The organism is Terribium retamae, from assembly GCF_022347545.1.
GTDB lineage: Bacteria > Pseudomonadota > Alphaproteobacteria > Rhizobiales > Rhizobiaceae > Mesorhizobium > Mesorhizobium retamae.
In genome coordinates, this window is record NZ_JAKREW010000010.1 from 113171 (window position 1) to 161422 (window position 48252).

The 48252-nt window shown below is 62.5% G+C and carries 56 protein-coding genes (1 of these 56 running past the window's edge); 31 read left to right on the forward strand and 25 right to left on the reverse strand.

Translation table 11 applies throughout. From position 1 onward, the window contains the following. Nucleotides 1-416 carry the end of a non-homologous end-joining DNA ligase gene (ligD, locus tag L4923_RS13020; RefSeq protein WP_343303181.1) on the forward strand. It extends 460 nt beyond the left edge of the window, so only the last 416 of its 876 coding nucleotides appear in the window; its start codon lies beyond the left edge, outside the window; the stop codon is at nucleotides 414-416. Between the two features lie 196 nt (nucleotides 417-612). After that, nucleotides 613-885, forward strand: coding sequence for a DUF3175 domain-containing protein (locus L4923_RS13025; RefSeq protein WP_239365733.1), 273 nt, complete (start codon nucleotides 613-615; stop codon nucleotides 883-885). A gap of 65 nt (nucleotides 886-950) precedes the next feature. Here the strand turns inward: L4923_RS13025 and L4923_RS13030 are convergent, their stop codons facing one another. Next, nucleotides 951-1388, reverse strand: coding sequence for a CBS domain-containing protein (locus L4923_RS13030; RefSeq protein ID WP_239365605.1), 438 nt, complete (start codon nucleotides 1386-1388; stop codon nucleotides 951-953). A gap of 177 nt (nucleotides 1389-1565) precedes the next feature. Between L4923_RS13030 and L4923_RS13035 the strand changes: the two genes are divergently transcribed. The 3 genes from L4923_RS13035 (at nucleotide 1566) to L4923_RS13045 (ending at nucleotide 2881) form a co-directional block, all read left to right on the forward strand. Further along, a complete protein-coding gene (locus tag L4923_RS13035; protein WP_239365607.1) occupies nucleotides 1566-1973 on the forward strand; it encodes a low affinity iron permease family protein in 408 nt (135 codons plus the stop codon). Between the two features lie 433 nt (nucleotides 1974-2406). Further along, nucleotides 2407-2724, forward strand: a complete 318-nt coding sequence (locus L4923_RS13040) for a hypothetical protein (protein ID WP_239365609.1) — start codon at nucleotides 2407-2409, stop codon at nucleotides 2722-2724. Further along, entirely contained in the window at nucleotides 2705-2881 is a 177-nt protein-coding gene (locus L4923_RS13045; RefSeq protein ID WP_239365611.1) for a hypothetical protein, read from the forward strand. Before L4923_RS13040 ends, L4923_RS13045 begins: the two co-directional genes overlap by 20 nt. Nucleotides 2882-2949: 68 nt before the next feature. Here the strand turns inward: L4923_RS13045 and L4923_RS13050 are convergent, their stop codons facing one another. The 3 genes from L4923_RS13050 to L4923_RS13060 form a co-directional block, all read right to left on the reverse strand. Next, nucleotides 2950-3453, reverse strand: coding sequence for a YciE/YciF ferroxidase family protein (locus L4923_RS13050; RefSeq protein ID WP_239365613.1), 504 nt, complete (start codon nucleotides 3451-3453; stop codon nucleotides 2950-2952). 136 nt (nucleotides 3454-3589) lie between these two features. Further along, nucleotides 3590-4129: a general stress protein gene (locus L4923_RS13055; protein WP_239365615.1), complete on the reverse strand. Its 540-nt coding sequence runs from the start codon at nucleotides 4127-4129 to the stop codon at nucleotides 3590-3592. Between the two features lie 42 nt (nucleotides 4130-4171). Further along, the gene (locus L4923_RS13060; RefSeq protein WP_239365617.1) at nucleotides 4172-4492 is read right to left on the reverse strand and encodes a PepSY domain-containing protein; all 321 of its coding nucleotides are present in this window, start codon (nucleotides 4490-4492) and stop codon (nucleotides 4172-4174) included. 279 nt (nucleotides 4493-4771) lie between these two features. Here L4923_RS13060 and L4923_RS13065 point away from each other — a divergent pair, with 279 nt between their 5' ends. Genes L4923_RS13065 through L4923_RS13075 form a run of 3 tightly spaced genes read left to right on the forward strand, consistent with a single transcriptional unit; the run spans nucleotide 4772 to nucleotide 5608 of the window. After that, nucleotides 4772-4936 carry a DUF3309 family protein gene (locus L4923_RS13065; RefSeq protein ID WP_239365619.1) on the forward strand — a complete coding sequence of 55 codons (165 nt, stop codon included), beginning with the start codon at nucleotides 4772-4774 and terminating at the stop codon, nucleotides 4934-4936. 16 nt (nucleotides 4937-4952) lie between these two features. Beyond that, nucleotides 4953-5129: a hypothetical protein gene (locus tag L4923_RS13070; protein ID WP_239365621.1), complete on the forward strand. Its 177-nt coding sequence runs from the start codon at nucleotides 4953-4955 to the stop codon at nucleotides 5127-5129. Between the two features lie 38 nt (nucleotides 5130-5167). Further along, nucleotides 5168-5608 (forward strand): hypothetical protein, encoded by a 441-nt coding sequence (locus L4923_RS13075; protein WP_239365625.1) that lies wholly within the window; start codon nucleotides 5168-5170, stop codon nucleotides 5606-5608. 58 nt (nucleotides 5609-5666) lie between these two features. Here the strand turns inward: L4923_RS13075 and L4923_RS13080 are convergent, their stop codons facing one another. Together L4923_RS13080 and L4923_RS13085 are read right to left on the reverse strand one after the other, a co-directional pair. After that, nucleotides 5667-6638: an SDR family oxidoreductase gene (locus tag L4923_RS13080; protein WP_239365627.1), complete on the reverse strand. Its 972-nt coding sequence runs from the start codon at nucleotides 6636-6638 to the stop codon at nucleotides 5667-5669. 12 nt (nucleotides 6639-6650) lie between these two features. Continuing rightward, nucleotides 6651-6956 carry a plasmid stabilization protein gene (locus L4923_RS13085; protein ID WP_239365630.1) on the reverse strand — a complete coding sequence of 102 codons (306 nt, stop codon included), beginning with the start codon at nucleotides 6954-6956 and terminating at the stop codon, nucleotides 6651-6653. 132 nt (nucleotides 6957-7088) lie between these two features. Between L4923_RS13085 and L4923_RS13090 the strand changes: the two genes are divergently transcribed. Both L4923_RS13090 and L4923_RS13095 read left to right on the forward strand, forming a co-directional pair. Next, nucleotides 7089-8165 carry a DNA topoisomerase IB gene (locus L4923_RS13090; RefSeq protein ID WP_239365633.1) on the forward strand — a complete coding sequence of 359 codons (1077 nt, stop codon included), beginning with the start codon at nucleotides 7089-7091 and terminating at the stop codon, nucleotides 8163-8165. Between the two features lie 63 nt (nucleotides 8166-8228). Then, complete coding sequence (locus L4923_RS13095; protein WP_239365636.1) at nucleotides 8229-8615, forward strand: hypothetical protein; 387 nt, start codon at nucleotides 8229-8231, stop codon at nucleotides 8613-8615. 9 nt (nucleotides 8616-8624) lie between these two features. Here the strand turns inward: L4923_RS13095 and L4923_RS13100 are convergent, their stop codons facing one another. Beyond that, complete coding sequence (locus tag L4923_RS13100; RefSeq protein WP_239365639.1) at nucleotides 8625-9491, reverse strand: ABC transporter ATP-binding protein; 867 nt, start codon at nucleotides 9489-9491, stop codon at nucleotides 8625-8627. Nucleotides 9492-9682: 191 nt separating this feature from the next. On the opposite strand from L4923_RS13100, the gene L4923_RS13105 reads away from it, so the two are divergent. Further along, complete coding sequence (locus L4923_RS13105; RefSeq protein ID WP_239365642.1) at nucleotides 9683-12004, forward strand: Tex family protein; 2322 nt, start codon at nucleotides 9683-9685, stop codon at nucleotides 12002-12004. A gap of 28 nt (nucleotides 12005-12032) precedes the next feature. Here L4923_RS13105 and L4923_RS13110 read toward each other — a convergent pair whose 3' ends face one another. Together L4923_RS13110 and phnF are read right to left on the reverse strand one after the other, a co-directional pair. Beyond that, nucleotides 12033-12941: a 2-hydroxyacid dehydrogenase gene (locus L4923_RS13110; protein ID WP_239365735.1), complete on the reverse strand. Its 909-nt coding sequence runs from the start codon at nucleotides 12939-12941 to the stop codon at nucleotides 12033-12035. A gap of 311 nt (nucleotides 12942-13252) precedes the next feature. Beyond that, complete coding sequence (gene phnF, locus L4923_RS13115; protein WP_239365644.1) at nucleotides 13253-14017, reverse strand: phosphonate metabolism transcriptional regulator PhnF; 765 nt, start codon at nucleotides 14015-14017, stop codon at nucleotides 13253-13255. 75 nt (nucleotides 14018-14092) lie between these two features. On the opposite strand from phnF, the gene phnG reads away from it, so the two are divergent. The 13 genes from phnG (at nucleotide 14093) to phnN (ending at nucleotide 24834) form a co-directional block, all read left to right on the forward strand. Beyond that, the gene (gene phnG, locus L4923_RS13120) at nucleotides 14093-14548 is read left to right on the forward strand and encodes a phosphonate C-P lyase system protein PhnG (protein ID WP_239365646.1); all 456 of its coding nucleotides are present in this window, start codon (nucleotides 14093-14095) and stop codon (nucleotides 14546-14548) included. Continuing rightward, nucleotides 14548-15159: a phosphonate C-P lyase system protein PhnH gene (gene phnH, locus L4923_RS13125; RefSeq protein WP_239365649.1), complete on the forward strand. Its 612-nt coding sequence runs from the start codon at nucleotides 14548-14550 to the stop codon at nucleotides 15157-15159. Before phnG ends, phnH begins: the two co-directional genes overlap by 1 nt. 3 nt (nucleotides 15160-15162) lie before the next feature. Next, nucleotides 15163-16272 carry a carbon-phosphorus lyase complex subunit gene (locus L4923_RS13130; RefSeq protein WP_239365652.1) on the forward strand — a complete coding sequence of 370 codons (1110 nt, stop codon included), beginning with the start codon at nucleotides 15163-15165 and terminating at the stop codon, nucleotides 16270-16272. After that, on the forward strand, nucleotides 16269-17150 hold the full coding sequence (locus L4923_RS13135) for an alpha-D-ribose 1-methylphosphonate 5-phosphate C-P-lyase PhnJ (protein WP_239365655.1): 882 nt from the start codon (nucleotides 16269-16271) through the stop codon (nucleotides 17148-17150). Before L4923_RS13130 ends, L4923_RS13135 begins: the two co-directional genes overlap by 4 nt. Continuing rightward, the gene (gene phnK, locus L4923_RS13140) at nucleotides 17147-17962 is read left to right on the forward strand and encodes a phosphonate C-P lyase system protein PhnK (protein WP_239365659.1); all 816 of its coding nucleotides are present in this window, start codon (nucleotides 17147-17149) and stop codon (nucleotides 17960-17962) included. The genes L4923_RS13135 and phnK overlap by 4 nt, the downstream gene beginning before the upstream one ends. Nucleotides 17963-17971: 9 nt before the next feature. Further along, entirely contained in the window at nucleotides 17972-18679 is a 708-nt protein-coding gene (phnL, locus tag L4923_RS13145; protein ID WP_239365661.1) for a phosphonate C-P lyase system protein PhnL, read from the forward strand. Between the two features lie 2 nt (nucleotides 18680-18681). Continuing rightward, a complete protein-coding gene (locus tag L4923_RS13150) occupies nucleotides 18682-19380 on the forward strand; it encodes a DapH/DapD/GlmU-related protein (protein WP_239365664.1) in 699 nt (232 codons plus the stop codon). A gap of 126 nt (nucleotides 19381-19506) precedes the next feature. Beyond that, nucleotides 19507-20358: a phosphonate ABC transporter ATP-binding protein gene (gene phnC / locus L4923_RS13155; protein WP_239365667.1), complete on the forward strand. Its 852-nt coding sequence runs from the start codon at nucleotides 19507-19509 to the stop codon at nucleotides 20356-20358. 26 nt (nucleotides 20359-20384) lie between these two features. Then, nucleotides 20385-21377, forward strand: a complete 993-nt coding sequence (phnD, locus tag L4923_RS13160; RefSeq protein WP_239365670.1) for a phosphonate ABC transporter substrate-binding protein — start codon at nucleotides 20385-20387, stop codon at nucleotides 21375-21377. Nucleotides 21378-21602: 225 nt separating this feature from the next. Then, a complete protein-coding gene (gene phnE, locus L4923_RS13165) occupies nucleotides 21603-22421 on the forward strand; it encodes a phosphonate ABC transporter, permease protein PhnE (protein WP_239365673.1) in 819 nt (272 codons plus the stop codon). Beyond that, nucleotides 22421-23128: a DUF1045 domain-containing protein gene (locus L4923_RS13170; RefSeq protein ID WP_239365736.1), complete on the forward strand. Its 708-nt coding sequence runs from the start codon at nucleotides 22421-22423 to the stop codon at nucleotides 23126-23128. Before phnE ends, L4923_RS13170 begins: the two co-directional genes overlap by 1 nt. 1 nt (nucleotide 23129) lies before the next feature. Further along, nucleotides 23130-24269: an alpha-D-ribose 1-methylphosphonate 5-triphosphate diphosphatase gene (locus L4923_RS13175; protein WP_239365676.1), complete on the forward strand. Its 1140-nt coding sequence runs from the start codon at nucleotides 23130-23132 to the stop codon at nucleotides 24267-24269. After that, nucleotides 24262-24834 carry a phosphonate metabolism protein/1,5-bisphosphokinase (PRPP-forming) PhnN gene (gene phnN / locus L4923_RS13180; RefSeq protein ID WP_239365679.1) on the forward strand — a complete coding sequence of 191 codons (573 nt, stop codon included), beginning with the start codon at nucleotides 24262-24264 and terminating at the stop codon, nucleotides 24832-24834. The genes L4923_RS13175 and phnN overlap by 8 nt, the downstream gene beginning before the upstream one ends. Before the next feature lie 15 nt (nucleotides 24835-24849). Here phnN and L4923_RS13185 read toward each other — a convergent pair whose 3' ends face one another. After that, entirely contained in the window at nucleotides 24850-26643 is a 1794-nt protein-coding gene (locus L4923_RS13185; protein ID WP_239365681.1) for an FAD-binding oxidoreductase, read from the reverse strand. 198 nt (nucleotides 26644-26841) lie between these two features. On the opposite strand from L4923_RS13185, the gene L4923_RS13190 reads away from it, so the two are divergent. Further along, entirely contained in the window at nucleotides 26842-27750 is a 909-nt protein-coding gene (locus tag L4923_RS13190) for a LytTR family DNA-binding domain-containing protein (RefSeq protein ID WP_239365683.1), read from the forward strand. Between the two features lie 62 nt (nucleotides 27751-27812). On the opposite strand, the gene ureG is transcribed toward L4923_RS13190, so the two are convergent. The 15 genes from ureG to L4923_RS13265 form a co-directional block, all read right to left on the reverse strand. Beyond that, a complete protein-coding gene (gene ureG, locus L4923_RS13195) occupies nucleotides 27813-28451 on the reverse strand; it encodes an urease accessory protein UreG (protein ID WP_239365685.1) in 639 nt (212 codons plus the stop codon). Further along, nucleotides 28448-29149, reverse strand: a complete 702-nt coding sequence (locus L4923_RS13200) for an urease accessory protein UreF (RefSeq protein WP_239365738.1) — start codon at nucleotides 29147-29149, stop codon at nucleotides 28448-28450. The genes ureG and L4923_RS13200 overlap by 4 nt, the downstream gene beginning before the upstream one ends. After that, a complete protein-coding gene (gene ureE / locus L4923_RS13205; protein ID WP_239365740.1) occupies nucleotides 29106-29621 on the reverse strand; it encodes an urease accessory protein UreE in 516 nt (171 codons plus the stop codon). The genes L4923_RS13200 and ureE overlap by 44 nt, the downstream gene beginning before the upstream one ends. A 120-nt stretch (nucleotides 29622-29741) precedes the next feature. Further along, entirely contained in the window at nucleotides 29742-30332 is a 591-nt protein-coding gene (locus tag L4923_RS13210; RefSeq protein ID WP_239365687.1) for a HupE/UreJ family protein, read from the reverse strand. A gap of 35 nt (nucleotides 30333-30367) precedes the next feature. Continuing rightward, entirely contained in the window at nucleotides 30368-30670 is a 303-nt protein-coding gene (locus tag L4923_RS13215; RefSeq protein WP_239365689.1) for an urease subunit gamma, read from the reverse strand. Nucleotides 30671-30708: 38 nt separating this feature from the next. After that, a complete protein-coding gene (locus L4923_RS13220) occupies nucleotides 30709-31545 on the reverse strand; it encodes an urease accessory protein UreD (RefSeq protein WP_239365691.1) in 837 nt (278 codons plus the stop codon). 54 nt (nucleotides 31546-31599) lie between these two features. Next, the gene (locus L4923_RS13225) at nucleotides 31600-33207 is read right to left on the reverse strand and encodes a GMC family oxidoreductase (RefSeq protein ID WP_239365693.1); all 1608 of its coding nucleotides are present in this window, start codon (nucleotides 33205-33207) and stop codon (nucleotides 31600-31602) included. Next, nucleotides 33204-34718 (reverse strand): FGGY-family carbohydrate kinase, encoded by a 1515-nt coding sequence (locus L4923_RS13230; protein WP_239365696.1) that lies wholly within the window; start codon nucleotides 34716-34718, stop codon nucleotides 33204-33206. Before L4923_RS13230 ends, L4923_RS13225 begins: the two co-directional genes overlap by 4 nt. A 20-nt stretch (nucleotides 34719-34738) precedes the next feature. Further along, on the reverse strand, nucleotides 34739-35578 hold the full coding sequence (locus L4923_RS13235; RefSeq protein WP_239365698.1) for a class I fructose-bisphosphate aldolase: 840 nt from the start codon (nucleotides 35576-35578) through the stop codon (nucleotides 34739-34741). Beyond that, a complete protein-coding gene (locus tag L4923_RS13240; protein ID WP_239365700.1) occupies nucleotides 35569-37287 on the reverse strand; it encodes a glycerol-3-phosphate dehydrogenase/oxidase in 1719 nt (572 codons plus the stop codon). Before L4923_RS13240 ends, L4923_RS13235 begins: the two co-directional genes overlap by 10 nt. Nucleotides 37288-37305: 18 nt before the next feature. Then, the gene (locus L4923_RS13245; protein ID WP_239365701.1) at nucleotides 37306-38301 is read right to left on the reverse strand and encodes an aldo/keto reductase; all 996 of its coding nucleotides are present in this window, start codon (nucleotides 38299-38301) and stop codon (nucleotides 37306-37308) included. Then, on the reverse strand, nucleotides 38298-39278 hold the full coding sequence (locus L4923_RS13250; protein WP_239365702.1) for a sugar-binding transcriptional regulator: 981 nt from the start codon (nucleotides 39276-39278) through the stop codon (nucleotides 38298-38300). The genes L4923_RS13245 and L4923_RS13250 overlap by 4 nt, the downstream gene beginning before the upstream one ends. Before the next feature lie 5 nt (nucleotides 39279-39283). Beyond that, nucleotides 39284-40267 (reverse strand): ABC transporter permease, encoded by a 984-nt coding sequence (locus L4923_RS13255; protein ID WP_144378377.1) that lies wholly within the window; start codon nucleotides 40265-40267, stop codon nucleotides 39284-39286. Between the two features lie 16 nt (nucleotides 40268-40283). After that, nucleotides 40284-41822, reverse strand: a complete 1539-nt coding sequence (locus tag L4923_RS13260) for a sugar ABC transporter ATP-binding protein (RefSeq protein WP_239365703.1) — start codon at nucleotides 41820-41822, stop codon at nucleotides 40284-40286. 78 nt (nucleotides 41823-41900) lie between these two features. Then, nucleotides 41901-42932: a substrate-binding domain-containing protein gene (locus L4923_RS13265; RefSeq protein WP_239365704.1), complete on the reverse strand. Its 1032-nt coding sequence runs from the start codon at nucleotides 42930-42932 to the stop codon at nucleotides 41901-41903. Between L4923_RS13265 and L4923_RS13270 the strand changes: the two genes are divergently transcribed. The 6 genes from L4923_RS13270 to L4923_RS13295 form a co-directional block, all read left to right on the forward strand. Further along, entirely contained in the window at nucleotides 42880-43206 is a 327-nt protein-coding gene (locus tag L4923_RS13270; RefSeq protein ID WP_239365705.1) for a hypothetical protein, read from the forward strand. The genes L4923_RS13265 and L4923_RS13270 overlap by 53 nt on opposite strands. Next, nucleotides 43206-44237, forward strand: a complete 1032-nt coding sequence (locus L4923_RS13275) for a DmpA family aminopeptidase (protein ID WP_239365706.1) — start codon at nucleotides 43206-43208, stop codon at nucleotides 44235-44237. The genes L4923_RS13270 and L4923_RS13275 overlap by 1 nt, the downstream gene beginning before the upstream one ends. A 231-nt stretch (nucleotides 44238-44468) precedes the next feature. After that, complete coding sequence (locus L4923_RS13280; protein ID WP_239365708.1) at nucleotides 44469-45788, forward strand: NAD(P)H-dependent oxidoreductase; 1320 nt, start codon at nucleotides 44469-44471, stop codon at nucleotides 45786-45788. 12 nt (nucleotides 45789-45800) lie between these two features. Then, nucleotides 45801-46835, forward strand: a complete 1035-nt coding sequence (locus L4923_RS13285) for a thiamine pyrophosphate-dependent dehydrogenase E1 component subunit alpha (protein ID WP_239365711.1) — start codon at nucleotides 45801-45803, stop codon at nucleotides 46833-46835. Next, the gene (locus L4923_RS13290) at nucleotides 46835-47833 is read left to right on the forward strand and encodes an alpha-ketoacid dehydrogenase subunit beta (protein WP_239365713.1); all 999 of its coding nucleotides are present in this window, start codon (nucleotides 46835-46837) and stop codon (nucleotides 47831-47833) included. Before L4923_RS13285 ends, L4923_RS13290 begins: the two co-directional genes overlap by 1 nt. Before the next feature lie 2 nt (nucleotides 47834-47835). Beyond that, on the forward strand, nucleotides 47836-48252 hold a 417-nt coding region (locus L4923_RS13295; RefSeq protein ID WP_239365716.1), incomplete at its 3' end, for a biotin/lipoyl-containing protein.

Consider the following 48252-nt stretch of genomic DNA (forward strand, 5'->3'; position numbering starts at 1 on the left):
TGGAAAAGACTGGACTCAATACCTTCGTCAAGACGACCGGCGGCAAGGGCATTCACGTCGTTGCACCGCTCAAGCCTGTTACCGCCTGGGAGGATGTCAAGGCGTTCACCAAATCGATTGCCGATGCCATGGCCTCGGACAGCCCCGACAAATATGTCTCGACCATCACCAAGTCGAAGCGGGTCGGCCACATTCTGATCGATTATCTACGCAATCAGCGCGGCGCGACGGCGATTGCGCCATACGCAACCAGGGCGCGGGCTGGCGCTCCCGTCTCCATGCCGCTCGAATGGGACGAACTTGGTCCCTCGATTGGTCCAGCTCATTTCACGGTGAACAACGCGCTGGGCCGGTTGGGCAGCGCCGACCCCTGGCAGGACTTTCGCAAGGCGGAAGTAGCCTTGAAATTGCGCTGAACCTGTCGAGTCTTCTACGCCGCGTCTGGATCGGCGCGGGCGACATCGCAGAAGGATTTCCGTTGCTCGGCTTCCGTAGCTAGCGCCGTTGACCTCGCCGACCCGGGACGGCTGCCGAAGGGTAGTCAGTCCGCCTGCCTTAATTGGAACGCGACCGTTCCCGGAGCAGTTACCGATATCAAAGCAGGAGGTCACGATGCCTGAAAAATGGTCTGCCGAAGTCACTGAAAAAAGCGATGCCCTCACCTTGGAGGAAGGCGTCTTCGAATCCGAAGATCCGGAAAAGATCGCTGCGTCGCTGAAGCGTTCGGCCGAAAAAAGTCACCGGCGCAAATCGGAGCCTTTCCGTTCGGCTATGTCCATGCTGACTTTTTACATCAACCGGGCCGGCAAGAACTTGCCTGCGTCGCAGAAGAAAGTTCTCGAACAGGCGAAGGTGGAACTGCGCAAGGAATTTGGGCGCGAGTAGGCGTGATCACCTGGAAGCGCCGCCGAGGCGATCGCTTCCAGGGACGTGTTTTTCAGGGAACCCCGTTAGTGGGTGGTTTGCGAATGCTCTCCACCGCGCTGCGATATGCCGCCGAGTGCCTCGCCGGCGTGCGCAGCCTCGCCGTTCGTCGCGAGGTCGCCGAGCGACACAATGCCCACCAGCCGCTTATCCCTGTTGAGGACCGGCAGACGGCGAACCTGAATGTCACCCATGTTCTGAAGCACTGCGCTGACTTCCTCGTCGTCGAAACAATATTTGACATCGGACGTCATTACGTCCCGCACCGGCGTTTCCGGTCCTTTGCCCATGGCAACACCACGAACCGCGATGTCGCGGTCGGTGACCATTCCGATCAGATGATCACCTTCTGCTACAGGAAGCAGCCCGGCGTCCAGGCTGGCCATCGCCTGCGCCACGTCGCGCAGCGTGGCATCCGGCATGGCAATTCGTACGTCCTTGGTCATGCAATCTCGTACTCTCATGGTGATCTCCCAGGGTTCGACGCCCCACGCCGATCGAGTCGATGCAAGCCCAATGAACGGGCAGCTAAAACGTTCCGATGAAAGTCAGCTTCGCTGCCGGCCCATGCGCAGTTTCTCGGAACAAGAGCGTCGATGGCGTCGTTCTCGCCCTGCCGGCGGCGAGGCAGGAACAGGTCCATGAAATCGGAAAAGATATTCACCCAGGTTGCGAACGCGGTGGCTCATGCCGCCGGAAAGGCACTGACCTTCGGGCTCTGCGTCCTCGCTGTGCTGGCTTGGGCGGTGACCGGGCCCTATTTCGGCTATTCAGATACCTGGCAATTGATCATCAACACCAGCACGACCATCGTCACGTTCCTTATGGTCTTCCTGATCCAGAACACCCAGAACAGGGACAATGCTGCGATCCAAACCAAGCTGGATGAATTGATCAGAGCGTCGGAAGCAAAGAACAACCTGATCGGCATCGAACATCTGACGGAGCGAGAGGTCGAGCAGCTTCGCAGGCAAATTGAGCAGAAGGTGGCCGCCCTGACGGCGAGCAAACCGCTCCCGAAGCAAGGTTCATCAGCCCGCAGCGGATAACGCTGCTACCTTTTCCGGCGGGCCAGATACCGGCGGGATCTTGCTTGTCTCGAAACGCTGTGGCGGGTCGCGGGTTTCATCAGGATTCGGACGAGGAATCTCATCTGGCAGACGGTCGGGTTCCGGCTCCTTGATGGGAGGCGTCTGGTCAGGAATAGGAGGAGGCTCAGGTTGCTGCGGCTCGGGTGTGTTTGGCAAAATGGCCATCGCAAAAACCCCTGTCTGTTATCGAACGATTAACAAGCCGAACGGTCGGGTTCAGTAACTTGCTAAGGAGGGAACCCGACCTCAGCCCTTGAGGTTCCCTCACAGAATGTTTCAGCGGCAGCCGCCGTCGGGCGGCACGGCAGTTGTGAACTTCCGGAAGCCGAAATTTGGGAACCGCGGACTGCGGCGTGGGTTGGTTCGATAAGGCTTCGATAAGGAGGTTTTCATGCAGATCCTGAAGACGATCGTCGACCATGGCGCCATGCCTGTCGTGGAATTTCACGGCGAGGGTGGGGAAGAAATCCAGGTTCGGCTCAGGGCCCGGTCGCCGGCGGACGACGACGAGACACTTATTGAGGTGGCAAAGGTGATGATGTTGCATGCGGCCGCCTTTGACCCGCCGATTGAGACCAGTGAGCGTAGCGCCCATGAACCGAAAACCAGGATGGAGCACCGTGCCAGGGCTTATTTGCCCGACGGTCATGCCGACATGTCGGCCGATCCAGTTGTGAGGAACTTATCCGATGACACAAAAGAACAGTAAGTCGACAGCTGAACCGGCGACGGTGGACCCTGTGGTGAAATTCCTGGCCGAGCACACCGATCTTTCTCCGAACCAGGCGAAAGATCTGGTCGAACGCGAAGGTCGGAACTTGAACAAGCTGCGTAAGATTGCCCGGACGATGAAAGCCGAAGGATAAGGGATCTTCGGCCGCCAACTTCTAGGGCTCTGGGGCGGAGGCGATACGAAATCGCCTCCTTGACCCGGTCAAGCAGCCCGGAGGTTGATGGCGGCTTCGGCGATCTCCGAGAGCTTTTTGTCAGCTGCCTTTTCCTGTTTCAGATTTTGTTCCAACACCGCCGCACAATCGTCACGGCCGAGATCCTTCGCCCAGCTGATCAGCGTGCCGTATCGGGTGATTTCATAATGCTCGACCGCCTGGGCAGAGGCGATAATTGCGGCGTCAAGCACCTTCTTGTCGGCCACATCCCCGGTGACGTCCTTCGCTTCCTGCAAAATGCCGTCGATAGCTGGGCAATCGACCGCCTTGATCTTCTGGCCATATAGATCGAACACCTGCTCGACGCGTTCGATATGCCCTTTGGTCTCCTCGAGATGATGGGCAAGGCCCTCCCTGAGTTTCTCGTCAGTGGCCTTACCGATCATGGTCGGCAGAGCTTTAGCGATCTGCTGCTCGGCGTAATAGATGTCCTGCAGGGTGTGTACGAACAGGTCGTCGAGAGTTTTGATGTCCTTTGAGAACAATCCCATTTTCAATTCCTTTCGCTGGTTGGGCAGTCGCCGGAACGGTGACTGTGTCCGCAACGTCCGCTCTCATGGCTCGTTCCAGAAAATTGCTTCGACGCGTGCGCCGGTCCGGCCGTCTGGTCACAGGATGCGCGTACCGCTAGCGGTAAGGGGCACGTCTGCGTTCAGGAAATTCCTCGGCCGGCGCATCAGGGTCGGAAAAGTACGCATCGCGGCGAGCACTGATGTCCACGGCGCCATTTGAAACCAGAATCGAGCGGATCGCCGCTGCGTCTGCGGAATCGGTCTGCACGGCCACCAGCACACCGCCTCGGCGTACGCCTTCCGTATAGAGTTCCGCTTCATCCTTTGAGACGCCAGCACCTGCCAAGGCGCCGACGAGGCCGCCGGCCACGCCGCCCGCAGCGGCACCGGCAGCCATCGCTGCGAGCCAACCCGCTGCGACGACCGGGCCGATGCCTGGTATAGCGATGAGCCCAAGACCAGCGAGAAGACCGCCGGCGCCGCCGGCAAGCACTCCGACGCCGGCACCGGCGGCAGCGCCATCACCGGCTTCCGTTTCCGGTTTTGATGATCCGACAAGGCTTATTTTGTCACTCGCAATGCCAGCCCTTTCCAGGTCTTCGATGGCGGTGCGTGCCTGTTCGCGTGTGTCGAACAGTCCGGTGACCGTTTGCATGATGAGCTCCTTTCTCGCTGGATAGATGGAAAGCGAATGCCCTCAAAGGGCGCCTTCCGTGATGTTGCCCTGATAGTCGAGCGCAACAGATATCGGCACGCCGTTCTTCTGGGCTGACGCACGCCAAACGCCGTCCTCTCCAAGTTTCAGATTGGTGATGTCGGCGAAGCCCTTCTGTTCAATCCGATCGCGGGCCTGGCTTTCGGTGAAGCTGTTCTTGCCTTTAACCGGAGCCATCGGGTTGGTGGAATCCGGCGTCGTGACGGAGGGCTTGATCGGCGCGGTCTGCTGGGAGGGTTGTTGCTGGGCAACGGCTGCGCCGGCAATGGCCAGCGCTCCCAGGGCAAAGGCGAAAAGTCTCATCGATGACCTCCTGTTTGTTGACGGGACAAACTGTGCTCTCGAGCATGAAGCTCGAAAGCGCATGGGGCCCTGAACAAGCGTAGTCACCGCGTCGCCGGCGCCCCATTTGGTGGCCAACCCGAGGTTCCTCCCTTCGTTCCAAATGTTTTTTGAAAATGTGGCTCCAGCCGCGCAGAGCCCGATTTCGAAAATAAATGGAACATGAGGACGGCTGGAAACGTTCGGTTTTCGTTCAGCTTGAATTCAAGGCTGTTTCAAGAATTTCGGAAGGAGAGAACCATGAGCCTCGGCACAATTCTTATCATCATCCTGATTCTTATCTTGCTCGGCGGTTTCAGTGGACTCGGCGGCGGTCCGTTTTACGGGACCGGCTACTATGGCGGCGGCGGTCTTTCTCTGCTGCTGATAATTATCGTTGTCCTGGTGCTGTTGGGGCGCATCTGACGAGGGGGCCGGCCTCATGCCCGAGAAGATTTCAGAACAAAAAGCCAAGCAGGGGCGCAAAGGTACCCATGTGCTGTTGATCCTGTTGGTCAGTCTTGCTCTCGCACTGATCGTGTGGGGGGCGGTTGAGATTTATGGGCGCACAAGCACGGACGCCGGATCGGCTCCACCAGTCACGCAGAGCCAGCCCTAGCGAAGCGAGATATCCAGTCACCAAGGAGCGAGAGGATCATGCTTAATCTGGCGACCAAAAATCCCGAGGAGTTAGAGCAGCTTCAGAAACAGGCGGCCGCCCGCTTTGCACCTGAATTCCTGCGTGCTGCGTTACAGCGGCTGTCCAAACTTCATGGCGAGGAGGAATTAGACAAGTTCGAACGCACAATGATCGCCCTCCTCGAGGGCCAGAGTGAAGAAGGTGAAGCGGATTTTGCTCTGCTCAAGGAATTCGCGATCGAGCAGCTCTATCAGGTAATCCGGGAGGCCAAAGAATTCCCGGATACAAAGCAGCGGCTTGAGGACATCGCGAAACGGCGTACCCTGGGTCGCTCCGAAGACTCCAGGACTTTGGAAGAGCAGCTTCAGTCCGGATTGGAAGACAGCTTCCCGGCGAGCGATCCGCCGGCAGTCGTTTCGTCAGCCATCCCAGGCGGCAAGGAAAAGCAAAAGGATTAGATCTCCAGCCTGCATTAGCAGGGGGTCCGCGATGACCACATCGCGGACCCTTCTTGATTCAATAACCACCGACAATGGGGACGATCTCGCCGGTGATGTAGCTGGAACAATGCGGGGATGAGAGGAAGACATAGGCAGGCGCGATCTCTTCCGGCTGCGCCGGCCGCTTCATCGGCGTGTCCGCTCCAAACTTCGCTACGCTCTCGGCCGGCTTGTCGGCAGGGTTGAGTGGACTCCAGACCGGTCCCGGCGCGACGGCGTTGACCCTGATGCCACGCTTTATCAGGTGAGCTGCCAGCGCCTTGGTGAACGCGTGTATTCCGCCCTTCGTCATGGAGTAGTCGAGAAGACCTCCACTGCCCTCGATCCCCGTTACAGAGCCGGTATTGATGATGGCGGAGCCTGGAGCCATGTGCCGAACGGCCGCTTGTGCCATGAAGAAATATCCGTGAAGGTTGGTCTCCAGTGTCATCGCGAACTGTTCTTCCGAAATGTCCGCGATATCGGCTGCGTGAATCTGGAAGGCGGCATTGTTCACCAGCACATCGAGCCGCCCCAATTGCTTGACGGTTTCGCTCACGACCTGTTCGCATTGCTCCCGCTTGCCGACATCGCCGGGCAGGAGAATACAACGCCGTCCTTCGGCCTCGACCGCCTTCTTTGTAGCGGCTGCATCGCTGTGCTCCGAAAGATAACTGATCGCCACGTCGGCGCCTTCGCGAGCAAATAGAACGGCCACGGAGCGACCGATCCCGGAATCGCCCCCGGTGATCAGTGCAACCTTGCCGGCCAGTTTTTCCGAGCCGAGATAATAGGGGGCGTCATAAAGCGGCGCGGGCTCGACCTCCGTTTCCTTGCCCGGTTTGGCCAGGTGCTGTTTGGGAAATGGCGGTTCGGGATAGATACGTGCGCCCGCCTGCATCGCATCTCCGTTCTTGGTTTTTGGGGGCTGCTTTTGGTCTTTGCTGTCGACCTCGCGCTGGATTTCGCGTTGCTTCAGCGCGGCATTGTTCCCAGAGACGCTTGCCATCTGCCGATCTCCTCAATGAGCTTCGTGTCGCTTGCGGGTTGCCGCGGCCTTCTTCGCCGAGGCGGAGCGTTCGCTTGCGGGGCGCTTGGCTGCGGCTCGGCCGCCAAGCCGTCCGCCCTTCTTGGCTGCTTCATTGGTGTCGGGTTCACCCCGACCGGAGCCTGACTTGTTGCCTCCGCCGGATTCCTTGTTGACGGTTGCCCAGGCCCGCCGTTCGGCTTCATCGTTCGAGACGCCGCGTTCCTTGTAGCCTTCCTCGATATGCTCGGCCTTGCGCTTCTGCTTGTCGGTGTATTTGTCCTTGTCGCCACGGGGCATGGTGGCCTCCTTCGCTGGCTTTGTTGGTTAGGGTGTTCTGGCCAACGTCATGTCCTGGGGTCGGTTCCGAAAAGTTGAAAACGGGAACCGGTGCCGACCCAACGGGTTGCTGTCCCGAAGGAGGGCACTGCCTTGGACAATCTCGCCTCAGCAAATGGAAACTCGCGTGAAGGGGTGGAGGCCGCGCGTGCGGCTTCGTTGCGCTATGTGGAGGACGGTGAACCCGGCATCTTCCGACGCAAGGTAGGGCGCGGGTTTCGTTATGCCGACGGCAAGGGCCGTAAGATCGACGCTGAATCCGATCTGGCCCGCATCCGCGCGCTTGCGATACCGCCGGCCTGGACGGAGGTGTGGATCTGTCGCGACGACAAGGGGCACATCCAGACGATAGGGAGGGACACCCGTGGGCGTCGCCAGTATCTCTATCATCCGGATTGGCTTCGCATGCGAGACGAGGCCAAGTTTTCGAGCCTGATCCCTTTTGCGCGCGCGCTGCCCGCAATGCGCCTGCAGGTGGACAGCGATCTGCGCAGACGTGGCTTGCCGCGCGAACGCGTGTTGGCCGTGGTCGTCTGGCTGCTCGACAACACTCTCATTCGAATTGGCAATCCAGCCTATGCGCGGGAAAATGGCAGCTTTGGCCTGACGACACTGCGGGACAAACATGTCGAGGTTGTCGGCTCGACCTTGCGTTTTGTCTTCAAGGGCAAGTCCGGCAAGGAGTGGAAGCTGAAGCTGACTGACCGGCGTATCGCCGGCATCGTCCGCAACACGCAGGAACTGCCGGGGCAGACCCTGTTTCAATATCTGGACGAGAAGGGTGATCGATCAGCAGTGACGTCGCAAGCCGTGAATGCCTACATCGGCGACATCTGCGGCTTCAGCTCGAAGCATTTCAGGACCTGGGGCGCCACGGTGCAGGCTCTGTCCCTGTTCGCTCAGGCGTCTTTGCCCGAAACGAAGAAAGAGGTGGCTGAACTGCGCAACAGCATCATCGATAAGGTGGCCGCGAGACTCGGCAACACGCGGGCAGTCTGCCGCAGCGGCTACATCCATCCTCATATCATCACATCTTGGGAAAATGGACAGTTGCCGGCGGAACTGAAAGCAGCGGGTCCATTCAGGAGGAAGGAATTTCTCGACATCGACGAAGTCCGCACGCTCGCATGGCTGCGTCATGTGGAGGAAGGACAGAAGGCTGTTTCCTGATTTGACCAAATTCGGAACCCGTGGCCGGCCAGCGGGTTCTGGTTCCATGAAAGGAGAAAACCGATGCGTATCTCGCTGGTTACGGCCCTTTCGGTGATGGCCGCCTTTTCACCGGCATCGGCACAGCAATCGGAACAGAAGCTGCCTGAGCTGACGCCGGATCACTCGCCACAGCAATCCGTACCGATGCCTGGACTGTCGCCCGATCAGGAGGTCACGGCGATCAACATCGTCAGGGTGGAGGAATTGCCGCAGCCGGACAAGGCGCAGGTGGAGACCAAACTGGACGGCACCACCGTGGAGGAACTGCATCAGCTGCAGACCTCCGTTCAGGCTTCGCCGGTGGCGGTGCTGATGCTTGCTCAGAACGGGCTCGACCCGACCCAGGTGGTGGCGGCAACGATAGACCAGACCGGGACGCTGACCCTGGTGATCCAGGAAACGGCCTAGCGGCTCAATCTACCGAGCCGTGTCAAGTTGTTCGATGACTTTTGCATCGCCGACATCGGTGAGCACGGTTTCGACTTCTTCGTCGTCGACGCCGAGATAGGCCGCGATGACCCTGGGGTCGGCACGCACGAAGGCAGGATCGCCATCGGAGATCTTGCGGCCGTATTCAAGCACCACGATGTGGTCGGAAATCTGCATCACCACGGACATATCGTGCTCGATCAGAAGGATCGATGTGCCGGTATTGCTACGGATATCCATGAGCAGTTCGTTGAGCGCAAGCGACTCTTTCGGATTCAGCCCGGCAGCTGGCTCGTCGAGGCAGAGCAGTTCGGGCCCGGCGCACATGGCGCGCACGATTTCGAGCCGGCGTTGCGCCCCGTAGGGCAAGTCGCCGGCAGGATCGTCGGCACGATCCATGAGGTCGGCCTTTTCAAGCCAGTATTGCGCAAGCTCCACCGATTCTGCGGAAGCCTGGCGATAGCCGCCGATGCCGAACAACCCCAGGACGAGGAAACCCGAGGCCTTCATCAGCTTGTTGTGCTGAGCGACCAGCATGTTTTCCAGCACCGTGAGGCCGGGAAACAGGCGGATGTTCTGGAAGGTACGCGCCACTTTCGCTTTGGCGGTTATCTGGAAATCCGGCATCCGTTCCAACAGGAATTCAGAGCCGTCATGGTTGGTAAAATGGATCATGCCCTTTGTCGGCTTGTAGAAGCCGGTGATGCAGTTGAATACTGTGGTCTTGCCGGCCCCATTTGGACCGATAAGGGCGGTGATTTCCCCGCGCCTGGCTTCGAAGGACAGATCGCCGATGGCCACGAGGCCGCCGAATTCCATGGTCAGGTGCTGAACTTGGAGGAGGGGTTTATCCATCGAGGGCACGCTCTCTGCTGAAGCCCCTGAGGTTCGAAATGCGCGAGCGGCCGATCGGTTCCGCAAGTTTCCGAACTTCCTGCCGCTGCCTGCTCGCTGTGGAGAAACGCGGCGGCCAAGCCAACGGCGTGGCGGCTTTTCCCGCACTTGAATAAGGTGCGCCGACTCAACGATTGGAGACAAAGTAACGCATGAGTGGCGCAGAACAGGCGGGCAGGGAACGGATTGCTTCCATCATCGCGGCTGAAATCGCGGCCAGGGCCGAGCAGGTGTCGGCGGCGATCGCGCTGCTCGACGAAGGCGCGACGGTTCCTTTCGTGGCGCGCTACCGCAAGGAAGCAACCGGCGGTCTCGACGACACGCAATTGCGCCAGCTGGCCGAACGCCTTGCCTATCTGCGCGAGCTCGATGCGCGCCGCACGGCGATCCTGGAATCGATCGGCGAGCAGGGCAAGTTGACGGACGAGCTGAAGCTCAAGATTGCGGCGGCGGCCACCAAGGCGGAACTCGAAGACATCTACCTGCCGTACAAACCGAAGCGGCGCACCAAGGCCGAGATCGCGCGCGAACGCGGGCTCGGCCCGCTGGCCGAGGCGATCATGGCCGACCGTGCGGCCGTGCCGCTGCACCTGGCCGAAGGCTACATTACGGAAGAAGTGCCGGACACCAAGGCGGCACTGGAGGGCGCGCGCGACATTCTCTCCGAACAGTTTGCGGAAAATGCTGATCTCGTCGGCAAGCTGCGTGCCTATATGCAGGACCGTGCCTTCCTGCGCTCACGTGTCGTCGATGGCAAGCAGGAGGCCGGCGCCAAGTTCTCCGACTATTTCGACCATGCCGAGCGCTGGGCGACGACCCCCAGCCACAGGGCACTGGCGATGCTGCGCGGTCGCAACGAGGACGTGCTTTCGCTCGCCATAGAGGTCGATGCCGACGATACGTCGCCGGTGAAGCCGGTGGAGCGTATCATCGTACAGACGCTGGGGATCGGTAACGCGCTGCCGGGAGACAAATGGCTGACCGAGGTCGCCGGTTGGACCTGGCGGGTGAAGCTGTCGCTGCATCTGTCGCTCGACTTGATGCGCGACCTGCGCGAACGCTCCGAGGAAGAGGCGATCCACGTCTTCGCCCGCAATCTGAAGGACTTGTTACTGGCCGCCCCCGCCGGTTCGCGCGCCACCATGGGCCTCGATCCGGGCATTCGCACCGGCGTGAAGGTGGCGGTGGTCGACGGCACCGGCAAGCTCAAGGAAACCGCGACGGTCTATCCGTTCCAGCCAAAGAACGACGTGCGCGGCGCCCAAGCCGAACTCGCCCGGCTGATGCGCCAGCACAATGTCGAACTGATCGCCATCGGCAACGGTACGGCCAGTCGCGAGACCGAGAAACTGGTGGCCGACCTTCTTGGTGATATGCCGGCGCCCAAGCCGCTCAAGGTAATCGTCAGCGAGGCCGGCGCATCGGTTTATTCCGCGTCTGAAACCGCTGCGGCCGAATTCCCCAATCTGGACGTCTCCCTGCGCGGCGCGGTATCGATCGCGCGACGCCTGCAGGATCCGCTGGCCGAACTCGTCAAGATCGAACCGAAGTCGATCGGCGTCGGACAGTACCAGCATGATGTCGACCAGTACCGGCTGGCGCGTTCGCTTGACGCGGTAGTGGAAGATGCGGTGAACGCCGTCGGCGTCGACCTCAACACGGCCTCCGCTTCGTTGCTGGCGCGTGTGTCGGGCCTCGGCGCTTCGCTGGCAGAGGCGATCGTTGCGCACCGCGATGCCAATGGTCCATTCCCCAACCGACAGGAACTGCTCAAGGTATCGCGGCTAGGCCCAAGGGCCTTCGAGCAAAGCGCCGGTTTCCTGCGTATCCCGAACGGCACCGAGCCCCTGGACGCATCCTCCGTGCATCCGGAAGCGTATGGCGTGGCCAAGAAGATCGTTGCCGCCTGCGGGCGCGACGTGCGTGCGTTGATGGGCGACCGCACCATGCTGCAGGCGCTGGACCCGCGCGTTTTTGTCGACGACCGGTTCGGGCTGCCGACGGTGCGCGACATCATCGCCGAACTGGAGAAGCCGGGCCGCGATCCGCGCCCTGGCTTCAAGACGGCGACCTTCGCCGACGGGGTTGACGACATCAAGGATTTGAAGCCGGGCATGCTTCTCGAGGGCACTGTCACCAACGTCGCCGCCTTTGGCGCCTTCGTCGACATCGGCGTGCACCAGGACGGTCTCGTCCATGTCTCGCAACTGGCCGATCGGTTCGTGAAGGATGCGCATGAGGTGGTCAAGGCCGGCGACATCGTCAAGGTTCGCGTTGTCGATGTCGACATTGCCCGCAAGCGCATCGGCCTGACGATGCGGCGTGACGGTGACGGCGGCTCCGGCAAGCCGGTCCGCCAGGATGCTCCGCGAAAACCGGCCATGCCGCTACAGGGCCGCGGCCGGCCGGACAAGGCTCCGCCCTCGCAAGGGGCTTTCGGTGCAGCGCTGGCGGAGGCACTCAAGAAGCGGTGAGCGTGGCTCGGAATAAGCCGAACAGGGGTCAGTTCACCGTGTTTTCTGGCCTCTTACCTGCGAAATAGGCGTCGAGACTGTCCAGCACCATGTTGCCCATGGCGCGGCGTGTCTCGACGGTGGCGCTGGCCTGATGCGGCATCAGCACGACATTCGGCAACGCCAGGAAGTCCCGGCGGATGGCCGGCTCATTCTCGAACACATCGAGGCCGGCTGCCGCGATCGTGCCGTCACGCAGTGCCGAGATGAGGGCGTCCTCATCGACCACGCTGCCGCGCGCGATGTTGATCAAAGTGCCTCGCGGGCCGAGCGCATTGAGCACGGCGCTGTCGACGACACCACGCGTGTCCGGTGTCGCCGCCACGCACACCGCCAGCACATCGCTGTCTGCGGCGAGCGCCGCTGCGTCGGTAAAATGCGGCCAAGCGACGTCGTGGTAGTGCGTCCGGTTCGCGTACCGCACGGACATGCCCAAGAGTTCGGCGCGGGTCCCCAGCGCTCGGCCTATCTGGCCGAGCCCCAGGATACCCAGCCGCTTGCCGCGTGGGCTGGACGCGAGTGGGAATGGTTCGCCGGCGTGCCAGCGGCCTTCGCGCACGAACCGGTCGCCCTCGACGATCCGCCGCAGCACCGCAAGGATCAGCGCCAGCCCCATGTCGGCGACCTCGTCCGTGAGCACTCCCTGTGTGGTGGCGACATCGACGTCGCGTGCCCGTGCATAGCCGAGGTCGACCCTATCGGTACCGACACCGTTGACGGCAATGATGCCGAGCGACGGCAGCAGGTCGATCCACTCCCTGGAAAGGCCGGTGCCACCGCCGGTCACGACGGCGCGGATGTCGGAGCGAGCCGCCTCGATGTTGTCACGCTGTGCGATGTCGAAGAGACGATGGACCTGATAGGCGGCATCGAGCTTGGCTTCGATTTCCGCCATCATCGGTTCAACGAGCAAGAGCTGCGGCTTCACCTGACCTCCGTAAGCTTATGATTCGTTTGGCAAAGAACGTCACTAAGGTGTACAATTACGTCAGTCGACAGCCGAAACTGGGCTCGGCTGCGAGAGGGCGACATCCAGCCCGTCAGAGGAGGGCATGCTATGGCATTCCTCCACTTCGACACAAACCGTCCTGCGCACTTCCTCTCGGATTGGGGCGTTCCGATTGTAGCAGCCTTCATCATCGGCTGCTGGATCGGCCTGATGATCTGGGGTTGAACGCAGTGCGTTTTAACGCAGGCGTCATCTGACGCCTAAGCAGGGCTGACCGTCAGCTCGACGCGATCCGCCGAGAAGCGTGTTTGTGAATACTGGATCGGCTTGCCGTTGCCGTCGACATTGACGCCACGTGCGACGAGCACGATGGCACCGGGCGAAAGTCTCAGATCTCGTGTGTCGGTGTCGTCAGCGTGCCGCGCCTCGATCGTGGTTGATGCGCGGCGATAATCCCTGGTGCCGGAAAGCGCGAGCGCCTCGGTAATCGAGTGGGTCCTGGCGACATAGCCGGCGATGTCGGGAAACAATGTCGCCGAAAACCAACTGGTCGAACGCGAGATGGGCACGCCGTCGGCCAGGCCGAGCATTTCAAGCCGGATGACATCCACTCCAGCCCCCAGCCCAAGTGCCGCTGCCACCACGGCATTCGCCGGTTCCTTCATGTGATCCAGCAACTCCACCTGCCGGTCGCGTGCCTGGCCTTCGAGACCGGCGGAGAAACGGGTTCTCGTTCCGATCGGATAGGTCAGTCGCTTCTGGCGCCGCACATAGGTGCCGCGTCCCTGTTCGCTTCGCAGCACGCCTTCGTGGATGAGTGCTGCGATGGCTGCGCGGACCGTATGCCGGTTCACGCCGAACCGCGCCGCCAGTTCGGCCTCGGGCGGCAAACGTCCGTTTTCATCGGCGAGGCCGGCGCCGATGCCACGCCGGATCTCGTCGCCTATCTGGCGCCAGAGCGCGACGCCGACCCCCCGATGCAATGCTGATTTCGACAAACTTCCCCTCCCGGCGCGAGCTGTCATCCAGCCGTCATCCAACAACGCTAAGACAGGGTAAGTTATCTAATTGTCTAGATCAATAGACAAATTGAGGTTGTTATGAATATTGCTGTCGATCAAGCCGCGCGACGGGACCGGATGGCGGTCCTGGCTCGCTGCAGCACCGAAAGGCTGAATTCGCTTTGGGCGAAGCTCGGGCTGCAGCCGGCGCACACGCCGCTGCGCGGTCCGGAGGCCGGGCTGGTGATGCTGCGCGGACGCATCGGCGGTACCGGCGAGCCGTTCAATGTCGGTGAGGCGACAGTCACGCGCGCCAGCGTCACGCTTGAGGATGGGTCTGTCGGCCATGCCATGGCGCTCGGTCGTGATCATGCCAAGGTGCGGCTTTCCGCAGTCATCGATGCGCTCTGCCGCAACGCTGAAATGGCGGCACGTATCGATGCCGAACTGATCCAGCCGATGCGGCAGGAACTCGAGGTGGCAGACGAGACGCGCCGCCAGCAGACGGCGGCCACGCGCGTCGACTTTTTCACCATGGTGCGAGGTGAGGACTGATGCTGAATGAAGCGACCACCCTTGAGGGTGGCTTCTCCAATCCGGTGCTGAATGCCCAATCCGTCTTTCGTGCCGTTATGGATGCGATGGCGAAGCCCGCCACGATTGTCGAGGTGGATGCAGTTGTTGCGCCGCCGTCGCGGCTGGGCCGGGCTGCCGCTGCCGTCGCTTGCGCGCTGATCGATGTCGACACCCCGTTCTGGCTGGATGCCACCTTGGCCGAAAGCACGGCGCTGCGCGCCTGGCTTGCCTTTCACACCGGTGCCCGTGAGATGGCGACTTGCGCCGACGTCGCTTTTGCATTGATCGGTGCTCCCGCCACGATGCCGCCGCTGGAGCGATTTGCTCAAGGCACGCAGGAATATCCTGACCGTTCCGCCACGCTGATCCTGCAACTGCCGGGACTGGAAGGCGGCACGCCGCTGACGTTCGAGGGGCCGGGTATACGCGATCGCGTCGTGCTGGCGCCGCGTGGCCTGCCTCAGGATTTCGCCGCCCAGTGGAAGGCCAACCGCAAGCGGTTCCCGCGCGGCGTCGACCTCGTCCTCACCACCGGCGATGCCATTGCCTGCCTGCCGCGCTCGGCGCGGCTTGTCGAGATGGAAGGCTGATCGATGTATGTTGCAGTCAAGGGCGGTGAAGCCGCCATCGATAATGCCCACCGCCTGCTGGCCGATCGCCGCCGCGGTGATAGGTCGGTTCCGGCGCTTACGCTCGACCAGATCACCGAACAGCTGGCCATCGGCGTCGACCGGGTGATGAGCGAAGGCTCGCTCTATGATCGCCGGCTTGCGGCGCTCGCCATGAAGCAGGCGCGGGGCGATCTCATCGAGGCTATCTTCCTGGTGCGCGCCTATCGCACCACGCTGCCGCGCTTTGGCCATAGCGAACCGGTCGACACCGGCGCCATGCTGATCGAGCGACGCGTCTCTGCCTGCTACAAGGATCTGCCCGGCGGGCAACTGCTCGGCCCGACTTTCGACTACACGCACCGCCTGCTCGATGAAGATCTCGAAGGCGATCCGCAGGTCGAGACCGGTTTGCAGCGCGGCGGCATCCAGGAGCCGGTCATGCGTGTGGCCGACATCCTCGACCAGGAGGGCCTGATCGAGGATGACGGCGCCATCGATCCCGCGCTCGAACCGGGCGACATCAACCAGACGCCGACGGAATTCCCGATGTCGCGTGCCATGCGGTTGCAGTCGCTGTCGCGGGGCGACGAAGGCTTTCTCCTTGCACTCGGCTATTCGACGCAGCGCGGCTATGCCCGCAGCCATCCATTCGTCGGTGAAATTCGCATCGGCGAGGTCGATGTCGACGTGTTCATGCCGGAACTTGGCTTTGCCGTGCCGGTCGGCCGCATACAGGTCACCGAATGCCAGATGGTCAACCAGTTCAAGGGCTCGGCCAAAGCGCCGCCGCAGTTCACACGCGGCTATGGCCTTGTCTTCGGCCAGTCCGAGCGCAAGGCGATGGCGATGTCGCTGTGTGATCGTGCGCTGCGTGCCGAGGAACTGGGCGAAGATCTGGTCGCTCCGCCACAAGACCAGGAGTTCGTGCTGTCGCATTGCGACAACGTCCAGGCCACCGGCTTCGTCGAACATCTGAAACTGCCGCACTATGTCGATTTCCAGGCGGAACTCGGCCTGGTTCGCACCATGCGCGCCGAATACGAACAGTGCACCGGTGAGGCGGTTCTTGAAACAAGGGAAGCCGCAGAATGAACGCCCACACCCAGGTATCAAACTACAACTTCGCTTATCTCGATGAGCAGACCAAGCGAATGATCCGGCGTGCCATCCTCAAGGCGATCGCCGTACCGGGCTACCAAGTGCCGTTCGCCAGCCGCGAAATGCCGATGCCTTACGGCTGGGGCACGGGCGGCGTACAGGTGACGGCCTCGATCCTCGGGCCTGACGATGTGCTGAAGGTGATCGACCAGGGCGCCGACGACACCACCAACGCGGTCTCCATCCGCAAGTTCTTCCAGAAGGTCGCAGGTGTAGAAACGACCACCAGCACCGAAGACGCGACGATCATCCAGACCCGTCACCGCATCCCCGAAGCGCCGCTGCAGGAAGATCAGATACTAGTCTATCAGGTGCCGATCCCCGAGCCGCTCCGTTTCCTCGAGCCGCGCGAGACGGAAACCCGCAAGATGCATGCGCTGGAAGAATACGGCCTCATGCATGTGAAACTCTATGAGGATATCGCCAAGAACGGCCACATCGCCACCACCTATGCCTATCCGGTGAAGGTCGAGGGCCGCTACGTGATGGACCCGTCGCCGACGCCGAAGTTCGACAATCCGAAGATGCACATGTCGCCAGCATTGCAGTTGTTTGGCGCCGGGCGAGAAAAGCGCATCTATGCGGTGCCGCCGCATACCGAGGTGATCAGCCTCGACTTCGAGGACCATCCTTTCGAGGTGCAGCGTTTCGACAAGCCCTGCGCGCTGTGTGGCGCGGAACAAGTCTATCTCGACGAAGTCGTGCTCGATGATCGCGGCGGGCGCATGTTCGTCTGTTCCGACACACATCATTGCGAAAGCCGCCAGGCCGCTGGCCATCGCGGCGAAATGTCCGGCGAGGTCCTGTCATGACTGTTTCGGTGCGGATCGACCAGGCGAGCGTCGAGGCCACAGACCTGCCGCTGATGTCGGTCAGGTCGGTGAGCAAGTTCTACGGTCAGCGCATTGGCTGCGCCGATGTCGACTTCGACATCTGGCCCGGCGAAGTGCTAGCGATCGTGGGTGAATCCGGCTCAGGCAAGACGACGCTGCTGAACTGCATATCCACGCGCCTGACCCCAACGGCAGGCACGGTGTCCTATAGGATGCGCGATGGCGAGATGCGCGATCTCTATGGGTTGGGAGAAGCCGAGCGCCGCCTGCTGCTGCGCACCGATTGGGGCTTCGTTCATCAGAACCCCGCCGACGGCCTGCGCATGACGGTTTCGGCCGGAGCCAATGTCGGCGAGCGGCTGATGGCGGTCGGAGACCGCCACTACGGCAAGATCCGCGCCACCGCAACCGACTGGCTCGGCCGTGTCGAGATCGATGCCGACCGTATTGACGACCAGCCACGCGCTTTCTCCGGGGGCATGCGGCAGCGCCTGCAGATCGCGCGCAATCTGGTCACCGCACCACGCCTTGTCTTCATGGACGAGCCCACCGGCGGTCTCGACGTGTCGGTGCAGGCGCGTCTGCTCGATCTGCTGCGCGGTCTGGTTCACGATCTCGGCCTCGCCGTCATCATCGTCACGCACGATCTGGCCGTCGCGCGCCTGCTGTCGCACCGCATGATGGTGATGAAGGACGGCCGGGTGATCGAACACGGGCTGACCGACCGTCTGCTCGACGATCCGCAGGCTCCCTACACGCAACTGCTTGTTTCTTCGATCCTGCAAGTCTGAGGCGCGATCATGGCTCCTGTTCTCATCGTTTACGGTCTTGCCAAGACCTTCACCATGCATCTGCGCGGCGGCATAGAATTGCCGGTGATCGTGGATGCGGCCTTCGCGCTGGAAGGCGGAAAATGCGCCGTGCTCGGAGGCCCCTCCGGTGCCGGCAAGAGCTCTATCCTCAAGATGCTCTACGGCAACTACGCCGTGAATGAAGGCAGGATCGAGATCCTGCATCGCGGTGAGATGGTCGACCTGGCTTCCGCTGCCCCACGCAGGGTGCTTGAGATCCGCCGCGAGACGATTGGCTATGTCAGTCAGTTCCTGCGCGTCGTGCCGCGTGTCAGCGCGCTCGACATCGTTGCCGAGCCGCTGGTTGAGCGTGGCACTAATCGCAACGCGGCTGCGGACAAGGCCCGCGAATTGTTGAGCCGTCTCAACCTGCCCGAGCGCCTGTGGGCCTTGCCGCCCGCCACCTTCTCAGGTGGCGAACAGCAGCGCGTCAACATCGCGCGCGGTTTCATCACCAGCCATCCCGTGCTGCTGCTCGACGAGCCGACGGCGTCGCTCGACGCCACCAACCGCGCCGTCGTCGTCGAGATGATCGAAGAGAAGAAGCGGGCTGGCGTTGCCTTGCTTGGCATCTTTCACGATGCCGATGTGCGCAATGCGGTAGCTGACATCGTCATCGACGTCACCGGCTTCGCGCCGGACCGGAAGGCGGCCTGACCATGCCGCGTCTTTCCGAAACTCCCTTTGTCGATCCAACCGCGCGCCTCGAGAACTGCACACTCGGCCGCTACACGGAAGTGACCGAGGGCTGCCGCCTCACCGAGACGGAGCTCGGCGATTATTCCTACATCATGCCGAACGGCCAGACCTGGTGCGTCACCATCGGCAAGTTCGCCAACATCGCCGCCTCCGTGCGCATCAACGCCACCAACCATCCGATGTCGCGCGCCACGTTGCATCACTTCACCTATCGCGCCGGCGACTATTTCGAGGACGCCGCGCATGAGGACGATTTCTTTGCCGCACGCCGTGCCAATCGTGTCGTTGTCGGTCACGACACCTGGATCGGGCATGGCGTCACCATCCTGCCCGGCGTGACGATCGGCGATGGTGCGGTCGTCGGTTCTGGCGCCGTCGTCACCAAGGATGTCGAACCCTATACGATCGTCGCCGGTGTGCCGGCCAAGTTCATGCGCCGCCGCTTTGAGCCAAGGGTTGCCGAGCGCATGCAGGCGCTGGCCTGGTGGGATTGGGATCACGTCAGCCTGCGCGCTTCGCTCGACGATTTCCGCAATCTGACCGCCGAGGCATTCCTGGAGCGCTACGAAGGCCGGCCGGCCGGCGCAATATCGGTGAATGGTCACACAGCTGACATGAACGGTACATCCGACCGTCATCGACAAGCAGTAACCGGATAACGAATTCCGGCTGGGCGTCGCGGCCTTGCCGGTCGCGGTCGCATGTCCGGACAAGCCGAGCAAAACGCGTCCATCGACGAACCACTCAATTGGCTGGGGCCAAAGCCCAAACCAGGGAGCGATTTCATGAACGCCATCACCATACGCAACCTGTCGAAGAATTTCGGCAAGAAACGCGCACTCGATAATGTCAGCCTCGACATCGCCAAGGGGGAGATGGTTGCGCTGATCGGCGCCTCCGGCTCCGGCAAGAGCACGCTGTTGCGTCACATCTGCGGGTTGGAGACCGGACAGACAGGTTCCAGCACGATCGAGATCTTCGGCGCCAGCCTGCAGAACAATGGCCGGCTGTCGGGCGGCGCACGCGATCTTCGGCGCAACATCGGCGTGATCTTCCAGCAATTCAATCTGGTCAGCCGGCTGTCGGTGCTATCCAACGTCCTGATCGGCAATCTCGGCCGGATCCCGGTGTGGCGCGGCACGCTCGGACTGTTCAGCGCCGAGGAAAAGCGGCTCGCCCGCGAGGCGCTGGCCAAGGTCGGCATTCCGGAAGTCGCCTGGCAGCGCGCTTCGACCCTCTCGGGAGGTCAGCAGCAGCGCGCGGCGATCGCCCGCACGCTGGTGCAGCGTTCAAATATCCTGCTCGCCGACGAGCCGATCGCTTCGCTCGACCCGTCCTCGGCGCGCCGCGTCATGGAAGTGCTCGCCGGCGTCAACCGCGAAAACGGCATCACCTGCGTGGTGTCGCTGCATCAGGTCGAATATGCGCGCCGTTATTGCCCGCGCACCATCGCCTTGAAGGACGGTCGTGTCGTGTTCGACGGCCCGTCCTCCAGGCTTACCCACAGAACGCTGATCGAACTCTACGGCTCCAATTCCGAAGAGCTGATCCTGCCCGAGGCTGTTCCGGATTTCGTCCCCGATTATCCGGAACCTGCGACTGCCAAGAACCCGGACATGGCGCCGGCTTTCGCCTGACCAGAAAACCAACAGGAGACGTTGACATGAACGCTATGCTCAAGGCCATCGCCGCCACGGCGATCGCCTTCACCCTCACCGGCGCCGCCTATGCCGAGGAGATCAACTTCGGCATCATCTCGACCGAGTCCCAGCAGAACCTCAAGCCGAAGTGGGAACCCTTCCTCGCCGACATGAAGAAGGAAACCGGCCTCGACGTGAAGCCGTTCTTCGCTTCGGACTATGCCGGTGTCATCGAAGGCATGCGTTTCGGCAAGGTGCAGATGGCCTGGTACGGCAACAAGTCGGCCATGGAAGCCGTCGATCGCGCCGATGGCGAGATCTTCGCCCAGACCGTCTCCGTTGACGGAAACCCTGGCTACTGGTCGCTGATCCTGGCTCCGAAGGACAGCAAGCTCAACACGGTCGAAGACCTGCTGAAGTGCGACAAGACCCTGAACTTCGGTCTCGGCGATCCGAACTCGACCTCGGGTTACCTGGTTCCGACCACCTTCGTCTTCGCGGCCAACAAGGTCGATCCGAAGAACTGCTTCAAGGCGGTCACCAATGCCAATCACGAGACCAACGCCATGGCCGTTGCCAACGGCCAGCTCGACGCGGCCGCCAACAACACCGAGAACATGGCGCTCATCGAGAAAAACCAGCCGGAAGCCTTCGCCAAGATCAAGGTGATCTGGAAGTCGCCGCTGATCCCGTCCGACCCGCTCGTTTGGCGCAAGGACCTGCCACAGGAAACCAAGGACAAGCTGAAGAACTTCGTCCTGAATTACGGCACCGACAAGTCGAAGGGCGACGTCGCCAAGGAAAAGGAAATCCTCGCCGGTCTGCAGTGGGCGCCGTTCCGTCCTTCCGACAATGACCAGTTGCTGCCGATCCGCGTGATGGAACTGGCCAAGGCCCAGGCCAAGGTGGAAGCCGACGCCAATCTTTCGGAAGCCGACAAGAAGGCCAAGATCGAGAAGATCGAAGCCGAAAAGGCCGGCTACGAAGCCAAGATCAAGGCCAAGGGCCAGAGCTGATCGGTCTGCCATTCCGGTGCGTCCTTCGAGGCTCGCCCGCGGTAGGATTGACCTTTCGGTCCACCTTGTCGCGGGCTCGCACCTCAGGATGAGGACCGCCGGCACAAATGATCCTCATCCCGAGGCGTTCGCATCTCGGGGTGAGAACCACCGGCACAAACGGTCCTCATCCTGAGGTGCTCGCGGAGCGAGCCTCGAAGGACGCACGGATAGAAGAGAGCGACGATGACCCAAACGACGCATATCGGTGAGACCGACAAGCCACGCCCGGAGATCGGGCGTGATTGGACCCGTGATGCCTGGACGGCCGTCACCTGGATCGGCCTGGCCCTGCTCCTGATCTGGAGCTGGGCGCCGGCCGAGATGTTCCGCTGGACCTACCTCTTCACCGATGCCGGCAACATGGCGCAATACGCCGCCGGCTTCTCGCATCCGAACTTCGGGGAAGGGCGCTACTACCTGCAGGAGATGTTGGTCACGATCCAGATCGCGCTGTGGGGTACCTTCCTGGCGGCTGTCCTGGCGGTTCCGTTCGGCATCCTGTCGGCGTCGAACATGGCGCCATGGTACATCGTCCAGCCGGTTCGTCGCTTGATGGACCTGTTCCGCTCCATCCATGAACTCGTCTATGCGGTGCTGTTCGTCGTCGCGGTCGGCCTTGGGCCCTTTGCCGGCGTCATGGCACTGTTCATCCATACCACCGGCATCCTGGCCAAGCTGTTCTCCGAGGCCGTCGAAGCGATCGATCCGCGCCCCGTGGAAGCGATCCGCGCCACCGGTGCGACACGCCTGCAGGAGGTGATCTTCGGCGTGGTGCCGCAGGTGCTGCCGCTGTGGATGTCCTATGCGCTTTACCGCTTCGAATCCAACGTGCGTGCCGCCACCGTGCTCGGTGTCATCGGCGCCGGCGGCATCGGCCAGGTGCTGTTCGAGTCGATCCGCGGCTTCTATTACCCTGAAGCCGCTGCAATGCTCATCATCATGCTGGTCACGGTGTCGTTGATCGACGTCATCTCGCAGCAGCTGCGAAAGCTGTTCCTGTGATGCGCTACGCGGTCTATTTCACGCCTTCCGAGGACGACCCGCTGACCAAGGCGGCGGCCAACTGGCTCGGTCGCGATGCCTTTTCGGGCGAATTGCTTGCCGCGCCGTCATTCGATGGTTTGCCGGCTGCGGAGATTTCCAGGCTGACCGGCGAACCGCGCCGTTACGGCTTCCATGCCACGATCGTCGCCCCGTTCCGCCTTGCGGATGGAGTGGGCCTAGCCGAGCTGGAGGAAAGTTTCGATCGGTTCTGCGCCAAGACCGCGCCGTTCTTCATCGGAGGATTGCGGATCGGACAGTTGGGCTCATTCCTCGCGCTGCTGCCGATGGAAACGGAATACCAGCTTTCCGCCTTTGCTGCCGATGCCGTTCTGCATTTCGCCCCGGTGCGGGCCGCGCTCACCGAAGCCGAGATCGCGCGCCGCGATCCGTCGAAGCTCACCACGCGCCAGACCGCCTATCTCAGGCGCCATGGCTACCCCTTCGTCATGGACGAGTTCCGTTTCCACATGACGCTGAGCGAGCGCCTGCCGGAAGAGACTCTGGCACGGGTGAAGCCGGCGCTGGAGCGCCGCTTCGAGGCGTTCACCGGGCGTCCGTTCGCCATCGACGGCCTTGCGCTGTTCATCGAGCGCGAGCCGGGCGCGCCCTTCACCGTGCATTCCTATCGGCCATTGCGGCCACTTGAAGCCAGAAAGTCTGCCTGAGATGTCCCAAGAGATCGTCCTGAAAAATGCCCGCCTCGTCCTCGAGAAGGAGATCGTCAACGGATCGATACTGTTTCGCGACGGCAAGATTGCGGCGATCGACAGCGGTGCTGCGGCGACCGGCGAAGATTGCGAGGGCGACTATGTGGTGCCCGGCCTCGTCGAGCTCCATACCGATCATCTCGAGGCCCACTATTCGCCGCGCCCCGGTGTGCGCTGGGACTCGATCGCTGCTTTGCAGGCACATGATGCACAGGTGGTGGCTTCGGGTATAACCACCGTCTTCGACTGCCTGCGTCTGGGTTCCGACGAGGATGGCGGTTTCCAGAAGGGCGAAATGCGCGCCATCGCCGACGCCATCGAGGTCGCCGTCGCCGAGGACCGGCTACGCGCCAGCCATCTCATTCACCTGCGCTGCGAGGTCTCGGCGGCCGACGTGCTCGACCAGTACGAAGATTTCAAGACCGATGGTTTCGTGCGGCTTGCCTCCCTGATGGACCATGCGCCAGGCCAGCGTCAGTTCCAGACGCTGGAGCAGTACGCGCTCTACTACAAGACCAAGCGCGGACTGGACGACGCGGCCTTCGAGCGCTTCATGGCCAAGCGTGTCGCCGCTTCGCAGAAATATTCCGCCGGCCACCGCAAGACCATTGTGGAGGCCTGCAGCGAACGTGGCATCGCACTCGCCAGCCATGATGATGCAACGGTCGAGCATGTCGAGGAATCGATCGCTTTCGGCGTGAAGCTGGCCGAGTTCCCGACCAGCATGGAAGCGGCCAGGGCTTCGCATGAGGCCGGCATCTCTGTGATGATGGGTGCTCCGAACATCGTGCGCGGCAAATCCCATTCCGGCAACATCGCGGCGAGGGAACTCGCCGAGGCCGGTGTGCTCGATGTGCTCTCGTCCGACTATGTGCCGTTCAGCCTGATGCAGGCGCCGTTCATCCTGGCCGACGGGCCTGAGGGCAGGCCGCTCAACGAGACGATCAAGTTGGTCACCACCGCGCCCGCGCGCACGGTCGGTTTGACCGACCGTGGTCGCATCGCGCCAGGTTTGCGCGGCGACGTCGTACGGGTGCGCCACACCAAGGGTGTTCCGGTCGTACGTTCCGTCTGGCGCGAGGGCCGTCGCGTTGCCTGATGCAGGTCTGCAAGGCACGCTCGTTGTCGTGGTTGGCCCGAGCGGCGCCGGCAAGGACAGTGTGATCGGTTATGCGCGCGAGCGCTTGGCCGATCGAAACGACATCCTGTTCGTGCGCCGCATCGTCACGCGCGAGGCGGCGGCTCATGCTGAGGATCATGACAGTCTCAGCGAAGCCGCCTTCGACGAGGCCAGGAAGGAAGGCGGTTTCGCCGTCAGCTGGCAGGCGAACGGGCTGAGCTATGCCTTGCCGTACAGCACCATGGAGCATGTCAACCGCGGTGGCACTGCGATCGCCAATGGCTCGCGCGGTGCCATCGACGACATCCGCGCTGCCTTTACCAACGTCATTGTGGTGGGCTTGACCGCCAGGCCCGAGATCATCGCGGCCAGGCTTTCGGCCCGCGGGCGGGAGACCGCTGAAGAGATCGGCCGCCGCGTCGAGCGGGGCCTGAAGCTCGGCGCCTATGGCCAGGATATCACCATCGACAACAGCGCCGAGCTTCGGATGGCCGGCGACGCGCTGATGTCGATCATCACCGGCCGGCTTTCGCTTGCATCGTGAGCAGCGTGGCAGGCGTCAAGCTCTTCTCTTAAAACCGTCGGCGCTCCAGCGCTCGCTGCCGACGCCGTGATGGCTGAAGAAAAGCCCGTCCGGATCGTAGCGATCTTTCACGGTTAGCAGCCGTGGATAGTTCGTTCCCCAGAATGCTTCCTGCCAGTGCTCCTCGAAGAAGTCGCTTTCGGCGACGTAGCAGCCGGCATTCGGGACAAGGCGCCGGACTTCGCTCATCGCTTTGCCGACGGCATCGGCGTCAGCACGCGCTTTGGCAGCATCCGGCTCACGACCGGCAATGCCGGGATAAGCGGATGGACCTCCGGCAGCACAGATCAGCAGCGCGAATGCCTGGAATGCGGCCGGATTGGTGGCTGTGTCACGCACCTGTTCAAGGACTGCGGGCGGTGCACCGGCCAAGCCTTTGTTGGTGTGCAGCGCCACGCTCCGGTGACGGCTTGCGGCGAACAGCATTTCAGCCAGCGCCTCGCGCTGGTGGCTGCCGAGAAGCGAGGCCGGCAGCCAGGCCGATTGATAGCCGTGCAGCACCTGGCCGGCTTCCCTCAGATTGCCTGTCCAGAATATGTTGTCGGCCGAAGCGCCCGGGCGATCGTCGAACAGCACTGCGCCCGGAACCTTCTCCAGGAAATGCGGATCCCAGAAATGCCGTGCCGGAGCGGCGATGAAGACAGGATCGGCCTCCAGCCGGAAATCCGTCTCTGCCTCCTTCAGCCAATCGAGGAAGGGCTGCCAGGTTGCTTTAGCCTGCTTCTCATCGATCCCCTGGAACAGCATGTTGATGACCAGCCTATTGCCGGCGCGGAAGACGATCTGTTCGCCCCATGTCGGGTTGAACAGGGCATCTGCATAGAATTCCATGACGCGGGCGATCAGCCGTTTGTAGCTCTCGTCCGAGCCGGCCCGGATCGTCATCGCCGCGAGGCCGAAGAATTCGGGCAAGGCATGGGTGCGCAGGGTCAGCCTGGTGATGACACCGAAACTGCCGCCGCCTCCACCTTTGATCGCCCAGTAAAGGTCGGGGTTGGTGCAGGCGTTGGCGGTCCTGGCTTCACCGTCGGCAGTAACCACTTCGGCTTCGAGAAGACTTGCGGCAGCCAGTCCATACGCTTTGGAGAAACTGCCGAAACCACCACTCTGGATCAGGCCGGCAACACCGACGGTGAGGCAGCCGCCGCCCTGCACATAACGACCGGCCCTGGTGGTGACTTCGTTATAGGCCTTGCCCCACAAGACACCCGCGCCGACCGAAACGGCGGGGGCCGGTTGTTGCCCTTCGCAGCCCGACGGCACGAAAGCGTCGTGGATGGTCACGGTATCCATGTGGCGGGTCCAGACAAGCAGCGAATCCGCTGCATTGGATGTACCGTGGTAACTGTGACCGCCGCCCTTGATCACCAGCCGCAGATTGTGGTCGCGGGCAAAATTAATGGCGGCGACGACATCCCGGGTCGAACGGACGGCAACCGCATAGGTGCTGGGCCGGGATGTCCAGGCATCGACCCAGCCGAGCGTCTGGGTCAGCGCGGGCTCGTCACCAAGGAAGAAGGGGTTGGAGAGGCTTTCCCAGAGCTGTGCACAGTCGACCCCCGCGCAATTGTCGAATGGCGAGTTGAGTTTGAGCAGCCTGCCATCAACCGTCTGGCTGAGCTTTTCCCAAGCCTCCCCCGATGGCCAGCCGGCATCGCCGGGTCGAACACGACCCGCTGGCGGCAGGGTGTTCGCGAAAGCCGCGTCCCATTTGCTGATAACGATGGGGGCGGCCGCTGCCGTTATCCGCAGGAAATCCCGTCTGTTCATGTCCCTTGACCTCCGCGCCAGTTGCGAGCGGAGGGGTACCGCTCCTCGCCGCTGACGGGAATGATCTTGGGATAAGGCAGGGCCGGCTGGGACAAGCGGCGGCATGAAAATCGCGCTGTGGGACAAGCGGCGGCTCCCTCGGGACCAGTGCCGAACATCCTTCTTTTCCTACCAGGGCTGCTCGGGCATGATCGTCGCATGACGGAACCGCCTCCAGACCGGATCGAATCTGATCGCCGCATCTTTTCGCGGGTGTTGCTGCTGGCCTCGGTCTTTCTGGCCGTCATCGCCTTCGTCAACGCGACCACGCTGAACACCGACGCCGTACGCACCGGAAGCGCTCTGGACGCTCGCATTCCCTGGATACAGGAGTCTTCGAGCGTGGTGGTGGTCCTGTTGCTGCTGCCGCTGGTGGCTCTGTGGGAGCGGCGCTTTCCGATCGCACGACAGGGCCTCCCGCGTCTGCTTGCGGTTCATGTCATCGGCAGCATCATCTTTTCGGCGCTGCATGTCGCCGGCATGATCTTGCTGCGCAAGGCGATTTTCGCCAGCCTTCTCGGTCAGGCCTATGACTTCTTCGACGAGCCGCTGACCGATCTCGCATATGAATACCGCAAGGATGTCCTGACCTACGCCACCATCCTGCTGATGCTGACGCTGATGCGCAGCATAGAGTTCAACCGGCAGCGGTCGCAGCAAGGCGAGCAAATCGAGGCTGCACGTCTGACGCTGAAATCGGGCGGCCGCACCATCCTTCTCGACGCCCAGGCAATGGAATGGGCACGCGCTGCCGCCAATTATGTCGATGTGCATGCCAGGGGAACCACGCACCTCGTGCGCATCAGCCTGACCGCGCTGCAGGCGCAGTTGCAGGCGTCCGGTGTCGATGCCGTGCGCGTGCACCGCTCCTGGATCGTCAACCGGGCAAAGATCGTGGAGATCGTGCCGCTCGGCGATGGCGATGTCCGCATCCGCACAAGCGACGGCTCCGACATAAGAGGGTCGCGGCGGTATCGGCACCTGCTCGACAACGCGGCGGTCGAGAAACAGAACGCTGGAGCAAACCCAGGAAAAGTGCGTAGCGGTTTTCCGTCCGGAATTGCGTAAGATAAAGGATTAGAGCGTTCCCCGAAAACGGAAACGCTCGAGGATGGCCTGAGCTGCGATCGTCAGGCCGAGAGCCTCGACGTTTCTTCCTTCAGACCGCCATGCTCGACAACGAAGTCCACAATTTCCTGCAAGCCTTTGCCGCGATGCAGGTCGGTGAACGCGAATGGGCGCTTGCCGCGCATCCTGGTGGCGTCGACTTCCATGACATCGAGATCGACATGGACGTAAGGCGCAAGATCACTCTTGTTGATCACCAGAAAATCGGAGCGTGTGATGCCCGGACCGCCCTTGCGCGGGATCTCCTCGCCCTGGCAGACCGAGATGACGTAAAGTGTCAAATCGGCGAGATCTGGCGAGAAGGTAGCGGCAAGATTGTCGCCGCCCGATTCGATGAAGACGATGTCGAGATCAGGAAAGCGCCGGTTCATCTCGGCGATCGCCTGCAGGTTGATGGACGCATCCTCGCGGATTGCCGTGTGCGGGCAACCGCCGGTTTCCACCCCCATGATGCGCTCTTCAGACAGCGCCTGATGGCGTGCCAGGATCAGCGCATCTTCCCGCGTGTAGATGTCGTTGGTGATGACCGCGACCGAATAGTGATCGCGCAATGCCTTGCAGAGCTTCTCTGTCAGCGTCGTCTTACCGGAGCCGACGGGTCCGCCGATGCCGACGCGCAAGGGACCGTTTTTCTGTGTCATGAGCGAAAAAGCCTCGAATGAAGAGTCTCGTGTTTCATGGCCATGATCTCGCCAAGGAAGGTCGCCGCGCCGAGATCGTCAAGGGTCGCCTGGGCGGCGCGCCGTGCCGTGTCGAGGATAACGGGCTCCAACCCAGCCATCAGCGCGGTAACGCCGCTCTGGCCGGTTACCGAGAGGCGGATCGAAGCCTGCAATTGATTGAGCGTGAACGCCTGCAGGAAGGCGGTGAGCGTGCTGGTCAGCGCGATGTCATGGGCGCCGGCAAGGGCACCGACGGCGACAGGGTAAGCACAGGGACGTGGCAGGCGTTGCAAGGCCTTCAGGGGCCAGCTTTGCGCGGCTTCCAGGAAGGCCGACCCCTGCGAAAGACTCTCCAAATGGCGTTCGCGCCCTCCCGCCAGGGCTTCCGCCAGCGCAGCGATATCGGCGAGATCACAATCCTGGCGCGACAGCCGCCAGCTTTCGGCGAGCAGCAGCGCGTCGTTCCAGGCCGAGCCGCGTTCGATCAGGTCGGTCAGCCACCCCTTGAGGCTGCTTGCGTCGGCGACCAGCCCGTCATGCGCCGCCTGTTCCAGGCCGTGACTGTAGCTGTAGGAACCAACCGGGAAGACCGGGGAGAGCCAGCCCAGCAGCCGCAGCAGAGCCTGCCCGGGATCAGTCGTGGTGGTGGCCATGGCTCCCACCGTGATGATGACCATGATGATCGTGGTGATGGTCATCATGGTGGTGATGCCCACCGGAATAGGCGCCGCGCAGCGGGCTGAAGATGGCCTCGATCTCGCGCACCGCTGCTCCCAGTCCCTCGAGCATCGTCTTGATGACGTGGTCGCGCAAGATCAGGATGCGATCGCCTTCGATCTGTGCGGCGAGGTGTCGGTTGCCGATATGCCAGGCGAGTTCCGCGATATGGAGCGCGTCGCGCCCACGGATTTCCAACAGCGGCTCTTTCGCAGCCCGGATTTCGATTTCGCGGCCGCCTTCCGTCACCAACCGGTCGCCGTGCTCCAGCACCACCGGTTCGGCGAAGTCGGCAAGCAGCTTTTCGCCGCTCGCCAGCTCGATAAGTTTGCGGCGCAGGTGTCGTTCATCGCGTTCCAGCACGGCATGGTCGGCGGGCGACGGGTGGCCGTATGCTTTGTCGGCGCGGATGATCTCGACGGCTCGCATGATCGCGTTCCTTGATTTCTCAGGATTGGAAATGGCGCCTTGCCATCGGTCCGATATCAACGGGCGGACACGTCAAAGCTTGCCTTCGCCCGCACGGGATGGATGTCCAGGGTCGGCATCGTGTCACCCGGTGATCGCCAGGGCGATACCGGCCAGTGCCGTCGCGCCGCCAGCCAGGCGCACGGCAACCAGCGTCTTGTCGCGTGCTCCGAGACGGCCGAGGCCGAGACCGATCAGGATGCCGGCGCCATGGAGCAGGGCGGTGGCCAGTGCAAAGCCGGCTGCGTAGGAGGCGAATGCTGCGGTGCCGATTTCAGCGCCATGCGCGTGACCATGGAAGAAGGCGAAGAAGCCGGCGATGACCGCGCCCACCGCCGCCGGCAAAGGTAGCGCCAACGCGACGAGCAGACCGAGCACGACCACCGATGCCAGGATCATCGGCTCCACGAAGGGCAACGGCACGCCGGAGAGACCAGCGACAAAACCCAGCAGCATCATGCCGACAAAAGCTGTCGGCACCAGCAAGAGAGCCCGCCCACCAAGCATCGCGGCCCACAGACCGATCGCCACCATGGCGAGAATATGGTCCGAGCCCGACAGCGGATGGCTGAAGCCGGCGGCGAAGGAGCCATGTTCGGCTGGATTGAGATGGGCGAAGGCCGGGCTTGCCATCAGGCTGAATGCTAGCGTGGTGACCATCGTCGGTTTCTTCATGGCTGTCCGCCTCTCCTCTGTTCTTGTCTGTCTTCTCAACGGATGGGTTCGTGCACGGTCACCAGCTTGGTGCCGTCCGGGAATGTCGCCTCGACCTGGACGTCGTGGATCATCTCGGCCACGCCTTCCATCACCTGGGTGCGTGTGATCACATGCGCGCCGGCTTCCATGAGATCGGCAACGGAGCGCCCATCGCGCGCGCCTTCGACAACGAAGTCGGAAATCAACGCAATCGCCTCGGGGTGGTTGAGCTTCACGCCTCGCTCCAGGCGGCGGCGCGCGACCATTGCCGCCATGGCGATCAAAAGTTTGTCTTTCTCCCGGGGAGTGAGGTTCATGATTTCGATTTGCCTGTTCTTAGCATCTCTGATTGCCTCTAGATCGACCAAACTTTAGGCAGTGTCTGCCCATTCAGTAGCCGCAAAAGCGGCACCAGACGCTTGCGAAGCTCATAGCTGTCCGGTGCAAAGAGCCTTGCCAGCAACTTGTTGACGCCATCCACTTGCCAGGTGCTCACCGCGCCATCTCCGCCCACGATCGCCCGCGCTGCGTCCAGATGGCGCTCGGCTTCAGATCCGAGCAGCATCACAGTTGCCAGCGCGCGCCGGCCGCCGGTTATGGCAGCGCGAGACAGCTCTGTGGCGAGGTCCGGGCCTAGCCGAAAATCCTCTGCATGAATCGGTTTGCCGCCGGTGCGGACCCGCCAGCGATCATGGAAACGCGCTTCCTTCACAACCTCTCCCATGGCCTGCCGTCCAAACACCACGGCTTCCACCAGCAACACGGAGGCGCTCCTGTCCATGTCGACATCAAGCCGGCGTGACAGTGCCGAGCGGTCGAACAGGATCGTCTCCTGGGGGAGCCAAGCAAGATGCGTGCCTCTTTCAGCAGTCAGTCGTGTTTCGACGATGGCTTCACTTTCCGGCGATCTGTAGATGCGCTCGCAGGCCTGGGTGGTAACAACCGCCGAAGTGCCTTCGCCTGCATACACGGTCCAATGCAGGCGGTCCCCGCCGGTCAGCCCGCCTGCGGTGTTGATGAGGATCGCTTCGAACGGATCGCGCGTGACATGCGGCATCCGGATCTTCGCGCACCCCTCCTGGAAAAGGCGGGCGATGCGGGATCGTCCGTGGCGTTGCTCCACATGAACTAGGCCGTTACCCTTGGCGCGCTGTGGGGCAAGTTCCGCCAGGCTTTCGTTCTTTGTCAGCATCCGCGCCCCGTTGAGCCGTGTCGCGCGCCACTTTACGAGAGTGCGAAGACTTGTCTACCGATCCTGCAGGATCATCTCCGATGCCTTCTCGGCGATCATGATGACCGGAGAATTGGTGTTGCCTGAGACGATCGTCGGCATGATCGAGGCGTCGACGACGCGCAGGTTGCCGAGGCCATGCACGCGCAGCCGGTCATCGACCACCGCCATGGCGTCCGAGCCCATCTTGCAGGTGCCGACGGGATGGAAGATCGTCGTGGCGATGTCGCCGACCTTGCGCACCAGATCGTCCTGATTGGTGACCTGAGGCCCCGGCAGCATCTCTTCCGGTTCGAACCGCGCGATCGCCTTGGTCTTCATAAGCTTGCGGGCGTGTTCGATCGAAGCAACCGCGACATGCCGGTCGCCTTCGGTCGACAGATAGTTCGGGCGAATCTTGGCCGACGCTTTCGGATCGGCGCTCTCCATATGTACGGTGCCGCGGCTTTCGGGCCGCAGGTTGCAGACCGAGACCGTCACCGCAGGGAAGCGGTGCAGCGGCTCGCCAAGCCGGTCGGTGCTGAGCGGCTGCACGTGATATTCGAGATCCGGCGTGGCGAGGCGTGCATCCGAGCGCGCGAAAATGCCGAGCTGGCTCGGCGCCATCGACAGCGGCCCACTGCGCCACAGCGCGTATTCCGCACCCATTGCCGCGCGGCGCACGAGGTTATGGTAACGCTGGTTCAGCGTGTCGGCGTTCTTCACCTTGAACACGGTGCGGATCTGCAGATGGTCCTGCAGGTTCTCGCCGACGCCCGGTGAGGCATGCCGCGTCTCGATGCCCAGATTGGACAGGAGTTCCGGCCGGCCGATGCCGGACAGTTCCAGGATCTTCGGCGAGTTGATGGCGCCTGCGGCCAGGATGGTTTCTTCGGCCTTGGCGAACTGCTGCTTGCCTTCGTGACGGAAGACCACGCCGGTGACGCGGCGCCCTTCGAAGGCAAGCCGCTCGGTTTCGGCGCCGGTCAGGACGCGCAGATTAGGTCGGTTGAGGATGCCGCGCAGGAACGCCTTGGAAGTGTTCCAGCGAACGCCCTTCTTCTGGTTGACCTCGAAATAGCCGGAGCCCTCATTGGTGCCGCTGTTGAAGTCTTCGGTGCGCGGAATGCCGAGTTCTTCCGCTGCATCGCGAAAGGCATCGAGGATCGGCCAGGACAGCCGCTGCTTCTCCACCCGCCACTCGCCGCCTGCGCCGTGCAAGGCGCTTTTGCCGCCGTGATAGTCTTCCGACTTGCGGAAATAGGGCAGCACGTCGTCCCAGCCCCAGCCGCCATTGCCGGCTTGGCGCCAGCCGTCATAATCGGCCGCCTGGCCGCGCATGTAGATCATGCCGTTGATGGACGAGCAGCCACCCAGCACCTTGCCACGCGGATAGTTGAGGCTGCGCCCGTTGAGGCCGGGATCAGGCTCCGTCTTCATCAGCCAGTCGGTGCGCGGATTGCCCATGCAGTAGAGATAGCCGATCGGGATATCGACCCAGTGGTAGCGGTCGCTGCCGCCGGCTTCGAGCAAAAGCACCTTGTTGCGCGGATCGGCCGACAGGCGGTTCGCCAGCACGCAGCCGGCAGAGCCCGCGCCGACAATCACGAAGTCGTATTCGCCGAAGAAAGCGGGTTCGGTCACGGCTGCGCCTGCATCTTGGCGATGCGGTCCCAAATCGGGCCCATCGCCTGGTTGATCTCGCCATAGAGTTGGTAGCGCGCGGCATAGGCAGGGGCAATTGCGCCATTGGGCGAATAATGCCGTGCGGCGGACGTCATTGCTGAAGCGCCTGCCGCGAAGTCGGTGAAGATGCCGACACCGGTGCCGGCCGCGATCGCAGCACCCAGCGCACCGGTCTCCCGACTCCTCGCCACGGTGACGGGCACGCCGAGTATATCGGCAAAGATCTGGGCCCAGACGCCGCTGCGCGAGCCGCCGCCGGAGAGCACTGCCTCGTCGAAATGTGCACCGGCGCGGTAGAGCGTCTCGACATGGCGCTTGTGTTCGAAGGCGACACCCTCGAACAGCGCCCTCAGCATATGTGCGCGGCCATGCCAGCCGGCAACGCCGTAGAAACCGGCACGTGCGCGCCCGTTCTGCTGCGAGCCATAGAGGAAGGGGTGGTAGATCGGCACGTCGCCGGCCGGGTCGACGGACGCGACCAGTTGGCTGGCGTGTTCGAACGGCGATTTTTCATCGCCGGCTTGGTGTTCGAGGAATTCGCGCGCGATCCATTCGAGATTGGCCGCCGAGGTGGCGCTGGATTCAATCGCCAGATAGCGCTGCGGATCGAAAGTCGACAGCATGAAGATCGACGGATCGCGGATAGGCTCGTCGGTGATGACCTGGTTGATACTCCAGGTGCCGGCGATGATCGAGGCGGCACCCGTACGTGTCACGCCGGAACCGATGGCGCTCGCCACCACGTCGAACAGGCCGGCGATCACCGGTGTTCCAGCCTTCAGGCCAGTCAGCGCTGCCACCTGCGCCGTGACATGGCCGGCGACCTCGGCCGATTCCAGCGCAGGCGGCAGCAGCTCCATGCAGTCGTCGAGGTCGTAGGTGGCGAGCAGGCCGTGTTCATAGCGGCGCGCCGGCATGGTCAGCAGGCCGCAGCCCGACATGTCGCTGGCGTCGCTCGAGCGCGCGCCGGTCAGCCGGTTGACGACGAAATCCTTGCACAGGAAGACGGTGCCGATGCGTTTGAATAGTTCCGGCGCATAACGTTTGATCCAGGCAAGCAGCGTCGGTGTCTGTGCGGCCCAAGGCCGCTGCAGGCAATAGGGATAGGTGCGGTCGCCGACATTGGCCTCCGCCCATTCGGCGACGATGCCGACACCGCGTGTGTCGAGCGACTGGATGCCGATCAGCGGTGCGCCGTCACGATCCAGCGCATAGAGGCCATTGCCATGCCCGGCGCAGCCGATCGCGACGATGTCGCCCGCATCAATGCCGGCCTGATCGATGCAGCGGCGGATCACCGTGACGGCATTGGACCAGAGTTCATTGAGGTCGCGTTCGACATGACCGGGCTTCGGCATTGACGAGCGGCCGTCGAGCGCGGCCACCGCGAGCTCCTGGCCGGTGGTGTCGAAGATGATGGCCTTGATGACGGTGTTGCCGGCATCAAGACCCAGTATGTAGCTACCCATCGGCTCCTCCCAAGCCTCCCTTACGCCTGGTTGTACAGGTCCCAGGCCCTAGCGCCATCCGCGTTGTCATGGATGATCGCCATCAGGCCGCGTACCACGGCGCTCGGATTGGCGTGCTGATAGATGTTGCGGCCGTAGACCATGCCGAGCGCACCCTGCGCCATCAGCGCCGCCGACTTGTCGAACACGGCGCGCAGGTCTTCCTTGCCGCCGCCGCGTACCAGCACTGGGCAGCGCGCCGCCTCGACGACACGATGGAAGTCTTCCGCCCGCGTGGTCGGGTCGGCCTTGACCACGTCGGCGCCCATTTCTCGCGCCAGGCGTGTCAGCGTCACGATCTTCTCGGCATCGCCGTCCACCATGTAGCCGCCCTGTTCCACCGGCAGCATGGCCAGCGGCTCGATCATCAGCGGCATGCCGTATTTCTCGCAGTCGGCGCGCACGCGAGAAATGTTCTGCACGCATTGCTTGAAGAGATCCGGCTCGTCGGGCAGCATGAAGAGGTTCACCACCACGCAGGCCGCGTCCATCTCGATGGCGCCGATCAGCGGCTCCGCCTCGTTCTGCAGCACCGCCCACATCGCACGATGGCGGATCCTGTTATAGGGGTTGCCCATGTCGAGGCGCATGACCAGCGCCGGCTTGTCCTTGCCGGGAACATCCTGCAGCAGATCAGCTTGGCCATAGTTCATCTGGATGGCATCGGGCCCGGCCTTGACCAGTTTGTCCACCACGCCGCCCATGTCCTCCAGCCCGACCAGGAAGCTCGGTTCGTTGCACACGCCATGGTCGATGGCGACGTCGAGGCAACGGCCGTTGCCGAATAGCCTGTTCATGCGGACTTTTTTGTTCACGCGCATATCGCGCTCCTTTTGTTGTCTGTCTCGGAGGGATCGGAAAGGTCGACGCCGTGCTGATGCTTGAGCAGGGCGACGAACGCAGCGCGCTCTCGCGCAGCCTGCTTTGCATTCCACGCTTTGTGAGCAGCGAGGATGGCGAGCACCGCGTCGACGAGTTCATTCGTCAGGCCGCCAGTGATGGCGATGGTGGTACGGCGCAGGAAGATGTCGGCCAATGTCTCGACCTGCTCACGCTCGACGATAAGCCGGATCTCGTTCTGACTATAGCCGTAGCCCGGCAGCATGACGTCAGCGGTCCTGGAGATTTCATCGGTGACGGCGCGAGCTAAACTGCCGTAGCGCTCAAGAAGCGTCTTTGCGCGTGCCTTGCTGATCCTGTATTCGGACGCCATGGCCGCGCACCATTTCTCAGGATCTGCCGGGAAATCGCGGCCGCCGCCGATAGCCAGGTCCTCGGTTCCAACTTCACGCGTTAGGCCCAATCGCTCCAGCGCCATGTCGGCGGCGAGCGCACCAAAGGAACGGAAAGTGGTCCATTTGCCGCCGATCATGCATAGCGTCGCCGGCACCTTGCCGTTGGGCTCCACGAATTCGCAGAAATGGTCGCGCGGGATGCGCCCGGTGAAGCTGTCCTGGCTCGCAGGCAGAGGGCGCACGCCGGAGAAGCGGAAGACGATTTGTTCTTCTGCTATTTTGATCGATGGAAACACGAAGGCCAGGGACTGCAGGATGTACGCCAGCTCATCATCCTCGCATCGCACCTGGTCGGGGTCGTCGACGCGGATGTCCGTCGATCCGATCAGCACCCTGCCGAGATAGGGGAACAGGATGCAGATGCGCCCGTCTTCATTCTCGTAATAGATCATCTGGCCGGCGAGCGCGTCGTGCAGTTCCTCGCTGTCGACAATGATGTGCGAGCCTTTGGTGCCGCCCATCATGGTTGGCGCGGACGCACCGATCGACCTGTTGGTGAGGTCGATCCAGCCGCCGGTGGCGTTGATGATCAAGTGTGGGCGTACCTGCACTGTTTCGCCGGAGATGATGTCGGTCAGTATCAGACCCTCGGCGGTGGAGCCGACTTGCGCATAGTTGAGTGCATGTGCCGCAGGGGAGGCGGCTATCGCATCGTTCAGCATTTCAAGGCCCAGCCGTTCCGGCCGGCTCACCCAGGCGTCGTAATAGGTCGCCGAGCTGCGCGTCGCCGGATTGATCGCCGGCCAGGTCTCCAATGTCTTCCTGGCGCCGCGGAACTTGTGTACCGGCATCAGCCGTCGCGAGGCCGTGAAGACGTCGTAGAGCGTCAATCCGGCCTTGATGACGATCGCGCCGCGCCGGCTGGGACGCCGGGTGAGGCCGAGGAAGCGCACCGCGCCATTGGCGATGCCGGAGAAGGTGTCGAAGATCGGCACGGTGGTGGGTAGTGGCGCGACATAGTGAGGAGCGTTGCGCAGCAGCCGGTCGCGCTCGAGCAGCGATTCTTTCACCAGCTTGAATTCGCCATTCTCCAAGTAACGAAGCCCACCATGCACCATGCGCGACAGCGCGGCACTGGCGCCACTGCAATAGTCGCCCTTTTCGGCCAGCAGAACGTCGACGCCCTGCAGGGCCAATTCGCGGAAGACGCTGATGCCGTTGATGCCGCCGCCGATCACCAGCACGGCAATATCCGGCCGCTCTCGCAGCGCGGCGAGTGTTTCATTGCGCTTCATGGCAGAATGTCTCGCTAATCAGGCATCCAACTGGGTCAGATGCGAGGCTATCGCTTTGTCTATGGCGGCCAGTTCCCCAGAACCGAGCCTGATTTCGCCCGCGCGGGCATTGTCGAGCGCCTGTTCGGGATTGCGCGCGCCGCACAGCGCGAAGGTGATCCCCGGCTGCGCCAGCGTCCAGGCGATGACGATCTGCGCCATCGACGCTTTGTGCTGGTCCGCGATCGGCTGGATCGTCTGCTTCAGTGCAGTTACTTTATGCCGGTTGGATGCCGAGAAGCGCGGATTGTCCTTGCGCTGATCATCGCCGGAGAAGGCGCGGCCAGGATCGATCGAGCCGGTGAGCAGGCCAAGCGCCAGCGAAGAATAGCTGAGCGTAGCCACATTGTTACTCTGCGTGATCGGCAGCAGCGTGCCTTCAATCTCGCGGTCTATCATCGAATAGCGTTCCTGAATGGCATCGAGCTGCCCGGCAGCGACATATTGCTTCAGCTCTTCGGCATTGACGTTGCTGGCGCCGATCGCACGGATCTTGCCGGCCGCCTTCAATTTCTCCAGCGCGGCCACCGTTTCCGCGATCGGGGTGGTCGGATCCTGCCAATGCGTGATGTAGAGGTCGATGTGCTCGGTGCCGAGCCGTTTCAGGCTCTGTTCCACTTCATAGGCGATGCCGTCGGCGCCGAGATAGCGGTGCACCGGCTTGCCATCCTGATCGAAGAAATGGTTGCCCTTGCCGGAATGCCAGTTCAGGCCGCATTTCGTGGCGATCACGACCTTGTCGCGTTTGCCCTTGATCGCTTTGCCGACGATTTCCTCGCTGCGGCCGAGGCCGTAAGCCGGTGCCGTATCGATGAGGCTGAGTCCGGCCTCGATCGAGGCTTCGATGGCGCGGATGGAGGCCTGCTCGTCGGTGCCGCCCCACATCCAGCCGCCGATCGCCCAGGTGCCGAGACCGACGGCGGATGCCTGGATGCCGGATGCGCCGATGGCGCGCTGCATTTGACTGGAGTTCATGCTGCTTCTCTTTCGGCGAGGTCGAGGATGCCGAGGCCGGTGGCCTCGTCGGTGACGATGATGTCGAGGTGGTTGCCGCGCATGGCGGAAAGGATCGGCGCGACCTTGCTCGGGCCGCTGGCGATGCCGATCGAGCGTGGGATGGTGGCGAATTCATCGAGCGTCAGCGACACCAGCGAACGATTCAACGTGTAGTCGCTGACCCTGCCGTCGCGGTCGATCAGATGCGCCAAAAGTTCACCCGAGGCGCCTGAACGCTCGATGGCCTGGCGGTCCGCGCTCGAGGAGGGGTGCAGGTCATAATAGGAGGAGTCGTCGGTCAGGATCGAGCCAACGCCGACCACAGCAATGGTAGCCTCGCGCGCCCGGCGAAATACATCCGCCACGGCCCGCACGCCCATCAGCATTTCACGCTGTTCCGGCGTATCGGCGAAAAGCGGGGCGTGAATCTGGTAGGCGCGGCCGCCAAGCTTGTCGGCCATCAGCGAAGCGACGTGATTGACGTCAGTGTAATGCTTGCCCTGCACCAACCCGGTTGCCGGGATGACCTCGACATCATAGCTGCGGCCGGGTTTGAGGCCGGCGACCAGCGCGCTGACGCCCTTGCCGCCGGTGATCGAGATGGTATCGCCATCCTTGATTGTTTCGAGCAGCAGATTGGCCGCCGCTTCGCCGACGCGCTGCAATGCCGTCTGTGGGTTGTCCGAAACCGTCGGTACGACCACCGCCCGTTCGATGCCGCCAAGCCCCACCAGCCGTGTTTCGAGGTCGACCAGATGGTCGATCGGCGATTTGATCTTGATCTCGACGAGGCCGAGCTGATGGCCGCGCTTGATCAAGCGGTTCACCGTCGCATGCGAAATGCCGAGTTCCTTGGCGATCTCGGCCTGCGTCTTGCCCTCCATGTAGTGGAGGACGAGCGCCTGGTGCATCTGGCGCACGGTCGAGATGTCGTCGCGTGTGCTTGGAGGTGCCATGGTTCTTACGACTTCTTGGCATGCAGGAAATGGTCGGCGGAGACCGCCGCCAGCAGGATGCAGCCCTTGATCATGTCCTGCCAGTAGACCGAGATGTCGAGCAGGATCAGCGAGCTGGTCACCACCGACAGCAGCGCGATGCCGAGGATGGCGCCGAAGATCGTGCCCGAGCCGCCTTTCAGCGAAGCGCCGCCGATGACCGCCGCCGCGATGATGTTGAGTTCCATGCCGGCGCCGAAGGTCGGCGTCGCGGCGCCGAAGCGCGCCATATAGATGACGCCGGCGACGCCTGAGAGCGTGGCGCACAGCACCGTCACCCAGAACTTCACCTGGTTGGTCTTGATGCCGGAGAACTGCGCCGCCTTCTCGTTGGAGCCGGTGTAGAACACTTTGCGGAAGGCGGTGGCGCGCCGGAGCAGGAAGTCGAAGATCGCCACCACGACCACGAAGATAATGATGACATAGGGGATGCCCTGGAAGCTGCCTTGGCCGATTGCCTTGAATTCCGGCGGCAGCGTGAACAGCGACAGCGGCGTGCCCTTGGTGATGACCAGGCACAGTCCGCGCACGATCACCATCGCCGCTAGCGAGGTGATGAAATGGTTCAGTCCGACAACAGTGACGAAGAAACCCATCACAGCGCCGATCAGCGCGCTGACCGCGATGCCAATCAGGCTGGCTGTCCACGGGTCCAGTCCCATCAGGAAAAGAGCGCCGGAAACCACCATCGAGAAGCAGACCACCGAGCCCACGGACAGGTCGATGCCGCCGACGATGAGCAGGATGGTCATGCCGACCACGACGATGCCTTCGATCGAGAAGCTCATCAGCATGGCGCGGAAGTTGCCCCAGGTCAGGAAGTGAGGCGAGGCGAAGCTCATGGCAATGCACAGCGCCAGGATGATTACGATCAGGCCGGCCTCGCGCATCGAGGCAAGCCGGGCGAAGCTGGAGCGGCTCGGGCCCGTGGCCTTGATGTCGGCATGCATGACGGTTTCTCCCGCTCTAGACATGGTTCACCTGTCCTTGATGTGCTGGTGTCGGCTGCACACCGGAGGCCAGCATGATGATGGCTTCCTCGTCGAGCTGGCCAGCGCCGAGCTCGCCGGCGATCGCGCCCTCCCGCACGACCAGGACGCGGTCGCACAGGCCGATGAGTTCCGGCAGTTCGGAGGAAATGACGATGATGCCGACGCCCTGGTTGGCGAGGTCGCGTAGCAGTCGGTGGATTTCGACCTTGGCACCGACGTCGATGCCGCGCGTCGGCTCATCCATGATGATAACCTTGGGCGAAACCGACAGCTGCTTGGCGATCGCCACCTTCTGCTGGTTGCCGCCGGAAAGCGTCGAGACCGGCGCATCGATGCCCGCCATGCGCACGCCGAGGCGCTTGGCGAGGCTGGCCGCCTGATCGGCCTCCGCGCGGCGGTCGAGCAGGCCGAAACGGCCGGTGAGCTTGCCAAGGTCTAGTGCCGAGACATTGGCAGCGATCGAGAGGTCGAGGAACACGCCCGAGCCCTTGCGGTCTTCCGAAAGGTAGACGAGGCCGGCCTGCACGGCGTCGGCATAGCTGCGGATTGTGAGTGGCTTGCCGTCGAGCGCGACGCTGCCGGAGCTCGCCTGCCGCAGGCCGCAGATGGTTTGCGCGATTTCGCTGCGGCCAGCGCCGATGAGGCCGCCGATGCCAAGGATTTCGCCGGCCTTCAGGTCGAGGTCGACATTGGCGAAGCGGCTGCCGTCGGACAGGTCGTTGACGGACAGCAAGGTCCGGCCGGATGCGGCGTCCGAGGCGAGCTTGTCGGGATAAAGCTGGGTGATCTCGCGTCCGACCATCTTGCGCACGACGTCGTCGGGCGAGGTCGACGCGATGGCCTCCGTCGCGACATAGCGCCCGTCGCGGAAGACGGTGACACGGTCGCATAGGGAGAAAATCTCGGCCATGCGGTGGCTGATATAGATCACGGAGATGCCGCGCACCTTCAGGTCGCGCACGATGGAAAACAGCCGCTGGGCCTCGGTTTCGGTCAGGGCTGCCGTCGGCTCGTCGAGGATCAGCACCTTGCAGTCGAGCGTGAGCGCCTTGGCGATCTCGACCAGTTGCTGGCTGGAAATGGAAAGGTCGGCGACCTTGGTGCGAACGGGAATGGGCGCGAGCTGTTTCATCGCCTTCTCGGCCTGCGCGTAGACTTCGCCGTAATTCATCAGCGGGGCGCGGCGGGCGTTGATCGCCGCCATGCAGATGTTTTCAGCCACCGTCGCGTCCTGGCAGAGCGCGATCTCCTGGTGCACCAGTGCGATGCCGAGCTTCTGTGCCGTCGCCGGTGAAGTCACGGTTACCGGCTGGCCGTCGATCAGGATTTCGCCTTCGTCGGGCTGCAGCACGCCGCCGATCATGTTCATCAGCGTCGACTTGCCGGCGCCGTTCTCGCCGCACAGCGCATGCACTTCGCCGCGCCGCAACTCAAGCTGGACGCCGCTCAGCGCCTTGACCGGGCCGAACGCCTTGGAAAGGTTGCGGATCTGAAGGACGGGCGCGTCGGTCACGCCATGCTCCTGCGAAAGGGGCTGAAAAGGTGCCGGAAGGGACTGTCCCTTCCGGCCAGTTGCTGTTCGGGCTGAAGCTTACTCTTCGATGCCCTTGGTGCCACGCCGCTTGAGATATTTGTCCCAATAGAAATCGTCGGCGTTGTCCTTGGTTACGATCGAGAAGCCATTGTCGACGAACGGCACCTTCATGGCGTTGGTGCCGGCGCGCTTGGCGTCGTTCATCGGGTCGATCAACTCGGGGTGCTTGGCCAGCCAGAGCAGCATGAAGCCCATATAGCCCTGCATGCCCTGGTTGGGGTTGACCGAACCGAAGATCTCGCCGGCCTTGATCATGTCGAGGATCTTAGCGTTGACGTCCGCCAGCATGACCTTGATCTTGCCGCCGCCTTCCTTGGCCGCCTGTGCCGCGCCGATCGCCGAATTGGCTTCCGGCATGAAGACCGCACCGAGGTCGGGATGCGCCTGGGCGAGGCTGAGCACCGCCTGATAGGCCTTGGTCGGATCCTGGTTGGAAGCGGCGCGGCCGACGAGTTTCATGTCGGGCCACTTGGCTTCCATGCGGGCGACGAAAGCCGCCACGCGCTTGTCATGGTTGTCCTGGCCGGGGTTCTCCAGCACGGCATATTCGCCCTTGCCGCCCATCGATTCCGCGACGGCGTCGGCGGCATAGGTGCCCTCGGCGACATTGTCGGAGGTAATGTAGGAGACGCGCTTGGAATTCGGCGAGTCGGCCGCGAAGGTCACGACCGCGGTGCCCTGTTCGATGGCACGGTTGATCGGCTCGATGAACGGATCGGAATTCATCGGATGGACCAGGATGCCGGCCGGTTTCTGTGCGAGCGCCTGGTCGAAGCTGGCGATCTGCTTGTTCACATCATATTCCGGCGTGCCGGTATAAGCAGTTTCACAGCCGAATTGCTGGCCGGCCTGCTTGAACATCTCATAGACCGGGAACCAGTATTCGACGCCGGAGACCATGACGTTCATGACGTATTTTTCGCCGGGCTGGCATTTGAACGGATTGGCGGTTTCAGCGAGCGCCGGAGCCGAACTCATGAAGGTCGACGCCGCTGCCGCGATGGCGAGCGTGCTCAGAAATTTGCGCAAGTTTCCTCCCTTGGCCGAAGCCATTCTCAAGAACCGTCGCGGCGCTTTTGCGCCGTTTCATGGATTGATTGCAGCCGGACTTCCTCCCGAAGCCGGCAACTGGATCATTGCATCACATGACGATGCTGTCAATAAAATTCATATTCTGAAATATATTTCATATAGATTGGTTGTACGACCAGGAATGAGCCTCCTGTCACTTGCGCAAACCGGACGGCTTCTGGCAACTGGCGGGGCGGTGCCCGACCCGGCAAGAGCTTTCGAGGAGTGGTGATGACCAACGGCATCAAGGATTTCGGTTTGACGTGCGGTTCGCTGCCTTCCGGCATGTTGAATGCCATCACCGATGTTCCCGGTGTCCGGGTCGGCCATGTCACGCTGCGCGATGGCGACATCAACACCGGCGTTACCGCCATCCTACCGCATGGAGGCAATCTTTTCCGCAGCAAGGTGAGGGCAGCCTCCGAGGTGGTCAACGGCTTCGGCAAGACCGTCGGGTTGGTCCAGCTCGATGAACTCGGCACCATCGAGACGCCGGTGCTTTTGACCAACACGCTTTCGGTGGGCACCTGCGCAACCGCCTTGATCCGGCAAGCGATCCGGCAGAATCCGGATATCGGTCGTCGTACCGGTACCGTCAATCCGCTGGTTGCCGAATGCAATGACGGCCCGCTCAACGACATTCAGGCGCTGGCGGTCAGTGAAGCGCATGCGCTGGCCGCGATCGAAGCGGCCGGCGAGGGGCCGTTCGAGCAAGGCAGCGTCGGCGCCGGGACGGGCATGACCTGCTTCGGCTTCAAGGGCGGCATCGGTACCGCGTCGCGGCGCATCGTGCTCGATGGTCACGATTATCATCTCGGCGCACTCGTGCTCGCCAACTTTGGCAGGGCGGGCGATCTTGTGCTGCCCGACGGTCGTCGTCCCGATGCCCGTCGGCCGTCCGAAGCCGAGAGCGGATCGGTGATCGTCGTGCTGGCCACGGATGTGCCCCTTGAGCACCGGCAGTTGAGACGTGTCGCTCGCCGCGCAGGCGCCGGGATTGGCAGGGTCGGCGCATTCTGGGGCCATGGCAGCGGCGACATCGCCATTGCTTTCTCGACGGCCGATCCGATCGACCATGACGAGCGGCACGGTCTCGTCCCGATCCGGGTGCTGAATGAGTCGCGCATCGATCTGCTGTTTCAGGCTGCCGTGGACGTAACCCAGGAGGCGGTGTTGAATTCCATGCTGACCTCGCCTGCTTTCGAAGGCCGAGCCGGTGCACGCCGACTATCTCTGGCTGACTGCCTCCAGGCCAACATCTGAGCGTCGTCCTCCTGCAAGGGAGGAATCGAGCGCTGTTCTGCACATATATTGAAACGTGAGGCAGTCTTCGCGCGGGCGAACCCGTCGAAGAGCGCAGCTTTGTGCCGCCAGTCCTCGTCGTCACAAACCCTCGGCTGGCGCCGAAGTTGTGGACATTAGTCTTGACAGAAATACATATGTTCAATACCCGTCAGGCATCAGAATAGCCTGCATGTGGGAGGAGTGACTGCTATGGCTTCCAATATTGCGTTGACGGGCCTTGCCCGTGATCTGGAGGAGCGCGGCAAGTCCGGAAAGCCGATCCGCATCGGCCTGATCGGGGCGGGCGAGATGGGCACCGACATCGTCACACGCGTCGCGCACATGTCCGGTATCGAGATCGGTGCGATCTCCGAATTGAATATTCCCAACGCCCACAAGGCTGTCGACATCGCCTTTCAGGAAGGTGGCCATTCAAAGGAAGTGTCGAACGCTTCGGCCATGACCGAGGCCATGGAAGCCGGCAAGGTTGCTGTGACCAACGACGCCGACCTCATCATCAACAACGACCTGATCGACGTGGTCATCGATGCCACCGGCGTTCCGGCTGTCGGCGCCGAGATCGGCCTTCGCGCCATGGAGCACGGCAAGCACCTCGTCATGATGAATGTCGAAGCCGACGTCACCATCGGCGCCTACCTGAAGAGCGAGGCCGATCGCCTCGGCGTCACCTATTCGCTCGGGGCCGGCGATGAGCCGTCCTCCTGCATGGAGCTGATCGAATTCGTCTCGGCGATGGGCCACCCCATCGTTGCCGCCGGCAAGGGCAAGAACAATCCGCTCAACATCGACGCCACGCCTCCCGCCTATGAGGAAGAGGCGGCCCGCCGCCACATGAATGTGCGCATGCTGGTCGAGTTCGTCGACGGCTCCAAGACCATGGTCGAGATGGCGGCCATCGCCAATGCCACCGGCCTCGTGCCCGACAAGGCCGGCATGCACGGCCCGGCCGCCACGCTCGGTGAGCTGAACAAGGTGCTGATCCCTGAAAAGGACGGCGGCGTCCTCTCCAAGGTTGGCGTCGTCGACTATTCGATCGGCAAGGGCGTCGCGCCCGGCGTCTTCGTCGTCGCCGACATGTCGCATCCACGCGTTTCGGAGCGCATGGAAGACCTGAAGATGGGCAAGGGCCCGTATTTCACCTTCCATCGGCCCTATCATCTGACTTCGCTGGAGGTGCCGCTCACCTGCGCCCGCGTCGTGCTCTACGGCAAGGCCGATATGGTGCCGCTCGCCAAGCCTGTCGCCGAAGTCTGCGCTGTCGCCAAGAAGGACATGCAACCAGGCGACAAGCTCGATGCCATCGGCGAATACTGCTACCGCGCCTGGATCATGACCGCGCCGGAGGCACGCGCCGCCAAGGCCATCCCGTGCGGCCTGCTGCAGGGCGGTTCGGTGACCGCGCCGATCAAGAAGGGCGAATTGATCACTTATGCCAATGCCGCTCCGGCACCCGGCTCCAAGATCGCCGAGCTGCGCGCCCGGCAGGACAAGCTCGTCTACGGCAACTGAGGAAGCATCATCATGGCCACCGCCAGGAAAGCCGCCAACAGCGACGCGGCGCAACCCAACCTGCCATTTGCCTTCCGCAAATACACGGCCGAGCAGCTGCGTGACGTGTTGCACAAGATGTACTTGATCCGCCGCTTCGAGGAAGGCGCCGAAGACGCTTATATGCGCGGCCTGATCCACGGCACCATGCATCTGTCCATCGGCCAGGAAGCGAGCGCCATGGGCATCTGCATGCCGCTCACCGACCAGGACCAGATCACCTCCACCCATCGCGGCCATGGCCACTGCATCGCCAAGGGCGCCGACGTGAAGCGCATGTTCGCCGAGTTCTTCGGCAAGACCACCGGTTACTGCAAGGGCCGTGGCGGTTCCATGCACATCGCCGACGTCACCAAGGGCAATCTCGGCGCCAACGGCATCGTAGCCGGCGGCATCCCGATTGCGGTCGGTGCTGCCCTGGCTGCCAAGAAGCTCAAGAACGGCAAGGTTGCCGTCTCCTTCTTCGGCGACGGCGCCAACAATGAGGGCGCCTTCCACGAGGCGCTCAACATGGCTGCCGTCTGGAGGTTGCCGGTGATCTTCGTGTGCGAAAACAACGGCTACGGCATGTCCACCTCGACCGAGCGTTCGACGGCGGTGAAGAACATCGCCGACCGGGCCAGCGCCTATGCGATGCCTGGCGTCATCGTCGACGGCAACAATTTCTCCGAAGTGGCGGAGGCTGCCGAAGCGGCCGTGGAGCGTGCCCGCGCAGGCGAAGGTCCGACGCTGATCGAATCCAAGACCTATCGCTACCGTGGCCACTCCAAGAGCGATCGCAACCGCTATCGCACCAAGGAGGAGATCGAGGATTGGATGACCAACCGCGATCCGATCGCGCTGTTCGAGGCCGAACTGAAGGAATTCGGCATCATCGACGACGCCGGTATCGAGGCTGTGCGCGAGGCGGTGAAGAAAGAAATCGCCGATGGCATCGAGTTCGCCAAGGACAGCCCGAGCCCGGAAATCCGCGACCTTGAGAATTACGTCTATACGGAGGTTGCGTGATGGACGTCGCAGTGCGTGAACTGAGTTACGCCCAGGCCATCCAGGAAGCCATGGCGATTGCCATGGAACAGGATGAACGCGTCTTCCTGATGGGCGAAGACATCGGCGTCTATGGCGGCGCCTTCCAGGTCACCGGCGATCTGGTCGAGCGTTTCGGTTCCGAGCGCGTCATGGACACGCCGATCTCGGAGCTGGGCGGCGCAGGTGTTGCCGTTGGTGCCGCCCTGACGGGCATGCGTCCGATCTTCGAATTCCAGTTCTCTGATTTCGCTACGCTCGCCATGGAGCAGATCGTCAACCAGGCTGCCAAGATGCGCTTCATGCTGGGTGGCGAGGTTTCGGTTCCAGTCGTGATGCGCTTCCCGGCCGGTTCCGGCACCGGTGCTGCCGCGCAGCACAGCCAGAGCCTGGAAGCCTGGCTTGGCCATGTGCCCGGCCTGAAGGTGATCCAGCCGGCGACCCCGCATGACGTGAAGGGCATGTTGCTGGCAGCCGTCGCCGACCCGGATCCGGTCATGATCTTCGAGCACAAGCTGCTTTACAAGATGAAGGGCCCGGTACCGGAAGGCCATTACACCGTGCCGATCGGCAAGGCCGACATTCGTCGCCAGGGCCGCGATCTCACCATCGTTGCCACCTCGATTATGGTGCACAAGGCGCTCGAAGCGGCTGCCGCACTGCAGGCAGAAGGCATCGACATCGAGGTCATCGACCTTCGCACGGTCCGTCCGATGGACAAGCAGACCATCATCGACAGCGTCAAGAAGACCTCGCGGCTGCTGTGCGTCTACGAGGCGGTGAAGACGCTGGGCATCGGCGCCGAAGTCAGTGCCGCCGTCGCCGAGAGCGACGCCTTCGATTATCTGGATGCGCCGATCGTGCGGCTTGGCGGTGCCGAGATCCCGATCCCGTACAACCCCGATCTTGAAAAGGCCACGGTGCCGCAGGTGCCGGACATCATCGCGGCCGCGCGCGACCTGGCCAAGGGGAAGCGCTGACGATGCCGGTCGAAGTCATCCTTCCCAAGGTCGACATGGACATGGCGACCGGGCAGATCTCGCGTTGGTTCTTCGAAGAAGGCGCCAGCGTCAAGCAGGGCGATGTGCTGTTCGAGATCGAGACCGACAAGGCGGCGATGGAGATCGACGCGCCGGCTTCGGGCACGCTGCGCAACATCACCGGCAAGGAAGGCGTCGACATTCCCGTCGGCGCACCCGTAGCGTGGATCTACGCCGAGGGCGAGGATGTCGCCGCGCCTGCCGCACCGGTCGACTCTGCATCCGCCGAACCGCAGCCTGCTGCGAATGGCATGGCTGAAACACCAATGTCCTCCTCCCAGGACAAGGCCGCGCAGACCGCGCTCGCCGTGCAGGAGACGCCTGCGATGGCCGGCGCGGTCCGCGCCACGCCCTTGGCG

What these genes read in the sequence shown, in the direction of transcription:
- L4923_RS13025 (WP_239365733.1), top strand. Translation starts at nt 613, where the DNA reads ATGCCTGAAAAATGGTCTGCCGAAGTCACTGAAAAAAGCGATGCCCTC.
- L4923_RS13030 (WP_239365605.1), bottom strand. Translation starts at nt 1,388, where the DNA reads ATGAGAGTACGAGATTGCATGACCAAGGACGTACGAATTGCCATGCCG.
- L4923_RS13035 (WP_239365607.1), top strand. Translation starts at nt 1,566, where the DNA reads ATGAAATCGGAAAAGATATTCACCCAGGTTGCGAACGCGGTGGCTCAT.
- L4923_RS13040 (WP_239365609.1), top strand. Translation starts at nt 2,407, where the DNA reads ATGCAGATCCTGAAGACGATCGTCGACCATGGCGCCATGCCTGTCGTG.
- L4923_RS13045 (WP_239365611.1), top strand. Translation starts at nt 2,705, where the DNA reads ATGACACAAAAGAACAGTAAGTCGACAGCTGAACCGGCGACGGTGGAC.
- L4923_RS13050 (WP_239365613.1), bottom strand. Translation starts at nt 3,453, where the DNA reads ATGGGATTGTTCTCAAAGGACATCAAAACTCTCGACGACCTGTTCGTA.
- L4923_RS13055 (WP_239365615.1), bottom strand. Translation starts at nt 4,129, where the DNA reads ATGCAAACGGTCACCGGACTGTTCGACACACGCGAACAGGCACGCACC.
- L4923_RS13060 (WP_239365617.1), bottom strand. Translation starts at nt 4,492, where the DNA reads ATGAGACTTTTCGCCTTTGCCCTGGGAGCGCTGGCCATTGCCGGCGCA.
- L4923_RS13065 (WP_239365619.1), top strand. Translation starts at nt 4,772, where the DNA reads ATGAGCCTCGGCACAATTCTTATCATCATCCTGATTCTTATCTTGCTC.
- L4923_RS13070 (WP_239365621.1), top strand. Translation starts at nt 4,953, where the DNA reads ATGCCCGAGAAGATTTCAGAACAAAAAGCCAAGCAGGGGCGCAAAGGT.
- L4923_RS13075 (WP_239365625.1), top strand. Translation starts at nt 5,168, where the DNA reads ATGCTTAATCTGGCGACCAAAAATCCCGAGGAGTTAGAGCAGCTTCAG.
- L4923_RS13080 (WP_239365627.1), bottom strand. Translation starts at nt 6,638, where the DNA reads ATGGCAAGCGTCTCTGGGAACAATGCCGCGCTGAAGCAACGCGAAATC.
- L4923_RS13085 (WP_239365630.1), bottom strand. Translation starts at nt 6,956, where the DNA reads ATGCCCCGTGGCGACAAGGACAAATACACCGACAAGCAGAAGCGCAAG.
- L4923_RS13095 (WP_239365636.1), top strand. Translation starts at nt 8,229, where the DNA reads ATGCGTATCTCGCTGGTTACGGCCCTTTCGGTGATGGCCGCCTTTTCA.
- L4923_RS13100 (WP_239365639.1), bottom strand. Translation starts at nt 9,491, where the DNA reads ATGGATAAACCCCTCCTCCAAGTTCAGCACCTGACCATGGAATTCGGC.
- L4923_RS13105 (WP_239365642.1), top strand. Translation starts at nt 9,683, where the DNA reads ATGAGTGGCGCAGAACAGGCGGGCAGGGAACGGATTGCTTCCATCATC.
- L4923_RS13110 (WP_239365735.1), bottom strand. Translation starts at nt 12,941, where the DNA reads ATGATGGCGGAAATCGAAGCCAAGCTCGATGCCGCCTATCAGGTCCAT.
- phnF (WP_239365644.1), bottom strand. Translation starts at nt 14,017, where the DNA reads ATGACAGCTCGCGCCGGGAGGGGAAGTTTGTCGAAATCAGCATTGCAT.
- phnG (WP_239365646.1), top strand. Translation starts at nt 14,093, where the DNA reads ATGAATATTGCTGTCGATCAAGCCGCGCGACGGGACCGGATGGCGGTC.
- phnH (WP_239365649.1), top strand. Translation starts at nt 14,548, where the DNA reads ATGCTGAATGAAGCGACCACCCTTGAGGGTGGCTTCTCCAATCCGGTG.
- L4923_RS13130 (WP_239365652.1), top strand. Translation starts at nt 15,163, where the DNA reads ATGTATGTTGCAGTCAAGGGCGGTGAAGCCGCCATCGATAATGCCCAC.
- L4923_RS13135 (WP_239365655.1), top strand. Translation starts at nt 16,269, where the DNA reads ATGAACGCCCACACCCAGGTATCAAACTACAACTTCGCTTATCTCGAT.
- phnK (WP_239365659.1), top strand. Translation starts at nt 17,147, where the DNA reads ATGACTGTTTCGGTGCGGATCGACCAGGCGAGCGTCGAGGCCACAGAC.
- phnL (WP_239365661.1), top strand. Translation starts at nt 17,972, where the DNA reads ATGGCTCCTGTTCTCATCGTTTACGGTCTTGCCAAGACCTTCACCATG.
- L4923_RS13150 (WP_239365664.1), top strand. Translation starts at nt 18,682, where the DNA reads ATGCCGCGTCTTTCCGAAACTCCCTTTGTCGATCCAACCGCGCGCCTC.
- phnC (WP_239365667.1), top strand. Translation starts at nt 19,507, where the DNA reads ATGAACGCCATCACCATACGCAACCTGTCGAAGAATTTCGGCAAGAAA.
- phnD (WP_239365670.1), top strand. Translation starts at nt 20,385, where the DNA reads ATGAACGCTATGCTCAAGGCCATCGCCGCCACGGCGATCGCCTTCACC.
- phnE (WP_239365673.1), top strand. Translation starts at nt 21,603, where the DNA reads ATGACCCAAACGACGCATATCGGTGAGACCGACAAGCCACGCCCGGAG.
- L4923_RS13170 (WP_239365736.1), top strand. Translation starts at nt 22,421, where the DNA reads ATGCGCTACGCGGTCTATTTCACGCCTTCCGAGGACGACCCGCTGACC.
- L4923_RS13175 (WP_239365676.1), top strand. Translation starts at nt 23,130, where the DNA reads ATGTCCCAAGAGATCGTCCTGAAAAATGCCCGCCTCGTCCTCGAGAAG.
- L4923_RS13185 (WP_239365681.1), bottom strand. Translation starts at nt 26,643, where the DNA reads ATGAACAGACGGGATTTCCTGCGGATAACGGCAGCGGCCGCCCCCATC.
- L4923_RS13190 (WP_239365683.1), top strand. Translation starts at nt 26,842, where the DNA reads ATGACGGAACCGCCTCCAGACCGGATCGAATCTGATCGCCGCATCTTT.
- ureG (WP_239365685.1), bottom strand. Translation starts at nt 28,451, where the DNA reads ATGACACAGAAAAACGGTCCCTTGCGCGTCGGCATCGGCGGACCCGTC.
- L4923_RS13200 (WP_239365738.1), bottom strand. Translation starts at nt 29,149, where the DNA reads ATGGTCATCATCACGGTGGGAGCCATGGCCACCACCACGACTGATCCC.
- L4923_RS13210 (WP_239365687.1), bottom strand. Translation starts at nt 30,332, where the DNA reads ATGAAGAAACCGACGATGGTCACCACGCTAGCATTCAGCCTGATGGCA.
- L4923_RS13215 (WP_239365689.1), bottom strand. Translation starts at nt 30,670, where the DNA reads ATGAACCTCACTCCCCGGGAGAAAGACAAACTTTTGATCGCCATGGCG.
- L4923_RS13220 (WP_239365691.1), bottom strand. Translation starts at nt 31,545, where the DNA reads ATGCTGACAAAGAACGAAAGCCTGGCGGAACTTGCCCCACAGCGCGCC.
- L4923_RS13230 (WP_239365696.1), bottom strand. Translation starts at nt 34,718, where the DNA reads ATGGGTAGCTACATACTGGGTCTTGATGCCGGCAACACCGTCATCAAG.
- L4923_RS13235 (WP_239365698.1), bottom strand. Translation starts at nt 35,578, where the DNA reads ATGCGCGTGAACAAAAAAGTCCGCATGAACAGGCTATTCGGCAACGGC.
- L4923_RS13240 (WP_239365700.1), bottom strand. Translation starts at nt 37,287, where the DNA reads ATGAAGCGCAATGAAACACTCGCCGCGCTGCGAGAGCGGCCGGATATT.
- L4923_RS13245 (WP_239365701.1), bottom strand. Translation starts at nt 38,301, where the DNA reads ATGAACTCCAGTCAAATGCAGCGCGCCATCGGCGCATCCGGCATCCAG.
- L4923_RS13250 (WP_239365702.1), bottom strand. Translation starts at nt 39,278, where the DNA reads ATGGCACCTCCAAGCACACGCGACGACATCTCGACCGTGCGCCAGATG.
- L4923_RS13255 (WP_144378377.1), bottom strand. Translation starts at nt 40,267, where the DNA reads ATGCATGCCGACATCAAGGCCACGGGCCCGAGCCGCTCCAGCTTCGCC.
- L4923_RS13270 (WP_239365705.1), top strand. Translation starts at nt 42,880, where the DNA reads ATGAAGGTCGACGCCGCTGCCGCGATGGCGAGCGTGCTCAGAAATTTG.
- L4923_RS13275 (WP_239365706.1), top strand. Translation starts at nt 43,206, where the DNA reads ATGACCAACGGCATCAAGGATTTCGGTTTGACGTGCGGTTCGCTGCCT.
- L4923_RS13280 (WP_239365708.1), top strand. Translation starts at nt 44,469, where the DNA reads ATGGCTTCCAATATTGCGTTGACGGGCCTTGCCCGTGATCTGGAGGAG.
- L4923_RS13285 (WP_239365711.1), top strand. Translation starts at nt 45,801, where the DNA reads ATGGCCACCGCCAGGAAAGCCGCCAACAGCGACGCGGCGCAACCCAAC.
- L4923_RS13290 (WP_239365713.1), top strand. Translation starts at nt 46,835, where the DNA reads ATGGACGTCGCAGTGCGTGAACTGAGTTACGCCCAGGCCATCCAGGAA.